Raw genomic sequence first — 55,673 nt, forward strand, 5'->3', positions numbered from 1 at the left:
CCGCAAGCTCGCTACCGATCAGGAGCAACTGCTCCCTTGCGGCCGACAGCCCCAAGACAAGGTTGTACTTGGGCAACTCCCGCAAACCGGCGAATCGGCGTGTTCGGTCCAAAGCAATTTTTACCACCACCTTGTGCAACGGACTCTTCGCCCTGGCGCGGGCCACGAAGCGGGCAACTTGTTCGTCGGCGTCGCGGGCAGCCCGGATGAACTGTTGATCCGGGGCCTCCGCACCATCGGCGAGACGCAAATAGTTGGCCACAACACCGAGTATGTGCGTAGGGTCATCGGACCAGCGGGGCATTCCGACGTCGATCTCGGCGACGGCTCTGTGTCCATACGAACGCAGAAACTCTTCCATGCCGGACTGAGCAATCGGCGGAAGGTTGGCCGCCCGATACTGCTTCATCAGCTCAGCTGCCGTTTGGCCAGCCATGGAGGCAACGGCGCCGGGATCTTTGCGTATCTTGGAGGCGAGCCGCCACAGCGCCAGGTCCATCTCCGTGGTGACGTTGTTGGGTAGGCCGCGGATCACGGTTTGGAGTTCATCGAAGGGTGCTTGATCGCCCAGGAGACGCCTCACCAGCGCCAGCATCGCGAATCCGAGGGCAGGAAGTGGGAGCACCTGCGGCACTGTGGCGAAGACTTCCTCGCCCAGGATTCTCTGGACGTGGCCGAGCCGCTGATGGGACGTTGCTTCCCTCGGCACAGCAAGGGCTTGATGCAGTTCCGTTGAGAGCGCCTCAACACGTTTCATGGACGCAGTAGGGCGGAACAGGGCACGGACGAGTGACCGGGGAACGCGGTATTTGGCTGCAACGGGTCCCACGTGCCGAATCAGCTTCAGGGGCGTTTTGGTGGTCACGGTGAAGCGGGGATCATCAAAGAGCCCCCGCATGAGTGTGGCTGAGCGGGCCTCCATGACATCGAAAACCCGCGGAACGATTGCCCGTCCGACCCTGCTCCGCAGCACCGCTGTGAGATCGAAAAAGATACGCTGGCCGGCCTCGTAATACGGTGGAGGACCGGACCGGGGATCGGGTACATCGAAGGCAGCAGTCCTGGCGACGCATGAAGCGATGAGGCGGATACCGGCCAAACCCATGGGCGTCAACGGCCGGGTGAGGCCCTGCGCGAGGCTGAAGTTCAAGAACGCGTGTTCGCCCGATGAAGCGGGCTTTCGCGTGGTTTGCGGGTAGAGCGTAGTGATGGGCCGGGCTTGGGTGAGCCATAGTTTTCCTGCGGCGTCGATGGCCCATTCAGTATCCTGCGGGGCGCCGTAGTGCCTCTGGACCTCCCGGCCCAAGGTGGCGAGCGCCAAGACCTGATCGTTGCTGAGACAGGGCTGTGGAGCCGGATCATCGGGCAAGGTCCGGTGGCGCCGCTCAAGACGTTCCGTCCCACCGCCTGGAACGGCCCGGATCTCCAGCTGCCTGTCCCCCAGGGCCCTGGACACAATGTCACCCCGCAGCGTGTCCACAACGTAGTGGTCCGGATTTACGGCTCCGGAAACCACAGCCTCGCCCAAGCCGGGGCTGGCATCGATGACGGTCTCGTGGCGATTCCCCGTCACAGGGTTGGCAGTAAACATGACGCCGGCGGTAGCGGAGTCCACCATTTCCTGGACCACCACGGCCAAGGCCACGGTTTCATGATCAATTCCGTTGGTGGTCCTGTAGGACACGGCACGATCTGTCCAAAGCGACGCCCAGCAGCGGCTTACTGCCTCCAGGACCGCGTCCACTCCAACGACGTTCAGGAAGGTGTCCTGTTGTCCGGCGAAGCTCGCGAACGGCAAGTCCTCGGCAGTTGCCGAGGACCTGACAGCCACGGGAACGTTGTCCCCAAGTTCTTCGTAGGCTGACCTCACGGCTTCCGCGATCCCGGGCGGCACCCCGGCGTCGAGCACCAAAGACCGGGCACGGCTGGCGAGCTCATTGAGCTGATCCAAGCCCGCGGCGTACAAGCTTGCGGTCTGCCAACCTACGTCCGGGCCGGAGGCATCCAACCCGGACGCGCTCGACTCTTTCAAAGCGGCGAGGACATCCTCCCAGCCGGTGGTCACGAGGGCGCGTCGGTATGCGGCTGTTGTGAGGCAGAAGCCGGGTGGTACGGGCAGCCCTGCACTGGCCAACTCGCCCAGATTAGCTGCCTTTCCACCGACCTCCGGAAGCATGGCTCCCCTAATTTCGGCGATGTCCATGACAAACACTGGAACGGAATTGCCGATTCCAGCGCCGCGATCCTCTGACGGCTCCCCCGGCTGCTTCCTCTGCATGGACGTAGTAGGCAGACTCAGACAGCGCCGAGCATAGGCCCGAACTTTTGACGGTCAGCCAGCCGCGGATCCTCCCGGTCCGGAACAACCAGCACAGGGCCCTTGGCATGGTGCAGGACTCCGTCTGAAGTTGAACCCAACAGCATCCCTGCGAATCCGCCGCGGCCCCGCGTGCCCAGAACCACCAGCTCGACGCTCCGGCTTGTTTCCACCAGAACATCAACCGGCGAGCCATCACGGAGATCCGTTTCAATGGCCAACGAAGGGAAATGGCTTCTGAGCCACGCAACACCCGCATCAAGCTGAACCGTGATATCGGCAAACAGTGCATCACGGTCCAAGGGCGCCGGAACCCATGCCAAGGAACCGCTGTATTGCGGAACGGCGCAGATAACGCGGAGCTTCGCTCCCATGCGCTGAGCTTCCTCGGCGGCTTCGAGCACGGCGACGCGTGCCTGTTCGGAGCCGTCGACGCCTACGGCAACAACGTTTTCCACCTTTCGCGGTCCCCTCTTGGCGTGCTCTGCCTTAATGTGCTTGTCCTCGGTGTTCTCGCCCAGACGGTCGGCGCAATAGAGCGGAACCGTCACAGTGGGGCATTTAGCGTGTGCGGGCAAGGCACTGCTCACCGAGCCAAGTAGACGCCCTACGAAACCACCGCGTCCCCGGCTGCCGAAGACAAGCAGCGCGGCCTCCTCGGAAAGGTCCAACAGGACACCGGCTGCGTCACCGTTCTCCACTGAAGCATCAACATCGATGGCATATCCGGAGACCTTATCCAGCGCCTGGCGAACGATCGCATCAGCGCCCTCGCGGATTACGGAATCGTCAACTGTTGCATAGCCACCGTCCAAGCCGGAGGCTGCGAAAATGGGCACAGAGTAAGCCGTGACAATGTGCAGGGGAAGTTGACGGCGCTCCGCCTCCCGGGCGGCCCACACCAAAGCACACCGACCATGCTCTGAACCGTCCACTCCGACGACGATGCCACCCGGTTCCACAACCTGGTCCTGGCCGTCTTGTGGCTCTTCATTGTGTCTGCCGTGCTGGTCCATGGGGGCCTGCCTCTCCACCTACTGCTTGATGTTCCGGCTATTCTGCCAGAGGTTCCATGTGTGGAACTCCCTGACTGTTTCATTGTCAATGGCCGGGACAGGAGAAACTCGGAAATTCCTCCTCCCAAGGCTCACTATTGTCGGTCAGCAGTGGCGAATCAAGACGACATTGGGCTATGTGCATAACGGTCAGGGCTCGGTTCCAGTCCGTCCAGATTGCGCTCCCAACGAACAGGCAAAACGCGCCGCCGAAGAGGCTATCCATGGCCGAAAAAGTTCGGTAGTGTTCGAGTCACCGAATGGCCGGCGCACGTGTCTCACAACACACGATCCGGTCATTTATTTGCGGCCGCTTGGGGAACTCGGACGCGATCCCACGCGATGCCGTTAGGCACACACCGTCAAGGAGGAACCAAGCAGTGTCACTCACGCCTGATTCCGGCACGGAACGCACCACCACCGTGGTCATTGGAGCCGGCCTGTCCGGCTTGGCAGTTGCCAGCGAACTCAGCCGCTACGGCGTGGGTTCGATCGTCGTGGACGGGTTTGGCGCACTGTCCACCGCAGGACCGTCTGTCCATACAGGCATGCTGAAACGCACCGACACCGCAGATCCCGCAGTAATGCAGGAGCGTAACGAAATCCTCCGTCACCTGCGGAACTACGCCGCCAACCATCATCTGGACGTCCGCACCACTACTCGTGCTGTCCGCCTTGATTTCCTGGGCACAGACCCCTCCCGGCAAATCGGATACGGTTTAGCCGCCAGCATGACCACAGCTGGCCTGCGGACCGGCCTCCACGCATCCGGTCCCCTTGAATCAAATCCCCGCCAGTGGGCGGTCCACACAGCCCAGGGCGTCCTCCTGGCAGACCACGTAGTAGTGACACGGTGCGCCCATAGCCAGCTACGGCGGATGCTTGCCGAACTTGGCATAGCAGTCGGCCAGAATCTTGCCGCGGCCATGCGGGCAGTGGGAATGCACCTGGTGGGCGTCGGAGACCTCATCACCCCATCCCCGAAGGAAGTGCTACGGCAAGCCAAGGCAGTGGGCCAGGCCATTTCTTCAAAGGTTGCCCTGCCACCGGGTCCCGGCATCGCCATCGCCTAGCAGCAGGTTCCGGCAGCAGACGCGCCCCGCCACCCCGCAGGCCGCCCAATCCGCCGTCGCACGCCATGCACTGAACTTTTCCGAACAGAACTTAACGCCAAAGGCCGGCACCCTCGAAGACATAAGTCTTCAAAGGTGCCGGCCTTTGAACTGAAGCGTGAGGCTTTATGCGCCAGCGCGTACGTAGGTCAGGGGACCCGTTGCGGTCAACCAGCTGATCGGGTGGATGCCCGTCTGGTTGCCGTTGATGCCACCGCTGATGGCCTGGCCGTTGCCGATGTAGATAGCAACGTGGCCGGACTGGACGATCATGTCACCGGGCTGGGGATCGCTGACTACCTTGCCGTAGTTCATGAACTGCATGGGGCCGAGGTCGCCTACCGGGATGCCTGCGGAGCCAAGGGCCTTTTCGACCATGGCGGTGCAGTCCTGGAAGATACCGATCTGTGCGTAAGCCGAAGCAACCATGGCTGCGTTGACGCCGCCAGCGGCGGGAGCAGCAGCTACAGGAGCGGCGGCAACCGGTGCGGGTGCGGCAGCCACAGGAGCAGCAGCGACTGCAGACTGGGCGGCAACCGGGGCTGTTGCAGCGGTGGTGACGGCTGCCTTCTGAACTACGGGAGCCTCAACAACGGGGGCCGGCTTTTCGATGACCGGGGCTGCTACGGATGCAACAGCAGGACGCTCGAAGTTGACGGTCGCCGTCGAAAGGGCGGTAACAACCTTGGTGGGTGCCTCGGAAACGGTCTCAGCGACCGTTGCGGGGCTGGAATCGCGCTGAACCGGGGTCTCAGCTGCGTGAGCAGCAATGGAACCGGTCAAAACGAGGCCCGAGGCTGCTGCGATAACAGCTGCCTGACGGCCAGCACCTGAAGCGTTGCTGGCGACTGCCTTCGAGATGGAGATGAACGGATTAGGACGTACGCTGTCCGCCTTACGACGGCCGCGAAGAATGCGTGAAGACATGAAAGAGCCTCTCCCGATGCCTGCGAGGTTAGCTGTCGGATTCGGATGGGAGTCACCCGGCCACTATCCCCCGCTCTAAAGCGGAAGCTTCGTGACTTCACCCCAAGGCGCGCTCGAAAGCGGCCTAAATTGGGTTCCCCGTCTCTGCCGTAGGTTTGTCTGCGAACGGATTCCGGACTGCGGCAGAGCTAGGCAATCAGGCCGGAAGTGCCCGCTACGTGGAACAGGCACAGGTACTACCGTACGCGATGATTCCCCCGAAGTCACATTTAAGTAACGGGAAGTGGGGTTCTGGCGTGTCGCGGTAACCGATTCGAGATATTCGCAGCTACGTAGAAAACCGCGCTATTCCGCGGGAGCATCGCCATCAGAGTCGTTGGACGCCGCCAATTTTCTCCGCGCGGTAACGGCGAGATAAACAACGAGACCCACGGCCACCACCGCCAGCCCCACGATGCTCCAGGGGAAAGGCTGGGAGGCGTCCGCGGCCGGCTCATTGTTGCCCGCCGTTCCGGGCGCGGCAGTGCCCGCGGTGGGTACCGCAGCTGACGAAGCCGATGCCGCTGGTGAGGCACCTGCCATACCACCGGTCGTCGTCGTGCTTCCTGCGGCCGCCGTGAACGTGAAGGTGCCCTCGATGGGGTGCGAATCGGAGCTGACCACGCGCCATACCACCGTAAATTCGCCGGCGGGGGCGCCATCGCGAAGCTTCTGAACGGCCTGGTTGTCGATGATTTCCACCGGACCGTCCGCCCAGTTCTCGCCGCCGGCGGTCACAGTGACACCGGAACCGATCGCCAGCGGGCGGTTGTTGAATGTAATGGAGACCGACGCCGGGACTTCCGCCACGCTGGCACCGTTCGCTGGCGCGGTTGATTCGGCGACGTCGTGCGCGGACGCCGGCGCCGCGGAAAACAGCAGTGCGGAAGCAAAGGCAAGAGCAGCAACGACGGCGGCCAGAAGCGGGCGGATGGTACGCATGGGGCGGTTTCTCCTAGTGTTGGCTTCCTTACAGACTAGGCGAATCGTTCGGAGGGCCTGCACCGGACAACATAGGATTTGAGAGCAAACTCCCCTCGATCCCCGGAGACCTTCATGCTGAAACAAGGTTCTGCAGTCGACCGCTACTTCAAGATCTCCGAACGTGGATCCACATATTCGCGGGAAATCCGTGGCGGCTTCGCGACCTTCTTCGCCATGAGCTACATCGTGGTGCTGAATCCACTGATCCTCTCCGGACCCGACTCAAGTGGCGCGTCGCTGGGCTTCACCGCCGTGGCAGCCACCACGGCGTTCGTTGCCGGCATCCTCACCATCCTCATGGGCGCCTGGGCAAAGCACCCCTTCGCTGTGGCTACAGGACTGGGCGTCAACGCGTTCGTGGCTGTTACGGTCGCATCGCACCCCGGACTGACGTGGCCGGACATGATGGGGCTCGTGGTGCTTTCGGGCGTCACCATGCTCATCCTGGTCCTGACCGGTTTCCGGACTGCCGTGTTCAAGGCGGTGCCGGAGGCCCTCAAGACCGCGATCGTTGTGGGTATTGGCCTCTTTATCGCCCTGATTGGCCTGGTCAACGCAGGTTTCGTGCGCCGCATCCCCGACGCCGCCGGAACCACCGTTCCGCTCGGTTTGGGCGTGGACGGCAAGCTCCTGGGCTGGCCTACGCTGGTGTTCGCAGTGGGCCTGATCCTGACCATCGCCTTGGTGGTCCGCAAGGTGCGTGGCGCCATCTTGATCGGCATCGTGGTTTCCACCGCCCTGGCCGCAATTCTCGAATTCACACTCCATATTGGCCCGAGCTTTGACGGCACCAACGTCAACCCCCGCGGCTGGTCCCTGGTGGCCCCCACACTCACCGAATGGGGCGCCCCGGACCTGTCTCTGCTCGGCAAGGCCAATCCGTTCGGCGCCTTTGAGCACCTCGGTTTCATCGCTGCAGCTTTGCTGGCGTTCGTGATCCTCCTCAGCATCTTCTTCGACGCCATGGGCACCATGGTGGGCCTGGCCAACGAGGCCGGGACCGTGGATGAGGACGGGAACATCCCCAACGTGGATCGCGTCCTGCAGGTGGATGCCCTCGGAGCGATCGTGGGCGGCGGGGCATCTGTTTCCTCCAACCAGATCTTTGTGGAGTCCGGCGCAGGAATCGGCGAAGGCGCACGGACCGGGCTCGCCTCGATCGTCACCGGCGTGCTCTTCCTGGTGGCCATGTTCTTCACTCCGCTCATCAACCTGGTTCCGTTCGAGGCAGTGGCTCCGGCGTTGGTGGTTGTGGGCTTCATGATGGTCTCCCAGGTAGGCAAGATCGACTGGCAGGACTGGGGCGTCGGAATTCCCGCGTTCCTGACCATCGCCCTCATGCCATTCACGTACTCGATTGCCAACGGCCTCGGCGCCGGCTTCATCTCCTTCGTCCTGATCCGCACCTTCCAGGGCCGCGCCCGCGAAGTCCACCCCCTGATGTGGGCCGTGGCGGCCGCGTTCCTGCTGTTCTTTGGCATTGGAACCGTGGAAGAGTTGCTCGGGGTCAAGTAGAGGGGTGTCAGTCCGGGATTTCAGACACTCGCCGGGAGGAATGGCTGGTTTTTGGGTCCCGCGTCAGGTGTGCTGGAAGCATGGAAACCAGCCCCTTCACCGTAGATGTCTCCCCCACTCCGTGGACCGGTCGTTTTGACGGCGAGGGCAAGGAACATCGCCGTTGGTGGCAGGCTGTAGCACCCCACACCGTGTCCGGCGCCGCAGCAGCCTCGCGTCCCGCCGTCGTGCTTGGTTTCTGCAGCGACGCCGGTGTTCTGCGCAACAAGGGCCGCGTGGGTGCCGCCGCAGCACCTGCCGCCATCCGTTCGGCGCTGGGTCCACTGGCTTTCCATCTTGCCCGTGACGTGTTCGACGCCGGTGATGTGGTTGTGGAGGACGACTCACTGGAGTCGGGCCAAGAGCGCGCCGGCCTCGCAATTTCCGGACTGCTCGACGCCGGCAACCTCATCGTCGTGTTGGGCGGCGGCCACGAGACCGCGTTTGCCAGCTACCTTGGTGTTGCCGGTTCCGACGCCGTTCGCGGCAAGCGACTGGGTGTGCTGAACCTGGACGCCCACTTTGACCTCCGCGACGAGCCGGTTCCAAGCTCGGGCACGCCGTTCCTGCAGATGGCCAAGGCGGAAGAGGCCGCGGGACGCGAACTGCAGTACGCCGTCGTCGGAATTTCGGAGCCCAACAACACACAAACACTCTTCAACACGGCCCGGCGTTTGGGCGTGAAGTACCTCCTTGATGAACTGTGCACTCCCGAAGCAGCAGAGGTGTTCGTTGCCGATTTCCTGGCCGGCGTGGATGTGCTGTACCTGACCATCGACCTGGACGTGATGCCGGCGTCGGTGGCACCCGGAGTGAGCGCCCCGGCCGCTTATGGCGTGCCGTTGCCGGTCATCAGCGCAATCTGCCGGCAAGTGGCCGCGAGCGGCAAGTTGCTGCACTTGGACGTGGCCGAGCTGAATCCGGAGTTCGACATCGATAATCGAACCGCGAAAGTTGCAGCGCGACTGATCAACACGTTGCTCGCTTAGTTGGCTCTAACTGGATTAGTCCCGTTTAGCTGGGCCTGTTCCCGGGAACTTCCTCCGCATAGCCTGTGTGGAGGAGAGGATGACGATGCGTGCAGCGCCTGTGCAGGACAAGTGGGCGTGGGTCACCGGGCTGGTGGCGGTGGCCTTGGGCTTGGCGGCGCACTTGGTGGCCGGCGGCAGCGCACCTGCCATACCCGTGCTCCTGGCTTTCGCCGCGCTGGGCTGTTTGGCGGCCCAACTGATTGCCCGATGGGTCCATGGGCCCTTGTTGCTGCTGCTTCTTTCCGGAGTGACACAGCAGTTGCTGCACTTCGGGTTCGACGCTTTTGGAGGGTACTTCCCGGGCAATGGCTTTCTGGATCACTTGCACGGAAGCCAGGCCACTTTGGATACGCCGGCCGACGGTAGCCCGGATAAGGCAGCGGCCCCGAGCGGCGGTTCGGTTCACCTCATGCTCTACACCCACATGGCAGCGGCCATTCTCACGCTGCTGGTGGCATGGGGAGTTTCCAAAGTGGCGGGGACGCGTTCCAAGCGCCGTGCTGACGCGGATCTTGCGCAGGGGGGCACGTAACCCGTCATTGGAGGCAACCCGGCGCAACCTTTACGTAGCCCGGCGACACCACGCCGTAGCTCAGTGACACCCTGAGTAGCCCTGCGAAAGGCAGGGACACCAACTTTGGCAGGCCCGAGAAAGGCTCCTAGTGTCGTTTGCACGTGGTGTACCCAAGAGGCCAGGGAGCTGCCTGCAAAGCAGCGTACGCGGGTTCGAATCCCGCCACCACGTCCATGGGATCCAGGCCCCGGAACCCCTTCGCGGGCACGCAGCCGCGCCTCCCGATACGGCTCATTCTTGAGACCCAGGTCACGCGCGTGCCGGTCATCTTACATATTTTCAGGACCGCCGACTATGATTGACGGGTCGCCCTCGCATGCGGCACGTAATAGGAGGCCCCCCAATGACCCCTGCAATGGTTGCAGAACGCGAAATCCGTCTGTCTTTTTCCAAGGCAGACGAAATCCACGACGGACTCGACCGCGCCGTGGATGCCCTGATCGAAAGCGCAGCAGCTGACGCTAACTGCGGCATTTTGGTGACCCGGCACGAGCCCGGCACCTACACCGTGGCTCTGGACGAATCCGTTCCCTTCGGTCAGACCCGCGAAGTCCTCGCTGCCTGATACCCCAACGCATTCGGCAGCGACGCAAAAACCGGGGCCCGTTCCTTTCCGCATCTACTACCCGCGGAAGGGAACGAGCCCCGGTTTCTGTTTAACAAGTACCTCTGCCCAACCCGGCCTATGCCCGGCGGAGAGTCACGCCGTCGGACTTCATAAACAGTTCCTTGCCTTCTTCGGTCACGCCTGGCCCGGAGTGCTCAAGCCACACCACGTTTCCGCTGCCGGAAACTTCTTCGATCAGGCCGGCGGCGATCACGTGGGCGTATTTGACCACTTCCACCCGCTCGCCAACTTTCAGCGTCTTCCAGTCGGTAACCGTAGCCGTGTGAGCGCTTCGCCTGGACAGGACTGCTCCGCGTGCCTTCATTGAACTTCTACCCCTTTGTGGATGTTCTCTGTTGTGTATTGAGTTGTTGGAACGTTTGACCGTCAAGCCCACAACACCGTTGTTGTGGACGTGACGTACACCATAAGTTTTACTACATTTACCACGCCCCGGTGATTGCGTTGCGAACAAAGACCGGGGCGTGACAAATTTGCCCATCAAATGAGCGTTTTATTCGACGTCAGGCTAAAAGCCCGACGGCGGATTCGGCGGCCGCACGGACCGCGCCGGAGCCAACCAAACGGTCAGCCGCTTCCAGTTCCGGCGACAGGAACCGGTCAGCGCCCGGGCCCTGAACCACTTCGCGAAGCACCTCAAGCACTGCCGTACCGGCGGGACCCGGGGTGAGTTCGCCGTCGGACATTTGCGTCCGCATGTCAATAGCGCGGGCGCTGGTGACAAGCTCGACGGCGAGCACGCGGCGAAGGTTCTCCACGGCCTTGCGCAGCTTCCGGGCAGCGTGCCAGCCCATGGATACGTGATCTTCCTGCATGGCGGAGCTCGGGATGGAGTCCACCGACGCGGGGACGGCCAGGCGCTTGTTGTCCGAGACAAGGCCGGCCTGCGTGTACTGGGCGATCATGAGGCCGGAATCGACGCCCGGGTCTCCCGCGAGGAAAGCCGGAAGTCCGTGCGAGCGTGCGGGATCGAGCATGCGATCCGTGCGTCGCTCGGCGATTGAGCTGAGGTCCGCCACCGCAATGGCCAGGAAGTCCAGGACGTAGGCCACCGGGGCGCCGTGGAAGTTGCCGTTGGACGTGACGCGGCCGTCCGGGAGGACCACCGGGTTGTCGATCGCAGCAGCGAGTTCGCGGGAAGCAACCAGTGCGGCGTGGTCCACGGTATCGCGGACAGCGCCTGCAACCTGGGGCGCGCAGCGCAGCGAGTAGGCGTCCTGAACCTTGGTGTCGTTGATCCGGTGGGAAGCGACAATGGGCGAGTTGGACAGCACGCGGAGCATGTTGTCCGCGCTGGCAGCCTGGCCGGGGTGCGGCCGCAGTGCAGCGTGCAGCTCAGGCAGGAACACCTGGTCCGTACCCAGCAGCGCCTCCACGCTGAGCGCGGCGGTGACGTCCGCCGTCGCAAGCAACAGCCTGATGTCGGCGATGGCCATCAGGAGCATGCCGAGCATGCCTTCGGTGCCGTTGACGAGGGCCAGGCCCTCCTTCTCGGCCAGGGTGACCGGCTCGATACCGTGCTGAGCAAGAAGCTCAGCGACAGGCGGCTTGCCGTCGGTTCCGTACAGTTCGCCGTCGGGACCCGTTGCTTCGCCTTCGCCCATGAGGACCAAAGCGCAGTGGGACAGCGGCGCGAGGTCGCCGGAGCAACCCAGCGAACCGAACTCACGGACCAGCGGCGTGATGCCGGCGTTGAGGACGTCCACCATGGTCTGCAGAACTACGGGACGGACGCCGGTGCGGCCGGAGGCAAGGGTCTTGGCGCGGAGGAACATGATGCCGCGGACCACTTCGCGTTCCACGGCCGGGCCCATACCGGCTGCGTGGCTGCGGATCAGCGACTTCTGCAGCTGGGTACGGAGGTCGTTGGGGATGTGCCGGTTGGCCAGTGCGCCGAAGCCGGTGGAAATGCCGTACGCCGGGACATCGCTGGTGGCGAGGTCGTCAATGTGGGCACGGACCTTGGCCACGTTGTCCAGGGCGTCCTGGGAAACGGTCACCTTGGCGTCGTGACGGGCGACGGCGACGACGTCTTCCGGGGTGACGCCGCTGGAGCCGAGGGTGACAGTGAGCTGTTCGTTGGAGGTGATAGTCATGGTGTTGCCTACTTCTCGTTCATGGGGATGCGGACGCCGCGTTCGTTGGCGACTTCGACGGCGCGGTCATAGCCGGCGTCGACGTGGCGGATGACGCCCATGCCGGGGTCGTTGGTCAAAAGCCGTTCGAGCTTTTCGGCCGCGAGGTCCGTGCCGTCGGCAACGGAAACCTGTCCGGCGTGCAGGGACCGGCCAATACCAACACCGCCGCCGTGGTGGATGGACACCCAGGTGGCACCGGAGGAGGTGTTCAGCATCGCGTTGAGCAACGGCCAGTCAGCAATGGCATCGGAGCCGTCAGCCATGGACTCGGTCTCACGGTACGGGGACGCCACCGAACCCGAATCTAGGTGGTCACGGCCGATCACGATCGGGGCCTTGACCTTGCCCTCCTTCACGAGCTGGTTGAACAACAGGCCGGCTTTGGCGCGTTCGCCGTAACCGAGCCAGCAAATACGTGCCGGCAGGCCCTCGAACTCCACGCGGTCCGCAGCAGCGTCGAGCCACTTGTGGAGGTGCTTGTTCTCCGGGAACAACTCCTTGATTGCCTTATCGGTCACAGCAATATCTTCCGGATCTCCGGACAGCGCAACCCAACGGAACGGGCCAAGGCCCTCGCAGAACAGGGGACGGATATACGCCGGGACGAAGCCGGGGAACTCAAACGCCCGCTCGTACCCGCCCTTGCGTGCCTCGTCACGGATGGAGTTGCCGTAATCGAACACCTCAGCGCCGGCGTCCTGGAACTCCACCATCGCCTGGACGTGACGGGCCATGGAAGCCTGGGACTTCTTGGTAAACCCTTCCGGATCCGCCTCAGCCTCGGTGTGCCACTCAGTCACGGTGATGCCCTCGGGGAGGTAGCTCAACGGATCGTGCGCGGACGTCTGGTCGGTGACCACATCAAAGGTGACTTCCCCGGCCTTGTGACGGCGCAGCAGTTCCGGGAACACCTCAGCGGCGTTACCCACGTAACCCACGGACCAGCCGCGGCGCTCGTCCTTGGCCTTCTGGACCTTGGCGATCGCAGCATCCAGATCCGTTTCGACCTCGTCCAGGTAGCGCTTGCCTACGCGGCGGCGCAGCCTTGTTTCGTCGACGTCGACAATCAGGCAGGCGCCGTCGTTCAACGTCACCGCGAGCGGCTGGGCGCCGCCCATGCCACCACAACCACCGGTCAAGGTCAGGGTCCCGGCCAGCGGGCCCTCGGTGGAACCCTCCGCCGCGGGCGCCGGGTGACGGCCCTCGGCAGCGAGTTTGTTCCCGACCGCGGCAAAGGTCTCGTAAGTGCCCTGAAGGATGCCCTGGGTGCCGATGTAGATCCAGGACCCGGCGGTCATCTGGCCGTACATCATCAGACCCTCGGCCTCAAGGCGGCGGAACTCAGGCCACGTAGCCCAGTCCCCCACCAGGTTGGAGTTCGCCAAGAGGACACGCGGAGCCCATTCGTGAGTGCGGAACACACCCACCGGCTTGCCCGACTGGACCAGGAGCGTCTCGTCCTTCTCCATGGTCTCCAGGGTCCGGGTGATCGCATCAAAGGCGGCCCAGGAACGGACAGCGCGGCCCGTACCGCCGTAAACCACCAGGTCATCCGGACGCTCGGCGACCTCCGGATCCAAGTTGTTCATCAGCATGCGCAACGGTGCTTCGGTCTGCCACGACTTGGCAGTGAGCTCAGTACCCCGGGCGGCCTTGACCGGACGGGCACCAGTGGTGAAATCGGCGGGTGCCATGGTGACTCCTTCGTCTGTGGGAAGTGTGGTGGAAAGATCTTCTGCTTCTACTAAAGCCCCTTTATCCCGCGGCTGGAACGGCTTTTGGAGTGGTGCTGTCCGGGATTACAGACGCGTGTCCACTTCGCGGGAATGACTGCTGAAACGGACTGGCTGGGGCTACCAGGTAACTAGTTGCCGGGCCGTCCGTGGATTCGCACCGACAGTTCGTCGGCGGCCTTGCGGATGCGTGCAGCGAGGACCGGCCACTGCTCAGCTGGCACTTTGTCCTCCAGGAACGTGACGGCGACTGCCGCCGTCGGCCATCCAACATGGTCCGTCACAGCGGCCGCGATGGAACAGAACTGCGGTGTGATTTCGCCGTTCTCCGTGGCGTAGCCACGCTGCCGCACCTGATCCAGATGGGATGACAGCGCGGAGTATTTCATGATGGGGAACTCCACCTCGTGCCGCGAAGTGAAAGCGGCCGCATTCGGATACAGCGCGCGAACCTGCGACTTTGGCAGGGCGGCAAGGATGGCACGGCCCGACGCCGTGAGGTGGCTGGGCAGGCGGACCCCGACGTCGGTCACCAGGCTGGGGCGGTTCTTGGCGCGTTCCTCCACGATGTAGAGAACATCCCGGCCGTGGAGCACCGCCAAGTGCGCGCTCTCACCGATCACGTCCACCAGGGAGGCGAGCATGGGACGCCCCAGCCGGGACAGGGGTTCCTGCCGCGAGTACGCCGAGCTGAGTTCGAAGGCGCTGATGCCCAGCCCATAGCGCTGCTCCTCGTGCAGATGCAGGACGAACCCATTCGCCTCCATCACGCCGAGCAGGTGATACACACTCGATCGTGGCAAACCCAGCGCAGTGGCGATGTTCGACGCCGCCATGGGACCGCGGCGCGAAGCCAACAGCTTCAGGATGCGCAGCGTGTTCTCCGCGGCCGGGACCTTGGACGTGGCTTTGCCTGGTGCGGTTGGCGTCGTTGTCATGGTTCCTCGCTGCTCGGCTGCTTGCGGGATCCGTCCGGTGCATGAAGGTCAGCTGTCCGGTATCCCGTACTCAAGCGTGCACCCTTCGGCGGGCAATCACCAGCACGCAAACGATGATCGGTGTCTGGGATGCCGGACCCCGCTGCTCGAGCGGGAATCTCCTGCCCTTGGCCGGAGCTTCTCTTACGCTGACGCTGCGCCCTTACGCCTGAGCAGGAACGTGATGGCTCCGGCCGCAGCCAGGACCAGCGCCACGATCAGCCCAATGGTCCAGCCGCTTATCCCTGCAGACGAAGCTGCCAGCGGGGTTGCCGCCTCTTGCGACTGCGAATCGACAGACGCTGAGTCCTTGTCGGATGATGCGGCCGGCGGCACCGAAATGCTGGGCGCGGCCGACGGAGTGGCTGCAGGTGTTGCGGCCGCTTCGGCCGGCGTACCTGTTTCAGCAAGCTCGACGGCGGGAGCGTAGTCGCGCGGCCAAGGAACCACGATCGGGGCTACTCCCGTTCCGGAGTGCTGTGAAAGGTTAACCTGGCCAGCTGCAGCCTGCCCACCAGCAGCGGCGGCGGCTTCAGCCTGGCGTGCAGCTTCAGCTTGACGAGCGGCCTCGGCGGCTGCTTCTGCCTGACGGGCGGCCTCTGCCTGACGTGCCGCTTCCGCGACTTTGGCAGCGTCAGCCGCTTTACCGGCGTCGACGGCTGCGGTGTCCGCAAGCCCAACCAGCTCGGCGATCATAGCGTCGATGGAGGCGACGTGGGCCCTTGTGGCCATGTCCCGATCAAGGGCTGCAAACTGACCAACCGTAGCGAATGCTTGCGCATCTGCCCGGCTGCCGTCCAAGGCAACATCGGCGGCTACCCGCAGTTCCAGATCTGCGTCGTCCAGCTTCTGGTAGGCGAGGATGCGGTTGTCGAGCTCCTGCGCCTGAGCCAATCCGTACTCCAGGAAGTAGCGGACGTCTGCGTGGCTGGCAGACTTCACGGCCTCGGTGGCAGCCTTCTGTACGTACTTGCCACCCGTGGCTTGGTATTGGAAAGCACGCTGGCGGTCGGCAACCAGTGCGGCCTCGTCCAGCTCAAAGGCAGCATCGTGGCCGACGGTGACGAAGTCCTTGATTGCAGCATCGCCACCCAGCACCGCAGCCTCCGCGGCTTTCCGAACCTCAGGCGTGCCCACCAATGCGAGATCCAAGGTGACCTGGCGGGCATCATTGATCAGCGCGTCGAGGTCGGCACCGGGCGCCGTCAGGGTTGCGAGAAGCCCGGGAAGCTCCTTGGCTGCTCTTCCGAAAGCTTCTTGGAACGGCTTCTCAGCGGTCATGCTTGCACCGTCGATGATGGCACGCGGAACGGCCTGTGCGGTCTGGAATTTCCAGTCGGCCATCAATCGGTCGCTGTCAGCGGTCCTCGCGGCTGTTGCCGTGTTCTTGGCCTTCTCCACGGCGGCCTTCGCGCGATCAGCGACCGCTACGGCGCCGTAGGGATTGGCTGTGATGTCTGCCTTGACCTGCTGGAGCAGCCCCGACACTGTCGTCAACTCAGAGTCACGGCCGGCAACCACGAACTGGCCGTATCGAAGGAAGTCGGCAACAACGTCCCCATCACCAGTCATCAATGCGGCCTTCGCAGCGGCAGAGACCGCAGGGTTCGCGGATGCGCTCACGGCGTAAGCCGCTTGGCGATCTGTCATAAAGCCTTTGGCGCGCCAGCCCTCAAGCACAAACTTCTCGATGGCATCATCGCCTTTATCGAGGCTCTCGGAGGCGGCGAGTTCAACATGAACGTTGCCGTAGTCAAGGAAAAACGTCGCAGCAACTCTGAGGTCGCCCTTCCACGTCTCGGCCCAGCCCGTAGCAAGGAAGCCTTCGATCTTCGCGGGGTCATTCGCCGCCAGGACTTCAGCAGCCGACGACCGCACGTGCGCACTCCCCCGCGTCGTCAGCTCGGTGACCAGCTGCTTGCGGTCCGCGGCGAGCGTGAGGTCCTGTCCGCCGTCGAGAAATGCCTGAAGCGCCTCCGGCCCGCCCACCAGCGCGTTCGCAGCGGCGGCACGGGTTGCAGGGCCACCTGTCTTCCACAGCTCAACAACGCCAGCGATATCAGTGGCCCGCTCCACGAACAGGACAGGAGCCTGAGCAGCGTGCGGCACCTCAAAGGTGGGAATGTCGTAGGCCTGGGCTGGAGCAGCAAAGAGCAGAGAAGCCCCAGCAACAACGGCAATCAGGGCAGCGGTAACACGGCGCCGGGTAGCGCGGAATGAAGAAAACAAGGGTCCCCCAAGTAACGGATGCGACGGCAGCACGGAGTTCAATGGGGGCGACGCGGATGCGAGGGATGCCTGACCGGTGACGAGCTGTCCGCGGTCATCATATCCGACTACGGACTATGACTTTTACCACTTCGTAAATCGGCGTCATTGGACTGTCTGCGATCAAAGACACCAAACCGCCGTGAGTCCCATCACAAGGGTTCTAAAAGTGATCTGCTGGATAGCGATCCCCTCCCAAAGACGAGAAGGTTTTACTATGCAACAAACCAAGCTGGCTACGGAGAGCTCTGTCCTCCAAGCCGCGGGTACGGCGCTCAGCCGAGGCCTCAACGTCCGTCACATTCGATTCATGGCGCTCGGATCCGCGATCGGAACCGGCCTTTTCTACGGCTCCGCCTCCGCCATTCAGAAAGCCGGACCTGCCGTCCTGCTGGCCTACATCATTGGCGGCGCTGCCGTGTTCATGGTGATGCGGGCGCTCGGCGAAATGGCCGTCCGACACCCAGTGTCCGGGTCCTTCGGCCAATACGCGTCCAAGTATCTCGGACCGTTCGCAGGTTTTGTGACCGGCTGGACCTATGTGTTCGAGATGGCGATCGTGGCCATCGCGGACGTCACGGCCTTCAGTATCTATATGGGCTTCTGGTTCCCACAAGTGGACAGATGGATCTGGGTGCTTGCCATCATCCTGTTCCTTGGCGCGATGAACCTGCTCAGCGTGAAGGTGTTCGGGGAGCTGGAGTTCTGGTTCTCGCTCATCAAAGTGGTGGCGATCATCGCCATGATCGTTGGCGGTGCGGCGATCGTTGTGTTCGGCTTCCAAACGGGCGACGGCGGTGGCGTGGCACCGGGGCTTGGGAACCTGGTGAATCACGGCGGTTTGTTCCCGAACGGGTTCGAGGGGCTCCTGGCCTCGTTCGCCGTCGTGATGTTTGCCTTTGGCGGGATCGAAACGATCGGTATCACCGCGGGTGAGGCCACCAACCCCAAGAAGGTCATTCCGCAGGCCGTTAATACTGTGCCGGTCCGCGTCTTGCTCTTTTACGTACTGACTTTGGGCGTGCTGATGAGCATCTTCCCCTGGAACGAAATCGGCAGCAGCGGCAGTCCGTTTGTGCAGATCTTCGATGGCCTGGGGATCCCTGCCGCCCCGCACATCCTCAACGCCGTGGTCATCACGGCTGCGCTTTCTGCGATCAACAGCGACATCTTCGGAGCCGGGCGCATCCTCTTCGGACTGGCCCAGCAGGGCCATGCGCCTAAGAGTTTCAGCAAGATTTCCCGTCACGGCGTTCCATGGATGACGGTGGTGATGATGGGCGGCATCCTGCTGGTGGGTGTCGTGTTGAATGCCGTCATCCCGGAGGACGTGTTCGTCCTCATCGCATCCATCGCTACCTTTGCCACCGTTTGGGTCTGGGTGATGATTCTGGCTTCGCACGTCGCGATGAAACGGGAGATCAAACGCAAGGGGCTGCCGGCGTCCGAATTTGGTTCGCCGCTGTGGCCTGTGGCATCGATTCTCACCATGGCGTTCATGGCCATGGTGATCGTCATCTTGGGCGTCTTCGAGGACACTCGCATTGCTTTGTACGTTGGTGGCACCTGGCTGGTGCTGCTGTTCGTGGCCTACAAGCTGTGGGTCCGCGGGGGCGGCCTGCGCCGGGCAGAGCTGGTGGACGAGACGGCCGCCATCTCTGTGGTGAAGGTGCAGTAGTGGCGCCCTAGTTTCTGAGGTGTGTGTACTTGTGGCCCGGCAGCGGTGGTGCTTTGGATGCGTAGCTATGCCCGGTGGGAGTGCTGATGCGAATCGTGTGCAGGCCACCGGGCATGCTAGCGGCGGTCCAGCCCGGATTTTCCTTGGTGTGGTTGCAGGCTTCGCAAAGCCCGGCCCCATTGTGGAGGTGTGTGCTGCCCTCTGAATGCCAGGGAATGACGTGGTCGATGTGTCGGATGGGCGCGTCGCAGTAGGGGGTACGGCATGTGTTGTCCCGGATCTGGATGAAGCGTCGCAACCGTTGAGGGAAGAACCGTGCTTTTGAGTCCATTGTCAGGAGCTCGCCGCTGCCGGGAGCTGTGTAGAGGCGGCGGAGCAGCACTGTAAATTCGCTGCGATCGGCGGGATGCTGCTCCTCAACCAGAAGCGCCCTTGCCCATTCCGCGGGGACGATTCCGTAGCCTTCAAGACGGGCGGGCTCCGGGTCGCCTTGGAAGAGCGTGCGATCTGTCATGACGAGGTTGAGGTTGATACCTGAGACACCACCCGGTGTGCCGGTAACGCGTTCGGTCAGGGTGTCGGCCATGACTTGGCCACGGGTCCGGGCGTCCCCGCTGGAGCGGACGGAATCAGCCGTCCGGGTCAGCGCGGCATAGACGGCCACGCCCTGGGCGACCGGGAGCAGTGCGGTGAGGTACGTCATGGTGTCCGGCGCGGGGCGCAGACTGACCGTCCGTTCCGTGGCGGCATGGCTGGCTCGCTGCGCGACTGAACGCGGGTCACGACGATACGCGGCGGCTTTTGCGGCGGCGATGATGGCCTTGTCTCCGGCCCCATCGAAGGTCCCGGTATCGGGGGCAAGTTCCTCGTCCACCGCGGCCCGGTCTTCAACGGACAGGCAGGCTGTTTCCTTCACGAGCAGCGTGGCGCGCCATTCGTTCAACTGGCCCGACTCCAGTGCTGCCATGGTTCGCGGCATCTCCGTGACAAGCGCTTTGGCAAGCCCCAAGAGCCTGGAGCCTCGGTTGGGTGACTCCCGCCGCGCCAACGCCACCTGCGCGCCAACCCCCATACCTCGCTCTGCCGCTGGAACCCCAGCCTTGGCCTGCTCGGCTCGCTGCGCCAGATCAAGAGCCACTGCAGCACGGGCATGCCGGGCGGAAATTGCAGACTTCAGGTCCTCAAGATCGCGTATCTCATCGATAAGCTCCGAACTGGCGGCGCTTATGGGAAGCGACCCCAGTGCAAGCACGAGTCCTCGAACGCCCATGCCGCTTACAGGCACTTTAGGAGCAACCGCTGAGGAAGCAAGGACGCCGGCAGGAACATCCGGCGGCGAAGCCACTGATGCCTGCTGCGTTCCCTGAATTGCGTCCATAGAGCCACTCTTCCAGCGACTCCGATCGAGCAGCAGACCCAAAGTTGTCTATGTGGATAACCCCTCAAACACCCGGATGACAGGTCAGCCAGGTGACAGTTAATGCCAATGCTCATGGCGAACATTGGCATTAACTGTCACCTCGCGGGCTCGCGCAGGGGCAGAGCGCCGGGACTTACCGGGCCGACCAGCCGCCGTCCATGGTGTAGCTCGCGCCGGTGACCATACCGGCGTCGTCGGAAGCCATCCAAGCGGCCAGCGACGCAACTTCCTCCACCTCCACGAGCCGTTTAACCGCGGACTCCGTGAGCATCACCTTTGCCAGGACCTCGGACTCGGGGATGCCATGGAGACGGGCTTGATCGGCGATCTGCTTCTCTACCAACGGAGTCCGGACGTATCCAGGGTTGATGCAGTTGGACGTGACACCGCGTTCGCCACCTTCCAAGGCAGTGACCTTGCTTAGCCCCTCGAGGCCGTGCTTGGCGGAGACATACGCGCTCTTGTAGGCGGACGCCCGCAGCCCGTGCACCGACGAAATGTTGATGATCCGGCCGAATCCGTTGGCGTACATGTGCGGGAGCGCGGCCCTGATGAGGAGGAACGGGGCCTCCAACATCAGGGCCAGGATCCGCCGGAACTCCGCGGGTTCGAACTCCTCGATCGGGGCAACTTTTTGGATGCCGGCGTTGTTGACCAGGATGTCGCAGTCGAGGCTCAGGGCTGCCAAGGCGTCCACATCCAGCAGATCCACCGTCCAGGCCGTGCCGCCCAGCTCATCGGCGAGGGCTGCGGCTCCGGGGGCATCGACGTCGGCCACTACTACTTTCGCCCCGCGGGCGGCGAGCGCCCGGGCACAGGCGGCCCCGATTCCGCTCGCCCCGCCGGTCACCAGTGCTTTGCGTACGTTCAAGGAGTTGTCCATGGAGCTAACCTTTCGAGACGGTGCCGGCAGTAGAAGAAGTGGCAAGTCCGTGGCGGACGGCGTCGGCCTCGTCCACTTCCTGCAACGCGATGCCCTTGGTTTCCTTCAGCGAAACGACTGCGACGACGGTGATTGCGCAGGCGACCACGAGGTAGATGGCTGTGGGAACCCAGGATCCCGTGTCCTTGAGCCACTGGGTTGCCAGCAGCGGCGCGAGTGAGCCGGCGAAGATCGACGTGACCTGCGAGCCGAGCGAAACGCCGGAGTAGCGCATGCGGGTGGGGAAGAGCTCGGACATGATGGCCGGCTGCCCGGCGTACATGAACGCGTGCAGGCAAAGGCCGATGGTGACGGCGAGCACAATCACCACGGCGTTCCTGGTGTCGAACATGGGGAAGGCGAAGAACGGCCAGGTTGCCCCGGTAATCGCACCCACGAGGTAAACGGGTTTGCGTCCCCACGAGTCCACCAGGCGTCCCACCTGCGGGATGACCAGGAAGTGGATGACGTGGGCGATCAGGAGTGCCATCAGGAGCGAGGAGGTGTCGTACTTGTGGACGCTCTTGAGGTACACGATCGCGAAGCTCACCACGAGGTAGTACATGATGTTCTCGGCGAAGCGGAGGCCCATGGCCTGGAGGATGCCCTTGGGGTACTTGCGGATGACTTCGCCCACGCCGTAGCTGACGGCTTTGGATTCCTCCACCTGCGCCTTGGCTTCGAGGAAGATCGGCGCCTCGGTGACGTGGGTGCGGATGTAGTAGCCCACGAACACGATCACTGCGGAGAGCCAGAACGCGACGCGCCAGCCCCAGCCAAGGAAGGCTTCCCTGCTGAGGGTGGTGGACATGACGAACAGGACCAGCGTGGCCAGGAGGTTACCCACCGGCACTGCAGCCTGCGGCCACGAGGACCAGAAGCCGCGGGACTTGTTGGGGCTGTGCTCAGCGACGAGGAGTACCGCTCCGCCCCATTCGCCACCGAGGGCGAAGCCTTGGATGAAGCGGAGTGCCACCAGCATGGCCGGCGCCCAGTAACCGATGTCCACAAAGCCGGGGAGGCAGCCCATCAGGAAAGTGGAGATGCCTACAATGACGATTGTCAGCTGCAGGGTGGGCTTTCGGCCCAACTTGTCGCCGATTTGGCCGAACACGATTCCACCGAGCGGGCGGGCAACAAAGCCCACCGCGTAGGTGATGAAGGCCTGGATGATGCCATCCAGTTCATTGCCGGTGCTCGGGAAGAAGTACTTACCGAAAACCAGCGTGGCGGCCGTGGCGTACAGGAAGAACTCGTACCACTCCACCACGGTGCCCACCATCGAGGCCGCGACGATCTTCTTGAGTCCGGAGCCTTCGCCGGCGCCTTTCCCTGCTTTTGATGCGGAGCGCTGCTCTACGCTCATATCCATCTCCTCAGTGTCCTCTTTGACCCTTGTGAACGTGATGTGATCCACAACACGAAATGCTCCACTGAGTATTGCTGCAGATTCTTCACCACTCAATGACCAAAGTGGCACCCTATGTGTGCAGAATTGCAGATATGAAACCCAACCCCGACGACCTCCTCATCTTCCTGGCCGTCTCCCGTTCAGGAAAATTTACGACGGCGGCCCAAGCCTTGGGACTGAATCACACCACCGTTTCGCGCCGGATAGCGGCGCTGGAAAAGGCGCTTGGAGGGCGGGTCCTCGCGCGAGCAGCGGGTGGATGGGAAGTCACGGATGTGGGCGCAAATGCCGTGCTGGTCGCAGAACGGATCGAAGCTGCCGTGGGCGCGCTGGGACCGAGCGACCGCGCACCCGACCCCATCACCGGCGTCGTACGCATGACCGCAACGGATGGTTTCAGTGCGTATGTTGCGGCACCGGCCGTGGCACGGCTTCGACGCGAGCATCCCGGGCTCAGCGTTGAGATTGTGACCGTGACCCGCCGGGCGTTGCAACAACGCTCCGGTTTGGACATTGAGGTGGTGGTGGGGGCGCCGCAGGTCCACCGCGCCGAGGCAATCAGGCTAGGCGAGTACCGGCTGGGGATGTATGCCTCGCGCGCCTACTTAGCCGCGAACGGGACCCCTTCCAGCATCGAAGAGCTCACGCAGCACCAGTTGGTGTATTTCGTGGATTCCATGCTTCAAGTGGACGACCTGGACGCTCCGCGCAGGTTGGTTCCGACCATGCGTGACGGCCTCAGCTCAACGAACGTGTTTGTGCACGTGGAAGCCACCCGAGCCGGAGCCGGAGTAGGTTTCCTGCCCTGCTTCATGGCTGACCGGCACGCTGACTTGGTGCGCCTGCTGCCCTCGGACTTCGCCGAGCTTCTCCCCTACTGGATGGTCCTCCGACCCGACTCCATGCGCCGCCCCGCGGTAGCCGCCGTCGTGGAGGCCTTGCGGGAAGAGACGGAGCAGCGACGGGAGGAGCTGCTAGGGGTGGAGTAGCGCGCCGATCGTTTGGACGGTTCTGCAGGGAGTCAAAAGGAAGGCCATACACGTGGACTGGAGTGCCAAGGGAACGGGTTCTGGACAAACCAAAATCAATTGTAAAAGTCCTGATATCAGACCTTGGAATGGGTGTAGCATCCCGCTTAAGGGCACCGACGCCCTCGTGCTTTTGAGGAAGCATCCATACAGCTCAAATACATAGTGCTCCCTTCTTGCCGCACTATGAATCGACGCGTCCTGCTAAACACGCGTCAAACACCGTACCCACCTCTAACGCTTCGCATGTCGGTCACTTGTCCCATGGAAGGACTCTCATGAGCCAAGTCCCCAATTATGCGCCAAATCCCCCAGACCGAAGTTACGGACAGTTACCGCAGAGCAAGAGGTCATTCCTCGTGACGTGGTTGCTTTCCCTAGTTCTCGGCGCCCTAGGGGTAGATCGTTTCTACCTTGGCAAAGTGGGAACTGGATTACTTAAATTAATCACCTTTGGAGGTTTGGGAATCTGGGCCGTCATTGACCTCGTGTTGGTGTTGGCGAACCAAACCCGCGATAAGCAGGGTCTTCCGCTAGCGGGGTATGACAAGCACAAGAGGATGGCATTCATAGTCACTGGGGTTTTCGTACTCTTCGCCCTCGTTGTCAACATAGCCCGACTTGGCGCCCCTCCTTTGTCAGCCCCAGTCGTTTCCGCTACAAAGGAGGCTGCGGCAGCTCCTTCGCCTTCGCCAACAGAGACGTCTGAGGCGGCCGCAGAGGCCAGAGACGCCGCTGCGAAAGCCGAGGCGGACGCTAAAGTTGCAGCCGACGCTGCTGCAAAAGAAAAAACGGATGCTGATGCTAAAGCAAAGGCGGACGCCGATGCGAAAGCAAAAGCAGATGCCGCCGCAAAGGCTGAGGCAGACGCCGTAGCCAAAGCACAAGCAGATGCCGCCGCGAAAGCCGAGGCTGGCGCCGCAGCCCAAGCCAAGGCCGATGATGCTGCTGCGAAAGCTGCTGCCGAGGCGGCGGCCCAGGCAGCAGCCGGGACCGTCAGTCAACGGAACGCTCTGCGAAAGGCCAGTGACTACCTGGAATTCAGTGCTTTCTCCTATCCAGGACTCATAAAGCAATTGGAATTCGAAAAGTACTCAGCAACCGATGCTACGTGGGCCGTAGACAGGGTAAAAGTAGATTGGAACGAGCAGGCCGCAAAGAAGGCTAAAAGCTATTTAGACTTCACATCGTTCTCAAGGGCAGGCTTAATCGACCAACTGCTCTTCGAGGGCTTCACTCCGGAGCAGGCTGAGTACGGAGTGAGTCAAACAGGTTTGTAGCCACCCGGGTGGACGGCGGGAGGAGTTGCTGGGGGCGAAGTAGTGGCGGGTCATCTGGCCTTCCCGAAGTTAGGTGAGCCTTAGTATGGTAACCATGCCCTCCAGCTCTACCACTCCTCCCTGCCCACCCGGGCGTAACAAGCAAGCACCGTGGAAGGTCTCCCGGCTCTTCAGGTTCACGTTGTTCGCCAACGGTCGATGGAAGTTGCTAGTGGCAGGCTGCGCCGGACTCTCCCTGCACCAGGTCAGCGAGGCTTTGGTACCCGCAACCATCGGCGCTGCCGTGGACAATGCGATTCAACCCAACGACGCCGGCGCCCTCCTGGGGTGGATTGGCGCCTTGGCCGTGGTGTTCGTTGTGCTGGCTCTCTCGTGGCGGTTCGGAACCTTGGCCACTGAGCGATCCTTCAATTACGGTTCACATGACCTCCGCCAGTTGGTGGTGGAGCGCACTCTTCATCCGCGCGGCATGGCCACCCGACGGGCACCCGGCGAAATCGTGGCCATTGCCTCTTCCGATGCAGACAGGGTTGCAGGGCTCTCTTGGCTGATCAGCGGCGGGCTGGCTGCAGCGGCCGGAGTGATCACCTCAGCGGTGACGCTCCTGCTGATCTCCGTGCCCCTGGGCCTGGCCGTCCTTCTGGCCACCCCCATCATGTTGCTGGTGATGCACCGGCTTACCAAACCGCTGGAGAACCGGAGCGACGTAGAACAATCCACGGCCGCCCGCGCCGGTGCCTTGGCTACCGATTTCATTACCGGATCCCGCCCCCTCAATGGCCTCGGTGCCGAGGATGCAGCCATCTCGCGCTACCGTTCCGCGAGCCGGGCATCACTGACCTCCGCTCTGAAAGCCATCCGCGCCAAGTCCGCGTACACCGGAGCCAGCACGGCCCTTTCCGCCGCGTTCCTGGCCGGCATCGCCTTCTTCGCAGCATGGTTCGCCGTCCAAGGCACCATCACCGTGGGGCAGTTGGTGGCCGTTGTTGGCGTGGCCCAATTTGTTCAGGGACCCATGAACTGGCTCGGTTTCCTCAGCGTCGAACTCGCGCGCAAACGCGCCTCCGCGGCACGTATCGCAGTGCTTCTGGAGGAACCGGACGCAGTGGCCGCACTGGAAGCAGCGGAACTTTCGACGGCGGCAGTCGGATCTGCTGCAAACCTCACCGCGACAGGCGAAGCGGCTCCGCTGTTGGAGCTCCGGGCCGTGGCTGCAGGGTTTGATTTCCCGCCCTTCACTGCTTCAATCGGCGAAATTGTAGGCGTGGTTCTTCCTGACGGCACCGAGGCGCGTCAGCTGGTTGATACCCTCGGCTTCCGCACCTCTGCTCCCCCGGGCATGATCTCCATTGATGGCCAGGACGCGGCCGGGCTCGATCCCCTGCACGTCCGTTCCCGAGTCTTCGCCGACTCCCATGATGGCGTCCTGTTCCGCGGCAGCGTCCGCGACAACGTGGCAGTAGCCGATGCCCCGCTGGACGAACGCGCCATGGCGGCTGCCGCCGTCGGGGACTTTGTCTCGCAACTGCCCGAAGGCACGGAAACTGTTCTCACCGGGCATGGCCAGAGCCTCTCCGGAGGTCAGCGTCAGCGCCTGGTTCTTGGCCGCTCCCTGCACCAGCAGCAAGCTGTGCTGGTCCTGCACGACCCCACCACCGCCGTCGATACCGCCACGGAAGCGGTGATCGCCGATGGTCTGCGCAACTTCCCGGACAAGGCCCTGGTGTTGGTGACCACCAGCCCCACCCTGCTGTCTATTTGCCACCGGGTGGTGGTGGGCGGAGCGGACCGGCCACCGGAAACCGGCACGCACCGCGAACTTCTCACCACGTCCGCTGGCTACCGCGAGGTGGTGGGCTCGTGAGTGCGGAAATTCTGCCCATTGCCACGCCACGCCAGACCCGGAAGGCAATGTGGCGCCTGTTGGCGCAACGCCCGGGCAGGTTGGCGCTGACCATCCTGGTGTTGCTGGCTGCGTCGTGCTGTGGCCTGGCTGCCCCGGCGATTCTGGGCGTGATGGTCAATATTGCAGCCTCCGGCGGGGACGTCATGTCCTTGCTGTGGTTGGCAATCGGGCTGCTGGTTGCCGGCGGACTCGGCGCGCTCCTGGGCGTTCTGGGCCAGAACCTGTTGGCCCGCATTTGCGAGGAAGCCTTGGCCGGGCTGCGGGAAGAAGTGTTCGCTGCCGCCGTCCGGAAGCCCCTGAATCAACTGGAAAAAGCGGGCATCGGCGATGTTGTGGCCCGAGTTTCCGGCGACGTCGAAGCCGTTAGCGAGGCAATTTCCGGAGTGCTTCCGGCGTTCACCAGCGCAGCCTTCACTATCGGAGTCACCCTGTTGGGCTTGGGTGTGATCGACTGGCGTTTCGCTGTGGCCGTGCTCATCGCGGCACCCCTGCAGGTCTTCACCCTGCGGTGGTTCCTCCAGCGGACAGCGCCCATCTACCGGACTGTGCGGATCACCGAGGCCAACCGGACCGAGCAGATCATTGAGACCGTCCACGGCTCGCCTTCCATCCTGGCTTTAGGGCTCGGATCGCGTCACGCCCACCTCGTTGCCGCGGCCTCCCGGGAGAACATCGGCCATGCGCTGCGCGGAGTGGGTTACCTGACCCGCTTCTACAACCGCCTCAATCTTGCGGAACTGATCGGCCTGTCCGCGGTACTGGTGGTGGGCTTCTGGCTTCATTCCGAGGGCGCCGTGACGATCGGCGCGGCCACTGCTGCTGCGCTGTACTTCTACCGGCTGTTCGATCCGATCGGACTGGTTCTGGGGCAGTTCGATGAACTGCAGAAGGCCGCGGCAGGATTGGGCCGCATGTTCGGGTTGACCATGTCCGAGCAGTCATCTGCTGCGCCCTCCACTGCATCCACTACCCCCGCGGGACCCGAATCCGGAATCGTTCTGGAGAACGTCACCTTCGCCTACCCCGGCCAGCGCCCCGCACTCTGCGGCGTCTCCCTCATAGTGCGATCCGGGGAACGGGTAGCAATTGTAGGTACCTCGGGCGCCGGGAAGACCACCCTCGCCAAAGTCATCATGGGCCTGGAACACCCCCACAGTGGGACGGCGTGGGTGGGCGGGCTGGACTCAGCCGCTGCTGACCCGGCAGAGCTGCATGACCGCATTGCCATGGTCAGCCAGGAGGTGCACGTCTTCTCCGGCACCCTCGCCGAGGACCTTAGGCTCGCCAAACCCGACGCTTCCGCCCACGAGCTTTCGCACGCCTTGCAGGCTGTTGGAGCTGATTGGGTTGTGGCGCTCGACGACGGACTGGAGACTTACGTAGGCGCCGGCGGGCACCAACTCACGACTGAACAGGCGCAGCAACTTGCCTTGGCCCGGTTGATGCTTAAGGACCCGCCGATCGCAGTGCTCGACGAAGCCACTGCCGAAGCAGGGACTGGTTCTGCCACCATGCTGGATCAGGCGGCGGAAGCTGCCCTGGCGGGCCGGACCTCGGTGGTAATCGCGCACCGGCTGCCCCAGGCGGCCTCGGCGGACACCGTGGTGGTGATGGAGCAGGGGCGGATTGTGGAGTCGGGTTCGCATCAGGAACTACTGTTGGACGGTGGCCGATACGCCCACTTGTGGGAAGCCTGGAACAGCTCACTCAGCCGGAGCTGAGGGGCCTCCTGGAGACTCCGCCGGGGGATCGTGCCGCACGGGGATTCCCGTGGCAAACGCACGCACTTTGGCATCGTCCCAGATGTGAGCGGGGACGCCGCCACCCAGAAGCCTGCGGGCGAGGGTGGGATCGTCCCCGAAAGGTGCGTGGCTGCCGGCCATGATCATGTTGCCATAGCGTCGCCCCTTGAGCATTGCGGGGTCGGCGATGATCAAGGTGTGCTCGAACGTGTCCGCGATGGTGGCGGCGTCGGCCCGGGCGTTCTTGAGGTCCGGGGCATCGCCGGAATTGACCACATACAGCCCCTCGGGGGCGAGGACCGAGTCCGCGTGGGCGGTGAACTCCCGCGTGGTCAGGGCCCGGGGCGTAAAGGCTCCGGCGAAGACATCCCGGATGATCAGGTCACGGCTGTCCGGGGTGAGGGTCTCGGTAACCTGCCGGGCCTCACCCACGCGGATCCGTAACAGGGGAGCTTTGGGGAGGTCGAACCAGCCGCGCACATAATCGGCCAGTTTCCCGTCGAGCTCAACAACCACCTGGCGCGCTTCCGGATAGGCGGCATGGAAATACCGTGCCATGGAGCAGGCTCCCCCGCCCAGGTGCAGAGCACGAAGTTTGGGCTTCTGTTCCCGGGGCCACCGGGATTCCACCAGTGCCGCAATCCAGCGCATGTACTCGAAATCGAGGAACAGCGGGTCCGCGAGGTCAATGTGCGAACTCATGACGCCGTTGATCTTGAGCAGCCAGCCGTTGGAGTTGTCCTGGTCCTGAAGCAACTCGCAGTCGCCGGTATCGATGTAATAGACGCCAGTCACCGGACCGTCAGTGCGGGTGCCGGCAGGCACCTCGATGACTCCCGCCGTCGACCTCTGAGACCTGCTTGCCTTGCTGGATTTGCGAGGTTTTGCCACTACTTCCGCCCTGCTTGAGTCATGCTTCAAGCCTAGTGGAGCACCGCAGGACCTCTGCCAGTCCCAACAAAGTAAGGCTACTTACAATTTTGCCTTCAACGGCCATATGATCTCTACATGGAACTAGGAGCATCTGTATGGGCGGAGGTGTTGACGGTGGCGGTCGCCTGGCTGACGGTCGTCTGCCTCCTCCTGTCACGCGTGCCCAAACCCCCGAGCCTGCTTGACTCGTCGCTGGACGGGTCGCCTCTGGACAAGTCACCTCTGGATATGGATCGACCCGAGGACTCGGAACCGCGCTGACGCCTAGCGACCGGTGTCCGCTGTTAGTCAGCTTCAGGCACTTCGGATGGACGTCGGCTCGTAGACCATGACCGAACCCGTCGTCGGTGCCAGGCACGTGAGCTGACAAGGCGGTGAGGGGCGGGCCTCCAACTCCACATCGATGCTCGCCGGGTGGGGCGGCCTACCGGTGATCCGGATGCGCCACCGCTCGCCCTGGCGGACGGTCTCAGTAACCTGATAATCATGCCGGCCGGCAGGGCCGAAACGTTCCAGCACCGCCGCGACGGCCGCTTGTTGGAGTGGGGTGAGATCCGTGTATCCGCGCAAATACTCTGCGTGGATCCGACCGCCGAGGTGCGCCTCAATCGTGGCGACGGATGACTCGGCGTCCAGACCTCCGTAGTAGACGCCGTCCGGAGCCACCACTGCGTTGGCTGCGAACCTGTCACCGCCAACGTGGGAGCACTCCCAGACCAGCTCCGGCCAACGCATACTCAGAGCGCGCCCCACGGGCCGGCCACGCACTGCGCAGCAAGGGTCATGCCGGCCATGCGCGCAAATCAGGATGACCGGCGGAAGCCCGGAACTCCCCGGGGATGCCAGGGCCGTGACAATCCCAGCAAGGTCCTCCTCCCGCTCCCACGTTCCCCAGAGCTGCTGATAGGCGCCGGAGCTCTCATATCGCAAAACGGCCCAACGTTTTGGACCATGGCGCGGGCGGGGGCCGGGACGTCGCACTAAGAGCACCCGTGCATTGGCCCTCCGCGCTGCCGTGGACACGACGGCTTTGGTCCCGGCGTCCAGATCAAGGCCGTCGAAACCATTGGGCGGCCACCCGCCACGGTGCTCAATGAGGACCCACACCAAGCCAGGCGACGCCGTACCCGCCATCGAGTCGCCACGCACACGGGCGCTGTTTGCGCAGAAGAAACCTTTCGTTGTGGCCACATCACTGCCCTGCAACATCACTGCCCCGAAACATCACTGTTCAGTGGGGACAAGGATTCCTGCGCGCAGCAGCCTTTCGACGAGTTCAACCCCGAGGTCATGTGCGAGGTATTCCCCTCCGTCCAGAAGGCGCTTCACGGACGGCAGGTCTGTCTCGGGGAAGTCGAGCCACCCCACGCGGGTGGTCAGACGCGAGCCCTCCAATCGCGCTTCCAGTGCGTCCCGGAGCCGCACCAGCGAGCCCGGCCCGAGCCCCTGGACAGCCGCGAGCTGGGCCACCGGACCGAGTGGGGCCGGGCGTCCTTGCCCCCGGCGTGTGCGCTGGAACAGGGAGGTGGTATCAGCCCCAAGGACGGCGGCGGCAAGGCGTTCACGGACGGCGGCGAGTTCCGCGTCGGGCCCATCAACGCCCAGCGGGAGGGACCCGCGCATCTCCGGATCGTCGCACAGTGCCGCCAGCGCGGCCTGTGCCAGGTGTTCGGCCAGCGCGTGGCGGGTCCAGCTGTGGACTCCCAGCGTGAGATGAATCGAGACTTTGCCTTGCGCTTGGGCGGCATGCAGCCAACCACGGGGCAGGTAAAGGACACCGCCGGGCTCCAGGACAGTGTCGATGTATGCCGGGCCTTGAGCAGCCTCGGCTACCTCGGAACGGCGATCGGTCCACGGTTGGCTACGCAGCGGGTCCACGTGTACCGGCTCGTGGATGATCCAGCGCTTGGTTCCCTCAATCTGCAGGACGAAGACGTCGTGGACGTCGTAGTGGTCGTCGAAGCCCCGGTTCTGCGGCGGGGTGATGTAAGCATTGGCCTGCACGGGATGCCCGAGCTCGGTGCTCAACTGAGCACTGAAGCTCGACACCGGGTCCCAGGTGCGATGCAGTGCCTGCAGGACGAGGGTGGCTCCGTCGGCGAATTTGCGCCACAGTGCGGTGTCGTCGAGCTGGTCGGGGATGGTGGCACCAACACCAGCCGGGGACGTGAACGAGGACTCTGGAAGAGTGGAGCCGCCCTTAGCCACGCGAAGGAAAGGGGTGCGCAGACCGCGACGCGAAATCAGTTCGTCAACCGCGCCCGCAGAAAACACATCGGAGAAGTTGCTGACGCCGCGGCTAAGCAGCGCGGTGCGCCCCCAGACGTCGCTGGCAAACTTATCAAGGCCGATGTCGATCAGTCGTGTTTCCAGGACCCCGGCGCCCTTTACTGCGCCCGGGTCCTGGAAATCAGTGCTGGTAGAGCTCAAACTCAGCTGCCTTGTTGTCCGGCGCCGCCATCAGCGCCGCCGTCGGCACCACCGTCAGCACCGCCGTCGTGAGTGCCTGGGACACCGGACGCACCACCATCAGCGGGGCCTTCAGCACCACCGTCGGCACCACCGTCAGCACCGCCGTCGTGGGTGCCTGGGACACCGGACGCGCCACCATCCGCGGGGCCTTCAGCACCACCATCAGCGCCGCCGTCGGCACCGCCGTCGTGAGCGCCTGGGACACCGGCCGCGCCACCGTCCGCGGGGCCCTCCTGCTGGTTTGGATCCTGCTCTGGATCAGACATGCTTCCTCCCGAGAATCGAATGGCGTACTCAGGCTCCGATTTCGGCGCCCAATTTCAACCCGGGCGATCTTCAGCCGCACCGCCCGTGATCACCATATCCATATGGGTCAGCTGTGGGAACAGCTTGCGCGGATTTGAAACCCTCTAGGACCCGACGCCGGGACGCACCATCCGATGTTCCGGCAGCGAGTACCAGGACGGGTCGCAGAGTTGACGCTTTCCGTCCGGCACAAATCCGTTGCGCCGGTAAAAAGCCTGTGCGCGCGGGTTGTCATCAAGCACCCACAAGTACGCCGGACCGCCGCCGATCAAGGCCTCCACCAACGCCTGCCCCACGCCCCGGCCATGAACACGTTCCAAGGTGTAGAGCATGAAGAGTTCCCGTTCGCACGGTCCGTCTTCGTCTTGTCCGGAACCTGCAGCGCCAAGGCCCACTACGAGCCCCTCGGGATCATGGGCCAACATCCGGGTGTGGCCTGCCGCGATGAACGCCCGGTACCGTTCAATGCGGTTCGGCAGCGCGGCTTCCTGTTTCTCGAAGAACTCCGGCGGCAGCAGTCGCCTGTAACTCTCTTTCCAGGACTGGACATGCATCACTGCCATGGCCTCGGCGTCGTCAACCGTAGCCGGGCGAATCGTGAAATCCACTTAGCGCACCCGCGCTATCGCAAAGCCGTCCCAGCCCTTGCTTCCTACGGTCTGGATGGCGGTGGCATCGAGGCGCGGATCCTGACCCATCATTTCCAACACCTTCACGATGCCGGGCGCGTTGGCCTCGTCCCGTTCGGGCTCAAGGATGGCACCGTCCCAGATGACGTTGTCCACCACAATCACGGTGCCCGGGTGCCCCAACCGGATGGCCCAGTCGAGGTAGTTGGAGTCGTTTTCCTTGTCGGCGTCAATGAAAACGAAGTCGAACGATTCCTGACCCGTCAATGTGGGAAGGGTGTCCAGGGCAGCGCCCACCCTGATATCCACCTTGTGGCCCACCCCGGCTGCGTCAAGGTTGGCGCGGGCCACGTCCGCGTGCTTCTGAAGGAATTCGCACGTCACTATCCTGCCGTCGTCGGGCAGTCCCTGTGCCATCCAGATGCTGCTGAACCCGGCCAGGGTCCCAATCTCCAGCACCCGCCTTGCACCGGACATCTGCACAAGCATCCGGAGTAGCTTGGCGGCGTTGGGAGCTACTTCGATCGCCGGCATGCCGGCATCGACGGCGGAGGTCAGGGCGCGCCGGTGGGCAGGGTCAGGACGCACGACGACGTCAGTCAGGTAATGCTCTACGTCCACCCAACCAGGCTCGGTAACGTGTTCAATCATGGCCCCCAGTCTGGCACTCGCCGCGCCTGTTGGGGAAGGATCTAGTCCGTGGCGGAAATGGCGTCTTCGAGCCGTTCAACCTTGCCGGTCAACTCACCGCTGTACCCGGGGCGGATGTCTGCCTTGATGACCAAGGACACCCGGCTGCCGTACCGACCAACGGCCTCGGTGGCGCGTTTGACGACGTCGAACACCTCGTCCCATTCGCCCTCGAGGGTGGTGAACATGGAGTCCGTCTGGTTGGGCAAACCAGACTCGCGGACGATCTTGACCGCGGCAGCGACGGCGTCGTGCACGGAGGCGTCAGGGGTTGGTCCCCCGTTGGCGGCGGAAGCGGGCTGGCCCGAAGGGGCGACTGAAAATGCAAGCAACATGAAATCCAGTGTTTCACGTGCCGGTTTGTCATATAAGAACGTACTCCCGCGTAACAACGGACCGGCGGCGCTCCGTTGCTACCCTGACAAGCATGGAACAGCCCTCTGAACGCAAGCCCCTCAGGGCCGACGCCGCACGCAATGTGGACAAAATCATCACCGCCGCCCGGCAGTGCTTCCGGGAATTCGGACCCGAAGTACCCCTTCAGACCATCGCCGCCACCGCTGGAGTTGGCCCCGCAACGCTGTTCCGCAACTTCTCGGACAAAGAGCAACTGGTGCTCGCAGCACTGTCACGTCAACTCCGATTGCACGTGGACCCTGTGGCAGAAGCCGCCCTTGGCGGCATGGACGCCGCCGAAGGGCTGATCAACGTGATCGACGCCGTGGTGAAGGTCGCCAGCGACGACGCCAATCTCCTGGACGCAGTCGCCGGCCGACGCGGACTGCTCGTGGGCATCACCGGTGGACTGATCGGCTCCATGAACATACTTTTGGAGCGAGGCCAGGGGCAGGGTTCCCTGCGTCGCGACATCACCATCGAGGACATGGTCCGTTTGCTGGCCATGCTGATCGGCGCGGTGGATACCATGGAGCCGGGATCTGCAGCCTGGAAGCGTCCAGTGGCGCTGATCGAGGATGCCATCCGCACGGAGCGCCCTTCCCGGCCGCTTCCGGAGCAGTCAGGTATCCCGGGGATGACGTTCACAGAGGCGGTTTAAGCTTCACTTCCCGTCGGGCTGCCCATGGTGAGTCCTGCCCATAGCGGTCCCGCCACGGCCACCGTAGGGTCGATCGTATGAATATTCCCCTGAGCTCATACTCTTCCAGCGGGGCCGGGTCCGCTGCTACGGCCGGCCTTGTCCTGCTGTTCATGCTGATCTACTTTGCCGTGGTCTTCGGGATCGTTGGCTTGCTCTACATGGGAATCTTCACTAAGGCCGGCCGTCCTGCGTGGGGCGCCTTTGTGCCGGTCTACAACGGCATCAAGCTCTTGGAAATCGCGGGGCGCCCCTGGTACTGGTTCTTGCTGTTCTTCATCCCGTTCGCAGGCATCTATTTCCAGATCGTGTGGTTGAACGACCTCGCCAAGTCCTTTGGAAAAGACGCCGGCTACACGGTTGGCCTGGTCCTGTTGCCGGTAGTTTTCGCGCCCATGCTTTCGTACGGCTCCGCGCGGTACCTCGGCCCGGCTGCCGGACAGCAGTTCGTGGCCTACCCGCCGTCGTACCCGCAGGGCTACGCCCAGGCGCCTATGCAGCAGCCGCCGGTCCAGCAGCCCAACGGTCAGCAATACCGCTAACCTAAAGCCGGCGACTAACCCCAGCCCAGCAGCCGCAGCAATGCTGCGGCTGCTGCGCCTGAAATCACCACGACGAGGAACGGCGCGCGGAGCCACAGGGCGACGGCGGCAGCCACCAAAGCGCCGATGCGGGCATCGAGGACCAAGCCTTGTCCCGACGCCACGGCGTTCACAACCGTCAGGGATGCCAGCAGGCCAATGGTCATGGTGCCGGCCACGTGCATGATCCGCGGGCTCTCCAGCAGCTTGGCCGGTACAAAATAGCCCACCAGCTTGGTCAGATACGCCAGCGCACAGGCAATGAGGATCCACAGCCAAAGGTTCATTTCCTGCCCCCGTGTTCGCGCTGGTGCTTCTCCGCGTAGGGATCCACGTCCGGTTCAAGTCCTTCATCCATGCGTGCGTGGCTGAACCAGCCGATCAGGCCGGCTACTACGGCCGCCACCAGAATGGGAACACCCGAGGGAACGAACGGCACGGCCAGGATAGTGGCAAGCGCACAGGCAGCGGCGATTGCCCAAGGTTCGCGGCCCTTCAAACGGGGCCATAGCAGAGCCAGGAATGCCGCAACGGCAGCGCCATCCAGGCCCCATTGTTTGGGGTCGCCCATGGCGTCACCGGCAAGTGCACCAATGGCAGTAAAGATATTCCACAGGATGAATATGCCTATTCCTGCCGTCCAGAAACCCCTGCGTTGCTCGTCGGGGTCCGACTGTCCGGACGCCGTCGCCGTAGATTCATCGATGGTGACGTGCGCGGAGACGTAACGCTTCCAGCCGTCGGGACGGAGCATGGCGTTGATCTGCATGCCGTAAATGCCGTTGCGAAGACCCAGCAGAGCGCTGGCCGTCATGGCCGCAACCCCGGAGCCACCGCCGGCAACTACACCGATGAAGGCGAACTGCGAACCTCCACTGAACAGCAGGAGGCTGAGCACCATTGTTTGCCAGAAATCGAACCCCGACGCCACCGCCAAGGCGCCGAAGGACACGCCATACAGGCCAGTGGCGATACTCAGGGACAGTGCAACCTTGAACGCCGGAGATTCCCGGAGCTTCATGGGAGCCGGGGTGCTGCTCATTTCCGCAGGCTCCACGACCAGAGGATGAGCGGAATCTGCAGGGGGAGGCGGACCGTGTGGATGCGCCTTTCGGCCGCTGATCCCTTCGGACCGTAGGCGCGTCGAAGAGCGTCAATATGCCCTGCAAGGAATGCAGCAAACATTGCTGTAGTAGCGTCCGCGGCCACCCGGCGCGTGGCAGGGATCAAGAGTCCGACGGCGGCGGTCACCTCAAGCAGGCCCGACGACGCGATCCATTCCTCGCGGGACATCACTGCCAAGGGGCCATTGGGACGGCTCCCGGGCTCATCCTTGCGGCACAGGTAATCAGGGACCACCGGGTAGTAGAACTTGGGGGTGCGGAAATGCTTCGCGGCACTGGCCAAGAGCAGTGCGCTAAGAGCTACTGCAGAGGTGGTTCGGGTTGCTTGGGCTGACCAGCGAAAAGACATGAGACCACTCAATCACAAGCCGGGTTACCCCCAAAGCCGGACCCAAGTGTGTGGGGACTAGTTGGACACCATCAGTTGCGCGAGCACCTGCGCTGGTTTGTTGGTGGTGATTTCATGGATGCCAAGTCCCTGGCACAGAGCCACGTCCTTCTCCGAGTCAACGGTCCAAACCCGGAAGATACGGCCCGCCTCCAACCAGCGCTGAACGTTGCGGGCGTGCTCCCTGATGTAGTCAATACCCGGACCGGCAATATGTACTTCACCTGCATCCAAGACCCTCTCGGCCTCGAGCTGGGTTGCCCGCATAACGTTTGCTACCGCGCCGCCCGTCAGAAAACCAAGGCCAAGCTCCTGCCGGATCTCTTGCACGGTGAAGTCGTCCACCAGCTGGCAGATGTATTCCTTGGGAACGCTCTGCAGCAAACGTTGAACGGAGTCCGTATCGAAGCTCATAAAGGAGATCCCGATGTTCTCCAGCCGTGACTCCTCAGGTGTCCAGCCCTCTTCTTCCAGCAGGGCAAGAACACGATCTTCCAGTTTGAGTCCGTACGGGCTGGGATGCTTGAGCTCGATGGCCAAACCAATGTCCCGCCCAGCACCGCGGAGGATATCCAGCAACTCCGGCAGGGTCAGGAGCTGGTCAGCAACTCCCCCATAAGCCTCAGGAATACGGGCGCCCTTCCACGACGAGAAGTCCAAAGACCGGAGCTCCTCAAGAGTGTGCTCAGCAACAGGACCCGTGCCCGTGGAAGTCCGGTCCAGGTCCGCGTCGTGCAAGAGCACCAAATGCTGGTCCCGGGTCAGGTGGACGTCGCACTCCACACCGTCGGCGCCGTCGGCAATGGCCTTAAGGTAGGCGGCTCGGGTGTGCTCGGCAAAGGCGGCACTGGCGCCTCGGTGGGCATAGACCTTGGGCCGGCTTGGGGCGAAGTCGTCGCTAGTCATGCAGACACGTTAGCCCACCCGGCTGCATGCCCGGGGGCTACGCTGGGCTAATGCAGGTGAACTCTGAACAAATCCCAACCGAAGACGTCACCAACCCCACCCCCGCCGCTGGCGCCGCACCCTCACAAAGGGCATCCGCCGTCGTCGCTCCCTCAGCGGGAGACATGGAAAAGGCAGCAGCGTTACTCCGCATGAAACGGCTGGCCCTGGCGTTGCTGATCGCCATGGCGGTGATCTTCACGGTGGCGTTCGCGTTCCAGAAGCAGTACCCGTGGCTTGAATACGTCAGGGCGGCGGCCGAAGGCGGCATGGTGGGCGCGCTGGCCGACTGGTTCGCTGTTACGGCTCTGTTCAAGTACCCCATGGGCCTGAAAATCCCGCACACCGCCATCATTCCTCGCCGCAAGGACCAGATCGGCGAATCGCTCAGCGACTTCGTCGAGAGCAACTTCCTGTCCCAGGAGGTTGTGCAGGACAAGTTGGCGAGCATCGACATTGCCCGCAAAGCCGGCACCTGGTTGTCAGGGCCCGGCGGTGCGGAGCGCGTAGCCAAGGAAGGCGGCGCGGTGATCCGCGGCGCGTTCACCGTACTGAACGACGACGACGTGCAGGCAGTGATCGAGGGCATGGTCCGCAAGCACCTGCTCACTCCGCCGTGGGGACCGCCCGTGGGCCGGATGGCTGAACGGATCTTCGCTGACGGCCACCACCACACCATGGTCGACCTCCTGGTTGACCGCACGGCCGATTGGGTGGACGCCAACCATGCAACAGTGAACAGGCTCGTCTCGGACCGCTCTCCCCTCTGGGTGCCGACGTTCGTGGACGGTTTGGTGGGTGACCGTGTGTACGTGGAACTTTCAAAGTTTGTTCGCGCAGTACAGGCAGACCAAAACCACCAGGTGCGGCAATCGATCGACGCCTACCTCGCAGATCTGGCCCAGGACCTGCAGCACGATCCCGCCATGATTGAGCGTGCCGAATCCATCAAAGCCCAGATCCTCGGCGACCCCGAGGTCCGCGAACTGGCGTCCCGCACGTGGGGAACGGTGAAGACTGCGCTGCTCAACGCCGTCGACGATCCGAACAGCGAACTGAGCCAGCGCTTCAAGAGTGCCGTCCGCGACTTTGGTCTTCGGCTGGTCAACGACGACGAACTGGCCGGCAAGGTCAACACCTGGATTGGTGATGCTGCCGGATATCTGGTGAACACATACCGTTCGGACATCGCCGGCGTGATCTCCGATACCGTGGCTCGCTGGGATGCCGAGGAAACATCCCAAAAGATCGAGCTTCAGGTGGGCAAGGACCTCCAGTACATCCGCATCAACGGAACTGTGGTGGGCGCACTGGCCGGCTTGGCGATCTTCACGGTGGCGCATCTGCTGTTTGGCTAAGGCTATGGAGCTATTCAGCCCGCCTTGGTAGCTTCAACGCATGCCTATCAAACTTGAGAACGTCGGTATTGCGGTTCGAAACCTTGAAGAAACAATCGCCTTCTTCACGGATCTTGGGCTCACTGTGTTGGGCCGGGACACCGTCAGCGGCGAATGGGCCGACACCGCCGTGGGGTTGGACGGCAACCACGCAAAAATCGCGGTGCTCCAAACTCCGGACGGCAATGGTCAACTTGAGCTCTTCGAATACCTCCACCCTGACGCGATCGAGACGGATCCCACCCTTCCCAACGAAATCGGAATGCACCGCGTAGCTTTCTCGGTTGACGACATCGACCACGCCCTGGAGATCGCCGCCAAGCACGGATGCCATCCGCTGCGTGGCGTGGCGAACTATCAGGACGTTTATAAGCTGACGTATCTTCGCGGACCCAGCGGGATCCTGGTCATGCTGGCGCAGAAACTCTAAAGGGAGCCACAGCCATGCTGAAGGAAGTCGCGGTCGGTGTTCTGGTTCACGAGAGTGAGTTCATCCAGAGCAACTGCACGGTGGTTCAGGGCCGGGACGGTGTGTTGCTGATCGACCCCGGCATCACAGTCAAGGAAATGGCGGGCATCGCAGAGGACCTTCATCGGTTGGGCCAGCCGGTGGTAGCGGGATTCTCCACGCACCCGGATTGGGATCACGTGCTGTGGCACCCGGACTTCGGTGATCCGCCGCGGTATGGCACAGCCCGCTGCGCGGCATCCATTCGCGACGTCCTGTCCCGGGCTGACTGGAAGGAACAGGTGGCTGAGGGGCTGCCTCCGGAGTACGCCGAGGAGATTACGATGGATCTGCTCGGGCTCATCACCGGCCTGCCCGCCGGAGCTGCTGAGATTCCATGGGATGGGCCCACTGTCCGCATCCTGGAGCATCAAGGCCACGCTCCGGGCCACGCAGCGCTCCTGATCCAAGAACCCGGCGTCCTCGTGGCCGGTGACATGCTCTCGGACATCCTGATGCCGTTCCTCGACCTGGAGGCAGCGGACCCGCTCAATGACTACCTCGAAGCGTTGCAGCAGTTCAAAGCCGTGGCCGGCGACGTCGTTGCAGTGATCCCCGGCCACGGTTCTGTGGGCGCAACAGAGCAACTGCGGGAACGCATCGCCCTGGATCGTGCTTACGTGCAGTCACTGCAGGACGGGCGCGATCCCCAGGACCCGCGCATCGGCCCGGCGGCACCCCTGTATTGGTTGGCCAACGTGCATTCCTGGCAATTGCAGCGGCTGGCCGAGAAAGGGCAGAAGTAGTTCAGGGCCGGATCCTGCGTTCCGCCCGCCGTCGCCGAGTTCCCGCGGATCCCCTCATAAAGCGCCGTTACTGAGAAAATCGACCCCTGAGACTCTCACGGTCGGGATCCCTCGCGAGGATCATCGCAGCTGTTTCACGTGACAGCCAAGAGGTGCACCATCTGCCCGGGCCTTGCTTGGCCAATCAGGTCCAAATCCTCGTTCCGGACCACTGCGATCACCGGCGACTCGGCAGTATCTGGGTGGCCTGCCAGAGCGATAACCGGAAGGCCCGACGGCGGCAGCAGGACCGAGCCTGATACCAGCGTCTGAGGCTGGCGTGCTTCACCGGCGGCATCCCCGGAAGCAACGGCAGCGTCAAGCGGCCGGCCGGCCAGCCGCGCCCCTGCCCGATCCGACTCCGGCGAGAGAATCCAGGGTTCACTGGTCAACCGAAGCCATGTACCGGCGTCGTAATTCTGTGCCTGAGGGCCGCGTGAAACCCTGACAACCACAGGACGTTCCGGGTCCAATGCGCGCCGGGCAGGGTGGTTCACCTCCGGGAACGCGTGGCCCTGCGGGCGACCAAACGTCAGAGCCGCACCAGCGCGCAGCGACTCTCCATGCGCCGTCTCTCCTTGTGCCGAGATTCCGCCTTGGACCCCAAGGTAATAGCGGAGACCAAACAGTGCACGGCCCAACTCTAGAATTGCGCCGGGAGGGACCCGAACCGCTTTGTTCAGTGGTAGTTCCCTGCCGTTAAGTGTCACCATACCCTCGGCACCGGTGACCGCCAGGGCCGACCCCGTCACGAACCGCAGCTTCAGCCCACCCAGCATCACCTCTAGTCCGGCTGCAGAGTCCGGGTTACCCAGAAGGATATTTGCCAGGTGCATGGACGCACGGTCCAGCACTTGCTCAGGATCGAGCACCATGGTGCCCGATCCCGGTTCCACCACTACCGCGCCCACCGGCTTAGGCGAACGCTTCGATCTCGACGCCGGCCTTTTCCAGGCCCTCCCGAACCGCAGCAGCCATGTTCACCGCGCCGGGGGTATCGCCGTGGATGCACAGCGAATCGGCCTCCACTGGCACAACGGTTCCGTCAATGGCCAGTACTTCCTTGCGCGTTGCGAGACGCACGGCTTGGGCCACGACAGCTTCGGGGTCGTGCAGCACGGAGCCTTCCTGAGTGCGGGGTACCAGCGTCCCGTCCGGCAGGTAGGCCCGGTCCACGAACGCTTCGCGGAAGACGGGGTGCCCGGATTCCTCAGCGAGGGTCAACCACGCTGAGCCTGGCAAGCCCAGGACCGGCAGGCCCGGATCGTAGGCGTGGACGGCCGCAACCACGGCTTCGGCCTGCTCAGCGTCGCGGACGATCCTGTTGTACAGCGCGCCATGGGGCTTCACGTAATCCACGGAAGCCCCCACGGCGTGGGCCATTCCGTCAAGGGCGCCAAGTTGGTAGAGGACGTCCCCGAACAATTCGTCAAAGGTCATGTCCAGGGAACGCCGGCCGAAGCCCGCCAGGTCCCTGTAGCCGACATGGGCTCCCACTCGGACATCCAGTTCGAACGCTGCACGGCAGCTGTCCAGCATGGTGAGGGGATCACCGGCATGGAAGCCGCAAGCCACGTTGGCGCTGCTCACGATGCGGAACATCGAGGCGTCGTCTCCCATGGTCCAGGAGCCGAAAGACTCCCCGAGGTCAGCGTTCAGATCCACTGCTACCGCCTTCCAGCGTTGTGTTGTTCAAGATGACCTTGGGCGCGTTGGGGAGCAGCTCGCCAGGGACAGTGTCCGGGAGCGGGCCGAAGGCTTCCTTGGCGGTGGACACCACGGCACGGCCCATCATGAGGTTGCCTGCACCACCTACCACCGCGCCTACGCCAAACGGCAGGGCGCGTCCGAGGAACGCGGTACCTTGCCGTTTCAGGAGGTTCTTCAGGAATGCACGCTGGATGGAGTCCCGGATGACGCCGAATCCGCTTCCGGGAATCTTTTTGGTAAGCGTCCGGCCCCACGCATTGGTCACGCCTTTGCCGCGTCCCAGCGATTGCCCGCTGAGGGCGCCCAGCATGGACGTGCCCTCTTCTCCCAGCATGATAGCCATGACCATGGTTTGCGCACGCTCGGGATCGGTCAACCGGATGCCGTGCAACTCCGCCAGCGACGACGCATAGAGCGCAGTGGTCTCCAGGAAGCCCACTGTTGCGAGCGCTGATAGTCCCAGCGACGCCGCGGTTCCAATACCAGGCACGACGGCGGTAGCGCCTACCGCTGCGCCCCCGCCGGAGATGGCCAGCAGGTAATGGCGTTCCAGTTTGGCGGCAAGCTGCGCCGGTGAATCATTGGGGTGCCGGCGTTGGAGCCGGCGGAGGTTTGCCAGGACCAGGGGCCGTTGGACTTCCACAGCCTTCAACAGCACATTGTGCACTCCGGGCTTGGCGTTGCCTTGGGCGTCAAACACTGCGCTGTGGGCTGTTTCCTGGGCGATCTTCACCGCCGGGTTGGGGCGCTTGGGCATCTTCACCTCTCCTTGGCAGTTAGTCGTTTCACGGGGAACTGCTGACTTCAGCCTATGCCACGCCCCCGCCTTGCAAGACCCGGTGGAGGCCGTAGGTGGACAGTATTCCGCGGAGAGCGGACCGGCGCATCAGCCAAACTCCGGCGTAAACTGGGATGCACTCACGGAAGCAGTCCAAGCAAGGACAGGGAGAATCCGTTATGAATGCCTCGGACAAGAACAACGACGCCGTCCGGCACCACGCTGACGCCCCGGCGGAAGGTGAAACTGAAGGCTGGGTTCCGCACGATACCGGTTTGCACAGCCAGGACCCTGCAGAAGGTGCGGACATCGACGACGACGACGCGCCGCCGTCGAGCGCCTCTTAACTGACGTTCCTCCCGAACTTGGTTCGGGTCGCCCGGGCGCCAACCACAGCACGCCTTCCACTGCATCAAAACACAGGCTTAGGCTAGGGGGATGGCCTCGCTGAGAGCGCTGCGTCCCTTTGCACACCGGGAATTCCGGGTGCTGATTTCAGCGCTGTCCATTTCCATTTTTGGCTCGGGCATGTGGGCTGTGGCGATGGTTTATGAGGTGATCCACCTGGGTGGCGGCCCTCTGGAACTGTCCTTGGTTGCCACAGCAGCCAGCATCGGTTTGGTGGGCTTCGTGCTGGCGGGCGGCATAGCGGCCGATCGGTTCCCGCAGCGGCTCCTGATCATCGCGGTGGAAGGCGCCAATCTGGCCGTCATTGCCACCATCACAGCGCTTGCCATGTTCGACGTCCTTCAGCTGTGGCACTTGGCCGTGGGTGCCTTCGTTATAGGCGTGGGCCAGGCATTCTTCTTCCCCGCGTATTCAGCCATGCTTCCGCGCATCCTGCCCGCTGACGACCTACTGGCTGCCAACGGATTAGAAGGAACAGTGCGGCCGGTCTTACAGCAGGCGGCCGGGCCGGCGATCGCGGGGATCCTGGTGGCAGTGCTATCCCCGGCTCACGCCGTGGCTGGTGTGGCCGTTTGCCACTTGCTGGCGTTTGGGATTGTGAACCTCCTGAGCCGTCAGGAGCCCGGCGATCCGGGCTTGGGCGGAGCTGGTCCGGACACAGCTGCAACTGGCAAGTCCTCCCTCTTTAAGGACCTTCGGGAAGGATTCAGCTACACCATCCGCACGCCATGGCTTCTGTGGACCCTGATCTGGGCCTGCCTGTCCGTGCTTTTCCTGATCGGCCCTATCGAGGTCCTGCTGCCGTTCGTCGTCCGCGATCAATTGGGCGGCGACTCGAGGACGTTCGGATTTCTGCTGGCAGTCATGGGAGTTGGCAGTGCCGCCGCTGCGCTGGCCACGGCAACGGTCCGCCTCCCCCGGCGCTACCTGACCGTGATGGTGGTGACGTGGGGGCTTGGCAGCCTGCCGGTAGCTGCGATCGGATTCATGGACAACTTCTGGGTGCTCGGTGCCGCCATGCTGATCTTTGGTGCCACCGAGGGAGTTGGCATGGTCATCTGGGGGACGCTGCTGCAACGGCGGGTGCCACGGCATTTGCTGGGCCGTATTTCCAGTCTGGACTTCTTCGTTTCCCTGGCCTTGATGCCGGTATCCATGGCTCTTGCCGGTCCTGTGGCCCAGGTGGTTCCCCTCTGGCTCATCTTCTTCATTGCCGGTTTGGTGTGCCCCATCATGGCCTTCGTGGCACTCTTCGCAGCACGCATGATGACCGACGAGATTGAGAACCCCCTGACATCCAACGCCACGGACTCGGATGCTGCAGACACGCAGCCGGACTCTGTGTAGCGTGTGCACTATCTCAGGAAGGATTCCCCATGGCCTCCGGCAGCAAAGACGATCCTTGGCGGCTCACCACTCCCCCGGGCTCGTCGGACTACATCATGTACACGGATGAAACCACGGATCCCCTGGCCATTGTTTGCCAGGTTGGATCCACCAAACTGCTGTACCAACGGCGGGCTATCGAGGACCTGCACGCATGGCTCGCTACACAGGGCGATTGGGTACCCTTGGGGGCCGCCGACGAAGGCAAGGAGGCCGCCCCTGGGAGTGTGGAGGCCTGGGGCCGGAGCGAGGACAACCCAGTGGGCGGCTGGTACGGGCTCCGCAAGGGATACCGTGGCCGGTTCGGGATGTACATGCCGCCGCTGCTCGAAGCCCTCGGCCTGGCTGAGCTCACCCACGAGAAGCGGAACAACAGCATGCGGGCGATCACGAACTAAGGGGCACGCGGCGGATGCGCTTGGGACGCGAAGATGTTCAAGCCCAGGACCCGGGATAGATACGCGGTGGCCTGTTGCCCGCGGACGCTATTGCCTGCGGGGTCGAGCCGCGGTGAGAAGGCCGCGATTCCTGCCTTGCCGGGCGAGACCGTGAGCAGCCCGCCGGACACCCCGGATTTGCCCGGGAGCCCGATCTCAAACAGCCACTCCCCGGACCTTTCGTACAGCCCGTTGGCCGCGAGGATCGCAAGGGTGTCACGGCATACTTCTGCTGAAACCACCCGCTCGCCAGTCACCGGGTTGGCCCCACCGTCGGCGAGCGTGGCGCCCATGACGGCGAGGTCGCGGGCGCTGGCACGCAGTGAGCATTGTTTGGTGTAGAAGTCCACTACGTCCAGCGGATCGTGCCCGATCCTGCCGTAGCTTTCCATGAGCCGGGCAATGGCGCGGTTCCGGGTATTGGTAGCGGCCTCGGACACGTAGACGTCCTCGTCCAGCACCAGGTCACGGCCTGCGAAAGCTGACAGCCCCGCGTGAATGCCCTTCCACTGCTCGTCCAGGGTTGCGCCAGGCATGAGGGCAGTGGTGGCCAGCGCACCGGCGTTGACCATGGGATTCATGGGGTGACCGTCATTGAGTTCCATGGCGATCACGGAGTCGAAGGCCAAACCCGTGTTGTTCACGCCCACCAAGCCAGCCACGGCAGCATGCCCCAATTCCTCGCACACCAGGGCGTACACGAAGGCTTTGGAGATGGACTGGATGGAGCCGCCCGGACGCGACTCGGTTACTTGCCGGGTGCGAGCGTCCCGATCTCATCCCCGCCTTGGCCGAACACGGCCAGCTCCCCGTTCTCCTGGATTTTGGCTGTCGAAGCATTTGAAAGCCAGGTATCAACGCCTTCGCAAGCCATTCGAGTGGATGCGAAACCTCCGAACGAGATGGTCTTGCCGTCCTCTTTCCAAGACCCCATGAGTCTGTTGCAGCCGTCAGTTCCTGTGGCATTGCCATCTGACTTGAGGTCCAGGGAAGGTTGCTTGGCGTCGCCTGCGTCACCCCATACGCCGACGAACGGACTGGTGCCACTTCCCGCGCAGCCTGCCATCACAATGGCTGCCATGGATGCCAGGTAAACAATGCGGAAGGTGCGGTGCCGGGTCTGCGCCATGCGGTCAGTCTAGGTTTACGCACTTCGGCCGTCTACCGGATCGTGCGGTCGGTCGCGACTCAGACGACCGACCGCACTAGCCCGGTTTCCGCAGTGATGGCGCCCCGGGCGGGCCCCAGAACCCGCCACACCCATCACTGCTAACTCCGTCGACAAACCGCAACGCGGCCGAAAAGGGCAACGGCGCAGTACGCGGTTCAACGACTTGGGCATTGGATATGTGCTCTGACCTGCGGAAACGTGACGCGGACTCAGAGAATAAATTCTCCCTGATGTTTCTGTCCGGATAAAACGGGAAGTCCCCTGAAAGAAGCACGCTGAATCGCCGACACTTTTTTGCCTTCCGGAGCACTCATAAGCAGTAGGAAAAATGAGCAACTGACGCCCCGCAGGAGCAAAATATGAAATTATCCCAAGGTCCGGCCTTTGCAAGCGCCGTGTCGCTCACGAGTGCTCCGGACATCCATCTTCTGTTCATGATGGGCCTGGTCTTCGTTGCAGGCATCGCCGGGATGGGCACCGTTGGCCTGCTCCTGCTGCTCGCACCACTGGCCATGTTGTTCATGGCACGCACCAAGCCCCGTCAGGTCGCCACCGTTTCCGCTGGCCCAGCCGGAGAGCCCGACGGCGGTGCGGCACCACCGCCGTCGTCACTCAACGGCGGCGACCAAGCATCCCAGTTGAACTAGCTACTAGTCCTCAAAGCGCAGTTGGTTGTCACTGCTGCCGCTGAGGTTGGCGATGATTTCCGACGCAACGGCATGCAGCTTTTGGTTGCGATGGCTTGAGGCCTTGGTCAGTACGCTGAACGCCTCGTCCTGGCTGCAACGGTTCTGGGCCATGATCACCCCGCAAGCGAGGTCAATAACAGTCCTGGAGGACATCGCCGTCTTGAGGTCGGCGTTGAGCTGTTCCACGGTTTCTACCCTGATGGCCAGACGCAATGTACTACCCGCGACGTCCGCGAAAGCGGCAGCTTCAGCAATGACAGTGTCCGTGAAGGTCCCCGCCGTGGGTGCGAAGAAGTTGATGACCGCTTGAGATGTCTCTCCCAGGTCCATGGGCACACCCAGGGCACTGTGGACGCCCTCGGCCGCCAAGGCCCTGCTGTAAAGCGGCCAGTTGGTGTCGGTGGCAACGTCGGCCAGGAGCACCGGACGCCCGAGGTCCAAGGCTTCCAAACAGGGGCCCTGCCGAAGTTCCTGTTCAATTTTGTCCAAATGCACGGCCCTTTCGCTGCTGCCCGCAACAGTGGAGGTCCGTTTGCGCCGGCGTAACGTCAGGGCGCAGTCAATGTTTTCACCGGCTGCCTTGCTCATCGCATCGCGAGCGAAGCCGGTCACTCCGTTCAGGATTCCGTGGATGTCGGCGCTGCCGACCACCAGCTCGTGCAGGCTTCTGATGTGTTCAGCACTTCCGGTGGGTTCCATGAGCCTAATCGTAGGAACACTTCGGCTTCCGGTCACCCATTGCCCCGTAAACAGAGCAGAAGGTACAGTTACACAGTAAGCAACCTGATCAATTTACTCCGAGAGTGACCCGCCCCTTGCAACGGGATACTAGCCATGGAAGATCCACGTAGAACAGCGCGAAAGCTCATACGGAGCCGGACCATCGATCTTGAAGACCTATGGATCAAGTATTGGGCGCACGGCGGAAATGCCCCGGTCTTCGAGTTGGACGCCTACGTTTTTGAGATCCAGGAACGGCACCCCTTCGAGCTGCGCATCCTGTCATGGGCGCTCGAAGATCTGGGCGTCGAAGCACCACTCTGAGCGGGAAACGTCAATAGTTACGGCACGCCCCTACCCGCGCCCCCACAGTGTCGCTAGCCTTGGCCCATGGAATCCGGATTGGAATCTTGGGGCGAATTCAATGTGGCGATCGCCGGCGCCGGAGCGGCGCTCGGAGGGCTGCTGATCGTGGCCTTGTCCGTGAATATCAAGCAAATCGCCGAGTCGCGTGGACTTGCAGCGCGCGCAGGGGCCTCCATCTCCGCACTCATCCTCGGCGTAGTCCTGTCCTGCGCGGCACTCATCCCGGGGCAGGAGCTTCGGGGTTTCGGCGTGGTGGTTCTGCTCGGAGCCCTCTCGGGCGGAGTGATCGCCGTCCTGGCCGCCCGCGCCATCCTTGGCGATGACACCCCGGGTCATCCGCATCGCTGGGATGCCCAACACATTGCCTCGTTCGTTTTTCCGCTGGTCATTTACGCACTGGGGGGCGTGCTCACTGTGCTGTCAGTTCCCGTGGGCCTGGTGGTTGTGGCATTCGGAACCATCATCGCGCTGATCGGCGCAGTGGTCTTTTCGTGGGTGGCGCTGGTAGAGATCCTGCGTTGAACGAAACAGAAAGCGGACGACGGCGGAAACCTCCCGTCGTCGTCCGCTGACGCAGTGCGAGGTGTGTTATCCGGCCTTTCCGGACAGCGCAACCAGCACGCCGGCGGCGGCGAAGAACTTGTTGCTCCCCAGATCGCGGACGGTTTTGATACCCAGGTCAGCGAGTAGTTCGTTGTGTTTGTCGGTAAGTCCGGCAAGGGCCGACGGCGGCGCCGCCAGGATTTCATCAAGGGTGGAGTTTTCGTAGGCTTTATCGAGTGCTTTGCCCAATTCAACAGAAACAGCCAAGGCATTTCCTTTCATCGATGCGGAACAATTGCAAACGTGCTGTAGAACACTAACCCTTTTTACTAAGCAACCTGCCAATTGAGGATTTCCATCCTATTGACGATCCGGGCCACATAACGATCAAGATAGCCCACAATGACGCGCTTTTGGACCCTCGCACGCGAAGGAATTACATATTCTCCGCAATCGCCATGGCGGCGACCCCGCGTGGCGCATCACTAAGCCTGCTTAGTATGGATCAAGGCAATGACTCACCTACTGACGAGGAGCCAGACATGAAACAACGGACGGTTTCGGACTTGATGGTGGAACGCCTCCAAAACTGGGGCGTGGAGCGTGTTTACGGGTACAGCGGCGATGGCATCAACGGTTTCATGGGCGCCCTCCGCCGGTCCCGGGAAAAGATCGAGTTCGTGCAGGCCAGGCACGAGGAAGCTGCGGCCTTCATGGCCGTGGGGCATGGCAAGTACACGGGCGGAGTCGGCGTAGTGACCTCCACACAGGGTCCCGGTGCCGTCCACCTGCTCAACGGCCTGTACGACGCCAAGATGGACAGCGTCCCTGTGGTGGCGATCATCGGACAGCAAAGCACCACGGTTCTGGGCTCTGCCTACATGCAGGAGATCGACCTTCTGACGCTCTTCAAGGACGTCGCCGCACAGTTCGCCCAACTGGCCAGCTCTCCGGAACAGGTCCCCATGCTGATCGACCGCGCGTTCCGCACCGCTCTTGAAACCAAGTCCCCGTGCGTGGTCATCGTTCCCCACGACATCCAGACCGCCGATGCCCCCGAACTTGAGCAGGAACACGGAATCGTGGTTACTGCACCCGTCTGGCATCCGGCACGCGTCATGCCCCGCGAGGAACAGCTGGACGCAGCGGCAAAGATCCTCTCCGAGGGTGAACGGATCGCGTTGTTCGTTGGGCAGGGCGCACGGGGCGCCCAAAAAGAAGTGGTGGCGTTGGCCGAAAAGCTCGACGCCGGCATCACCACCAGCCTGCTCGGCAAGCCCTACGTCGACGAGACACTCCCCACCGCCGTAGGCACCATGGGCCACCTCGGCACCACTGCCAGCGCGTTTCTGCTGGAGAACTGCGACACCTTGCTCATCATCGGCTCCAACGATCCTTGGACCGAGTTCTACCCGAAACCCGGTGCCGCCAGAGCTGTGCAAATCGACATCGACGGTCGCAAGATCGCCAACCGTTACCCCGTTGAGGTGGGCTTGGTGGGCGATGCTGCGGAAACCCTCAACGCATTGACCACACGTCTTGAAGACAGGGACCAGCCAGCACGCACCAAGTGGCGCGCCGACGTCGAAGACCAGGTCCGCGCGTGGCGTCAGCTTTCAGAAGAACGCGCCAACGTCCCCGCCGAGCCCGTGAATCCGGAACTGGTGGTGCGCGAGCTCAGCGGCAGGCTCCCCGGCAACGCCCAGTTGAGCATCGACGTCGGCAGTTGCGTTTACTGGTACGCCCGGCAATTGATCCTTCCGCCCGGAGTCCCCGCCCACCTGAGCGGCACGCTCGCCAGCATGGGATGCGCCATCCCGTACGGATTGGCGGCGAAGCTGGCCCACCCGGACCGCCCCTTGGTTGCCCTGGCAGGAGACGGCGGGATGCAGATGCTGGGCGTCGCCGAGCTGATCACAGTGGCGCACCGTTGGCGGGACTGGGCGGATCCCCGCTTTGTCATCTGTGTTTTCAACAACCGTGACCTCGCCGAGGTCTCCTGGGAACAGCGTGAGACCGAGGCTGAGCCCAGGTTCCCGGACAGCCAGGAAATCCCGGACTTCCCGTACGCGGCCTATGCAGAGCTGCTGGGTTTGGCGGGAATCCGGGTGGAGGATCCCGCCAAGCTCGGCGAGGCCTGGGACTACGCGCTGTCCGCGGATCGCCCAGCCGTCATCGAAGTCCTGACGGATCCAAACATTCCGCTGCTCCCGCCCTTCCCCGCCGGAGCGCAGAAGCTGGAAGGTATGCGCTCCGCACTCACTGCCGAGGGCGCTGACGGTGAGCACGCGCGGAGTTTGCTGGACATCTACGCGGAGGGTGAGAGCCGGCTGCGGGCCAACGACGGGAAGTAGGTGACCGCTATCGGAGGCCTGCCGAGTGCGCCAGCGCAATCGCCTCGGTCCTGGAACGCACGTCGAGTTTCCGGAAGAGGTTCCGGATGTGGAACTTCACCGTGTTTTCGCTGATGTGGAGAGCGCCGGCAATGCTCCGATTCCGCTGCCCCGCGGTGAGCAACTGCAGTACTTCCAGCTCGCGGGGCGCCAGATCCCAGACGGCAACGTCACCCACGGGCGCCGCAGGTGGATCCAGCGGCAGCACCACGGAAATATCCGCGCCCCAGCCCTGCATCACGTCCAGGGACATCCGTCCGTCAACCGCCTGCACCCGCTGCTGCAACCGAGCGATGCTGGGCGAGTCCGAGGTGAGGGCACCAAGACCGTCATCGCGCACGTTGATCAGCAGGTTCTCACCGTCGCAGTCCCACTGCGCACGCACGCGGCGGACGTCCGGCTGCTCCGCGATAGCCAACACAAGCCCGCGAACAACGGCACGGGCAGCGTGGGCAACTTCGCCAGGAAGTGCACGCCCGTTGGCGGGCGGCTCGATGAACTGAATGTCGATGTTGCTGAAGTGCATCAATGGCCGAAGGTCCTCGCGAAGCCGCTCGAACGCCGTCGCCACCGGTTCCTCCACCAAATCGCTGGTGCGATCGCTGACCGTCCGCAAGTCCACCAAGGCTTTGACGGCGAGGTCCGTCACTGCGGTGCGGGCCGCGGCGTCATCCATGGAGGTTGACCGCAGGGCCGCCAGCAGCGTTTCGAGAGTGGTGGAGTGCTGGTCAATCAGCTCAGCGGTCACACGGATCCGCTCGGCGGACGCAGCCCGCGATTCCAGAAGGTACGACGGCGGCGCGTCGGTTACCTTCTCCTGGATGCGTCGGGCGGTTAATCGCCAAAGATAGCTGAGAAGACGAAGGGCCTCTTCCCCTTCCTCTCCCCCGGCCAGTGAAGGATCGGTCAGGACCAACAGCGCCTGGCTGGGCGCGTAGCCCAGGGCGAGGACTTCCCGCTCCTGGCCGGCGATGATCGCAGAAGTACGCCACGGGTCTTCGCCCGGCATCACCGACCTCAGCCGGTCCAGCTCGGTGATGGACACCCGGCTGACCACACTTTCGTCACCCGCCTTTTTCTGGGGCCGCCCAGTGCAGTCCTCGGTAAAGATGACCAAGGCGCTGCTGGGGACAAACGGGAGGGTGGCGTTGCGGAGGGACTCGGCGATGCGGTTCAGCGGCGCGGCAGCAAGATCGCCGATGGAGTGGAGGAGTGTCCAGTTCTGCATCCAGCCAGCATACGTGCCATGTAGGAGCACGAACTACCCAAAGGGGTAGGAAAAGCCATCCCAAAACAGCGTTCCACCCACCCCGGTACTGCACCAAGCTTGAAGAGAAGCAAACCACGGCAACCGAAGGAGAGAGTGTGGACGCTGTAGTAGAAAAGCCCTCCCTGAGCGAAACACCGGCGCAGGCGGCCCTCAATCTGTCACTCATCCAAGACGAAATAGCGAGCACCACCAACGCGATCGACGTCCACCAGCTTGCAGTCCTTGCGGGCAGGATCCGCGGGGCCGAACGCGTCTTCTTGGCCGGCGCCGGCCGTAGCGGACTGGTTCTCCGCATGGCAGCCATGCGCCTGATGCACCTGGGCCTGACGGTCCATGTAGCCGGGGACACCACCACGCCTGCCATCACCTCCGGTGACCTTTTGCTGGTCGCGTCCGGATCAGGAACCACCTCCGGCGTGGTCAAGGCAGCGGAAACAGCCCTCGCCGCCGGTGCGGACGTCGCTGCGGTGACCACCAACCCGGAATCACCCCTTGCCGGCTTGGCCGATGTATTGCTGATCATCCCCGCCGCACAGAAAACCGATCACGGCTCCAGTCTTTCGAGCCAATACTCCGGCAGCCTGTTTGAGCAATCCCTTTTCCTTGCAACCGAGGCAGTGTTCCAAACCCTCTGGGAGAACACCGATGAGCCCGCCGAACAGCTCTGGCTGCGGCACGCCAACCTCGAGTAACCACCCCAAAGCCCCACCACCCGAACCCGCACCACCCGTTCCAAACGAAACCTTCCACAAGAAAGAAGAACCCCATGAAACTTCAGGTAGCACTGGATCTCCTCACCGTCGAGGACGCCCTTGAACTCGCCGGCAAAGTGGCTGAGCACGTGGACATCATCGAACTCGGCACGCCCCTCATCAAGGCCGCCGGTTTGAGCGCCGTCACCGCCATTAAGGACTCCCACCCCACCAAGATCGTCTTCGCCGACATGAAGACCATGGATGCCGGCGAGCTCGAAGCCGATATCGCATTCAAGGCTGGAGCGGATCTGGTTTCGGTCCTGGGCACGGCCGATGACTCCACCATTGCCGGCGCGGTCAAGGCCGCCAAAGCGCACAACAAGGGCATTGTGGTGGACCTGATCGGTGTGGCGGACAAAGTATCCCGCGCCAAGGAAGCCCGCTTGCTGGGTGCCAAGTTCGTCGAGTTCCACGCAGGCCTTGATGAGCAGGCACAGCCGGGTTACAACCTGCGCAGCCTGCTCAACGCAGGCGAGGAAGCACGCGTCCCGTTCTCAGTGGCAGGTGGCGTGAATGCTGGAACCATTGCATCCGTACAACTGGCCGGCGCGGACGTCGCCGTCGCAGGCAGCGCGATCTACAGCGCTGCAGATCCCGAACTGGCCGCCAAGGAACTGAAGGCAGCCATCAACTAACCCAGGTCTCTATCGGAGACATCGACCTGCCCATCCGGGCAGGTCGATGTTTTGTTCTGGCAGAACTTAGAGGTTTTCCACCAGCGAGACGTCGCGGACGGCGCCCTTGTCTGCGGACAGCGCCATCGCGGCGTAGGCGCGTAGCGCAGGAGAGACGTGGCGTTCGCGGTCCTTCGGCTTGTACCCGCCGTTGACTTCGAGCTTTTCGCGGCGTTCGGCAAGAATCTCGTCGGAGACCTGCAACTGGAGGGAGCGCTGTGTGATGTCGATGCTGATGATGTCCCCGTTCTCCACCAGGGCGATGGCCCCGCCGGAGGCAGCCTCCGGGGAGATGTGGCCGATCGACAGGCCTGAGGTGCCGCCGGAGAAGCGACCGTCCGTGATGAGGGCGCACTTCTTGCCCAGGCCGCGGCCCTTGAGGAACGAGGTGGGGTAGAGCATTTCCTGCATACCCGGCCCACCTCTGGGGCCTTCGTAGCGGATGACCACTACGTCGCCTTCCTTGATGGTCTTGTTCAGGATCTTCTCCACGGCTTCGTCCTGTGACTCGCACACAACTGCCGGACCTTCAAAGATCCAAATGGACTCGTCCACCCCGGCGGTCTTCACCACGGCGCCGTCCACTGCAACGTTGCCGCGCAGCACAGCCAGGCCGCCGTCTTTGGAAAAAGCGTGCTCCACGGAACGGATGCAGCCGCCTTCAGCGTCGGTGTCCAGGGAGGTCCACTGGTTCGACTGCGAGAAAGCGGTGGAGGAACGGACGCCACCGGGAGCCGCGTGCCATAGCGCCTGCGCCTCCTCGGTGGCCTTGCCGCCCCGGATGTCCCAGTCGTCCAGCCATCCGTCCAGGTCATTGGAATGCACGGAGTGGACGTTCTTGTGCAGGAGGCCGCCGCGGTTCAGCTCACCCAGCAGCGCGGGGATGCCGCCGGCCCGGTGCACGTCCTCCATGTAATAGGTCTTATCCCCGGCGACGTTCGGAGCCACCTTTGCCAGGCAGGGTACTTGGCGGGACTTGGCGTCCATCTCGGCAAGGCCGTACTCCACGCCCGCTTCCTGGGCTGCGGCCAGCAGGTGCAGGATGGTGTTGGTGGAACCACCCATGGAGATGTCCAGTGCCATGGCGTTGTCAAAAGCCTCGGCCGTGGCGATGGAACGCGGCAGTACAGAGTGGTCGTCGTCGTCGTAATAACGCTTAACGAGCTCGACGACGGTGGCACCGGCTTTCTCGTACAGCGCCTTGCGGGCGGTATGGGTCGCCAGCACCGAGCCGTTGCCCGGCAGGGCCAGGCCGATCGCCTCGGCGAGGCAGTTCATGGAATTGGCGGTGAACATGCCCGAGCAGGAACCGCACGTGGGGCAGGCGTTCTCTTCAATGAGGTTGATGTCTTCATCGGAAATGGATTCGTCCACGGCGTCGGAAATCGCGTTAACCAGATCCAGGGAGCGCACAGACCCGTCGGTCAGGGTTACGCGGCCGGCCTCCATGGGACCGCCGGAGACGAACACCACCGGGATGTTCAGGCGCAGCGCCGCCATGAGCATGCCCGGGGTGATCTTGTCGCAGTTGGAGATGCACACCAGGGCATCGGCGCAGTGGGCGTTGACCATGTATTCCACGGAGTCGGCAATTAAATCGCGCGACGGCAGGGAATAGAGCATGCCCGAGTGGCCCATGGCGATGCCGTCGTCCACGGCGATGGTATTGAATTCGCGGGGCACGGCGCCGGCGGCGAGGATCGCGTCGGAGACGATCCTTCCTACCGGAGCCAGGTGGGTGTGGCCGGGGACGAATTCGGTGAAGGAGTTGGCCACGGCAATGATCGGCTTGCCG

Annotated in this window: 56 protein-coding genes, 1 tRNA gene, 1 pseudogene and 1 riboswitch (2 of these 59 only partly in view); of the genes and pseudogenes, 27 read left to right on the forward strand and 31 right to left on the reverse strand. The window is 63.1% G+C overall.

Going from position 1 to position 55,673, the window contains the following annotated elements:
- Nucleotides 1-2,278 carry the 5' portion of a PEP/pyruvate-binding domain-containing protein gene (locus J7I86_RS04370; RefSeq protein WP_214815984.1) on the reverse strand. It extends 536 nt beyond the left edge of the window, so only the first 2,278 of its 2,814 coding nucleotides appear in the window; the start codon lies at nucleotides 2,276-2,278; the stop codon falls past the left edge of the window.
- A 17-nt stretch (nucleotides 2,279-2,295) separates the two neighbouring features.
- Nucleotides 2,296-3,333: a universal stress protein gene (locus J7I86_RS04375; protein WP_214815987.1), complete on the reverse strand. Its 1,038-nt coding sequence runs from the start codon at nucleotides 3,331-3,333 to the stop codon at nucleotides 2,296-2,298.
- 419 nt (nucleotides 3,334-3,752) lie between these two features.
- On the opposite strand from J7I86_RS04375, the gene J7I86_RS04380 reads away from it, so the two are divergent.
- Nucleotides 3,753-4,445 (forward strand): FAD-binding protein, encoded by a 693-nt coding sequence (locus tag J7I86_RS04380; protein ID WP_214815989.1) that lies wholly within the window; start codon nucleotides 3,753-3,755, stop codon nucleotides 4,443-4,445.
- Nucleotides 4,446-4,610: 165 nt separating this feature from the next.
- On the opposite strand, the gene J7I86_RS04385 is transcribed toward J7I86_RS04380, so the two are convergent.
- A complete protein-coding gene (locus J7I86_RS04385; RefSeq protein WP_214815992.1) occupies nucleotides 4,611-5,411 on the reverse strand; it encodes an NlpC/P60 family protein in 801 nt (266 codons plus the stop codon).
- 3 nt (nucleotides 5,412-5,414) lie between these two features.
- Nucleotides 5,415-5,606: riboswitch (cyclic di-AMP (ydaO/yuaA leader) on the reverse strand.
- A gap of 150 nt (nucleotides 5,607-5,756) precedes the next feature.
- On the reverse strand, nucleotides 5,757-6,392 hold the full coding sequence (locus J7I86_RS04390) for a copper resistance CopC family protein (RefSeq protein WP_214815995.1): 636 nt from the start codon (nucleotides 6,390-6,392) through the stop codon (nucleotides 5,757-5,759).
- Between the two features lie 114 nt (nucleotides 6,393-6,506).
- Between J7I86_RS04390 and J7I86_RS04395 the strand changes: the two genes are divergently transcribed.
- From J7I86_RS04395 to J7I86_RS04415, 5 genes are all read left to right on the forward strand, one after another.
- Nucleotides 6,507-7,949, forward strand: a complete 1,443-nt coding sequence (locus J7I86_RS04395) for an NCS2 family permease (RefSeq protein WP_214815998.1) — start codon at nucleotides 6,507-6,509, stop codon at nucleotides 7,947-7,949.
- Nucleotides 7,950-8,029: 80 nt separating this feature from the next.
- The gene (gene hutG / locus J7I86_RS04400) at nucleotides 8,030-8,977 is read left to right on the forward strand and encodes a formimidoylglutamase (protein WP_214816001.1); all 948 of its coding nucleotides are present in this window, start codon (nucleotides 8,030-8,032) and stop codon (nucleotides 8,975-8,977) included.
- Between the two features lie 79 nt (nucleotides 8,978-9,056).
- Nucleotides 9,057-9,551 carry a hypothetical protein gene (locus tag J7I86_RS04405; RefSeq protein WP_286179289.1) on the forward strand — a complete coding sequence of 165 codons (495 nt, stop codon included), beginning with the start codon at nucleotides 9,057-9,059 and terminating at the stop codon, nucleotides 9,549-9,551.
- A 142-nt stretch (nucleotides 9,552-9,693) separates the two neighbouring features.
- Nucleotides 9,694-9,767 (forward strand) — tRNA-Cys (locus J7I86_RS04410).
- 169 nt (nucleotides 9,768-9,936) lie between these two features.
- Nucleotides 9,937-10,158, forward strand: coding sequence for a hypothetical protein (locus tag J7I86_RS04415; protein ID WP_214816004.1), 222 nt, complete (start codon nucleotides 9,937-9,939; stop codon nucleotides 10,156-10,158).
- Nucleotides 10,159-10,276: 118 nt separating this feature from the next.
- Here the strand turns inward: J7I86_RS04415 and J7I86_RS04420 are convergent, their stop codons facing one another.
- The 5 genes from J7I86_RS04420 to J7I86_RS04440 form a co-directional block, all read right to left on the reverse strand.
- Entirely contained in the window at nucleotides 10,277-10,525 is a 249-nt protein-coding gene (locus J7I86_RS04420; RefSeq protein WP_214816007.1) for a hypothetical protein, read from the reverse strand.
- A 199-nt stretch (nucleotides 10,526-10,724) separates the two neighbouring features.
- Entirely contained in the window at nucleotides 10,725-12,317 is a 1,593-nt protein-coding gene (gene hutH / locus J7I86_RS04425) for a histidine ammonia-lyase (protein WP_214816010.1), read from the reverse strand.
- A gap of 8 nt (nucleotides 12,318-12,325) precedes the next feature.
- A complete protein-coding gene (locus tag J7I86_RS04430) occupies nucleotides 12,326-14,053 on the reverse strand; it encodes a urocanate hydratase (RefSeq protein WP_214816013.1) in 1,728 nt (575 codons plus the stop codon).
- Nucleotides 14,054-14,223: 170 nt separating this feature from the next.
- Complete coding sequence (locus tag J7I86_RS04435; protein ID WP_214816016.1) at nucleotides 14,224-15,030, reverse strand: IclR family transcriptional regulator; 807 nt, start codon at nucleotides 15,028-15,030, stop codon at nucleotides 14,224-14,226.
- A 183-nt stretch (nucleotides 15,031-15,213) separates the two neighbouring features.
- The gene (locus J7I86_RS04440; RefSeq protein ID WP_214816019.1) at nucleotides 15,214-17,298 is read right to left on the reverse strand and encodes an ALF repeat-containing protein; all 2,085 of its coding nucleotides are present in this window, start codon (nucleotides 17,296-17,298) and stop codon (nucleotides 15,214-15,216) included.
- A gap of 256 nt (nucleotides 17,299-17,554) precedes the next feature.
- Between J7I86_RS04440 and J7I86_RS04445 the strand changes: the two genes are divergently transcribed.
- Entirely contained in the window at nucleotides 17,555-19,015 is a 1,461-nt protein-coding gene (locus tag J7I86_RS04445; RefSeq protein ID WP_214816022.1) for an amino acid permease, read from the forward strand.
- 7 nt (nucleotides 19,016-19,022) lie between these two features.
- On the opposite strand, the gene J7I86_RS04450 is transcribed toward J7I86_RS04445, so the two are convergent.
- From J7I86_RS04450 to J7I86_RS04460, 3 genes are all read right to left on the reverse strand, one after another.
- On the reverse strand, nucleotides 19,023-20,393 hold the full coding sequence (locus J7I86_RS04450) for an HNH endonuclease signature motif containing protein (RefSeq protein WP_214816025.1): 1,371 nt from the start codon (nucleotides 20,391-20,393) through the stop codon (nucleotides 19,023-19,025).
- A 175-nt stretch (nucleotides 20,394-20,568) separates the two neighbouring features.
- Complete coding sequence (locus J7I86_RS04455; RefSeq protein ID WP_214816028.1) at nucleotides 20,569-21,318, reverse strand: 3-hydroxybutyrate dehydrogenase; 750 nt, start codon at nucleotides 21,316-21,318, stop codon at nucleotides 20,569-20,571.
- 4 nt (nucleotides 21,319-21,322) lie between these two features.
- Nucleotides 21,323-22,723: an MFS transporter gene (locus J7I86_RS04460; RefSeq protein WP_214816030.1), complete on the reverse strand. Its 1,401-nt coding sequence runs from the start codon at nucleotides 22,721-22,723 to the stop codon at nucleotides 21,323-21,325.
- Nucleotides 22,724-22,860: 137 nt separating this feature from the next.
- On the opposite strand from J7I86_RS04460, the gene J7I86_RS04465 reads away from it, so the two are divergent.
- From J7I86_RS04465 to J7I86_RS04480, 4 genes are all read left to right on the forward strand, one after another.
- A complete protein-coding gene (locus J7I86_RS04465; RefSeq protein ID WP_214816033.1) occupies nucleotides 22,861-23,757 on the forward strand; it encodes a LysR family transcriptional regulator in 897 nt (298 codons plus the stop codon).
- A 317-nt stretch (nucleotides 23,758-24,074) separates the two neighbouring features.
- On the forward strand, nucleotides 24,075-25,076 hold the full coding sequence (locus tag J7I86_RS04470) for an Ltp family lipoprotein (protein ID WP_214816036.1): 1,002 nt from the start codon (nucleotides 24,075-24,077) through the stop codon (nucleotides 25,074-25,076).
- Between the two features lie 94 nt (nucleotides 25,077-25,170).
- Nucleotides 25,171-26,940, forward strand: coding sequence for an ABC transporter ATP-binding protein (locus tag J7I86_RS04475; protein ID WP_286179292.1), 1,770 nt, complete (start codon nucleotides 25,171-25,173; stop codon nucleotides 26,938-26,940).
- Nucleotides 26,937-28,703, forward strand: a complete 1,767-nt coding sequence (locus J7I86_RS04480) for an ABC transporter ATP-binding protein (RefSeq protein WP_309476662.1) — start codon at nucleotides 26,937-26,939, stop codon at nucleotides 28,701-28,703. The genes J7I86_RS04475 and J7I86_RS04480 overlap by 4 nt, the downstream gene beginning before the upstream one ends.
- Here the strand turns inward: J7I86_RS04480 and J7I86_RS04485 are convergent.
- Nucleotides 28,686-29,615, reverse strand: coding sequence for a spermidine synthase (locus J7I86_RS04485; protein ID WP_396019853.1), 930 nt, complete (start codon nucleotides 29,613-29,615; stop codon nucleotides 28,686-28,688). The genes J7I86_RS04480 and J7I86_RS04485 overlap by 18 nt on opposite strands.
- Before the next feature lie 117 nt (nucleotides 29,616-29,732).
- Between J7I86_RS04485 and J7I86_RS04490 the strand changes: the two genes are divergently transcribed.
- Entirely contained in the window at nucleotides 29,733-29,918 is a 186-nt protein-coding gene (locus J7I86_RS04490; RefSeq protein WP_214816042.1) for a hypothetical protein, read from the forward strand.
- A gap of 33 nt (nucleotides 29,919-29,951) precedes the next feature.
- On the opposite strand, the gene J7I86_RS04495 is transcribed toward J7I86_RS04490, so the two are convergent.
- On the reverse strand, nucleotides 29,952-30,791 hold the full coding sequence (locus J7I86_RS04495) for a sucrase ferredoxin (RefSeq protein WP_214816956.1): 840 nt from the start codon (nucleotides 30,789-30,791) through the stop codon (nucleotides 29,952-29,954).
- 90 nt (nucleotides 30,792-30,881) lie between these two features.
- Nucleotides 30,882-32,087, reverse strand: coding sequence for a cupin domain-containing protein (locus J7I86_RS04500; RefSeq protein ID WP_214816045.1), 1,206 nt, complete (start codon nucleotides 32,085-32,087; stop codon nucleotides 30,882-30,884).
- An 11-nt stretch (nucleotides 32,088-32,098) separates the two neighbouring features.
- On the opposite strand from J7I86_RS04500, the gene J7I86_RS04505 reads away from it, so the two are divergent.
- Nucleotides 32,099-32,533 (forward strand): hypothetical protein, encoded by a 435-nt coding sequence (locus tag J7I86_RS04505; RefSeq protein WP_214816047.1) that lies wholly within the window; start codon nucleotides 32,099-32,101, stop codon nucleotides 32,531-32,533.
- Nucleotides 32,534-32,539: 6 nt separating this feature from the next.
- Here the strand turns inward: J7I86_RS04505 and J7I86_RS04510 are convergent, their stop codons facing one another.
- The 3 genes from J7I86_RS04510 to J7I86_RS04520 are packed head-to-tail and all read right to left on the reverse strand — an operon-like array spanning nucleotide 32,540 to nucleotide 34,089.
- Nucleotides 32,540-33,043 carry a GNAT family N-acetyltransferase gene (locus J7I86_RS04510; RefSeq protein WP_214816050.1) on the reverse strand — a complete coding sequence of 168 codons (504 nt, stop codon included), beginning with the start codon at nucleotides 33,041-33,043 and terminating at the stop codon, nucleotides 32,540-32,542.
- A complete protein-coding gene (locus J7I86_RS04515; protein WP_214816053.1) occupies nucleotides 33,044-33,715 on the reverse strand; it encodes an O-methyltransferase in 672 nt (223 codons plus the stop codon).
- A gap of 41 nt (nucleotides 33,716-33,756) precedes the next feature.
- Nucleotides 33,757-34,089 (reverse strand): thiamine-binding protein, encoded by a 333-nt coding sequence (locus tag J7I86_RS04520; RefSeq protein WP_214816056.1) that lies wholly within the window; start codon nucleotides 34,087-34,089, stop codon nucleotides 33,757-33,759.
- A 92-nt stretch (nucleotides 34,090-34,181) separates the two neighbouring features.
- Between J7I86_RS04520 and J7I86_RS04525 the strand changes: the two genes are divergently transcribed.
- Together J7I86_RS04525 and J7I86_RS04530 are read left to right on the forward strand one after the other, a co-directional pair.
- Nucleotides 34,182-34,811: a TetR/AcrR family transcriptional regulator gene (locus J7I86_RS04525; protein WP_214816058.1), complete on the forward strand. Its 630-nt coding sequence runs from the start codon at nucleotides 34,182-34,184 to the stop codon at nucleotides 34,809-34,811.
- 77 nt (nucleotides 34,812-34,888) lie between these two features.
- Complete coding sequence (locus tag J7I86_RS04530) at nucleotides 34,889-35,392, forward strand: DUF5684 domain-containing protein (RefSeq protein WP_214816061.1); 504 nt, start codon at nucleotides 34,889-34,891, stop codon at nucleotides 35,390-35,392.
- 14 nt (nucleotides 35,393-35,406) lie between these two features.
- On the opposite strand, the gene J7I86_RS04535 is transcribed toward J7I86_RS04530, so the two are convergent.
- From J7I86_RS04535 to J7I86_RS04550, 4 genes are read right to left on the reverse strand one after another with little or no spacing between them, the layout of a single operon-like run.
- Nucleotides 35,407-35,718: an AzlD domain-containing protein gene (locus J7I86_RS04535; protein ID WP_011773136.1), complete on the reverse strand. Its 312-nt coding sequence runs from the start codon at nucleotides 35,716-35,718 to the stop codon at nucleotides 35,407-35,409.
- Complete coding sequence (locus J7I86_RS04540; protein WP_214816063.1) at nucleotides 35,715-36,473, reverse strand: AzlC family ABC transporter permease; 759 nt, start codon at nucleotides 36,471-36,473, stop codon at nucleotides 35,715-35,717. The genes J7I86_RS04535 and J7I86_RS04540 overlap by 4 nt, the downstream gene beginning before the upstream one ends.
- Nucleotides 36,470-36,904, reverse strand: a complete 435-nt coding sequence (locus J7I86_RS04545; protein ID WP_214816066.1) for a hypothetical protein — start codon at nucleotides 36,902-36,904, stop codon at nucleotides 36,470-36,472. The genes J7I86_RS04540 and J7I86_RS04545 overlap by 4 nt, the downstream gene beginning before the upstream one ends.
- 57 nt (nucleotides 36,905-36,961) lie before the next feature.
- Nucleotides 36,962-37,849, reverse strand: a complete 888-nt coding sequence (locus J7I86_RS04550; protein ID WP_214816069.1) for a glycerophosphodiester phosphodiesterase family protein — start codon at nucleotides 37,847-37,849, stop codon at nucleotides 36,962-36,964.
- 50 nt (nucleotides 37,850-37,899) lie between these two features.
- Between J7I86_RS04550 and J7I86_RS04555 the strand changes: the two genes are divergently transcribed.
- The 3 genes from J7I86_RS04555 to J7I86_RS04565 are packed head-to-tail and all read left to right on the forward strand — an operon-like array spanning nucleotide 37,900 to nucleotide 40,539.
- Nucleotides 37,900-39,246, forward strand: a complete 1,347-nt coding sequence (locus J7I86_RS04555; RefSeq protein ID WP_214816072.1) for a DUF445 domain-containing protein — start codon at nucleotides 37,900-37,902, stop codon at nucleotides 39,244-39,246.
- Nucleotides 39,247-39,286: 40 nt separating this feature from the next.
- Nucleotides 39,287-39,715, forward strand: a complete 429-nt coding sequence (locus J7I86_RS04560; RefSeq protein WP_214816075.1) for a VOC family protein — start codon at nucleotides 39,287-39,289, stop codon at nucleotides 39,713-39,715.
- Between the two features lie 14 nt (nucleotides 39,716-39,729).
- Entirely contained in the window at nucleotides 39,730-40,539 is an 810-nt protein-coding gene (locus tag J7I86_RS04565) for an MBL fold metallo-hydrolase (RefSeq protein WP_214816078.1), read from the forward strand.
- A 134-nt stretch (nucleotides 40,540-40,673) separates the two neighbouring features.
- Here J7I86_RS04565 and J7I86_RS04570 read toward each other — a convergent pair whose 3' ends face one another.
- From J7I86_RS04570 to J7I86_RS04580, 3 genes are read right to left on the reverse strand one after another with little or no spacing between them, the layout of a single operon-like run.
- A complete protein-coding gene (locus J7I86_RS04570) occupies nucleotides 40,674-41,489 on the reverse strand; it encodes a biotin-dependent carboxyltransferase family protein (protein WP_214816081.1) in 816 nt (271 codons plus the stop codon).
- Between the two features lie 4 nt (nucleotides 41,490-41,493).
- Nucleotides 41,494-42,243, reverse strand: a complete 750-nt coding sequence (locus tag J7I86_RS04575) for a LamB/YcsF family protein (RefSeq protein WP_214816084.1) — start codon at nucleotides 42,241-42,243, stop codon at nucleotides 41,494-41,496.
- On the reverse strand, nucleotides 42,227-43,045 hold the full coding sequence (locus tag J7I86_RS04580) for a hypothetical protein (protein WP_214816087.1): 819 nt from the start codon (nucleotides 43,043-43,045) through the stop codon (nucleotides 42,227-42,229). Before J7I86_RS04580 ends, J7I86_RS04575 begins: the two co-directional genes overlap by 17 nt.
- 200 nt (nucleotides 43,046-43,245) lie before the next feature.
- Here J7I86_RS04580 and J7I86_RS04585 point away from each other — a divergent pair, with 200 nt between their 5' ends.
- From J7I86_RS04585 to J7I86_RS04595, 3 genes are all read left to right on the forward strand, one after another.
- A complete protein-coding gene (locus tag J7I86_RS04585; RefSeq protein WP_214816090.1) occupies nucleotides 43,246-43,413 on the forward strand; it encodes a hypothetical protein in 168 nt (55 codons plus the stop codon).
- 91 nt (nucleotides 43,414-43,504) lie between these two features.
- Entirely contained in the window at nucleotides 43,505-44,821 is a 1,317-nt protein-coding gene (locus J7I86_RS04590; RefSeq protein WP_214816093.1) for an MFS transporter, read from the forward strand.
- 29 nt (nucleotides 44,822-44,850) lie between these two features.
- Nucleotides 44,851-45,258 (forward strand): DUF6855 family protein, encoded by a 408-nt coding sequence (locus J7I86_RS04595; protein WP_214816096.1) that lies wholly within the window; start codon nucleotides 44,851-44,853, stop codon nucleotides 45,256-45,258.
- Here the strand turns inward: J7I86_RS04595 and glsA are convergent.
- Together glsA and J7I86_RS04605 are read right to left on the reverse strand one after the other, a co-directional pair.
- A pseudogene (gene glsA, locus J7I86_RS04600) lies at nucleotides 45,255-46,058 on the reverse strand (glutaminase A); the annotation flags it as partial. The gene J7I86_RS04595 and the pseudogene glsA overlap by 4 nt on opposite strands.
- On the reverse strand, nucleotides 46,046-46,426 hold the full coding sequence (locus J7I86_RS04605) for an META domain-containing protein (RefSeq protein ID WP_214816099.1): 381 nt from the start codon (nucleotides 46,424-46,426) through the stop codon (nucleotides 46,046-46,048). The pseudogene glsA and the gene J7I86_RS04605, both read right to left, overlap by 13 nt.
- A gap of 401 nt (nucleotides 46,427-46,827) precedes the next feature.
- Between J7I86_RS04605 and J7I86_RS04610 the strand changes: the two genes are divergently transcribed.
- The gene (locus tag J7I86_RS04610) at nucleotides 46,828-47,115 is read left to right on the forward strand and encodes a hypothetical protein (RefSeq protein WP_214816101.1); all 288 of its coding nucleotides are present in this window, start codon (nucleotides 46,828-46,830) and stop codon (nucleotides 47,113-47,115) included.
- Nucleotides 47,116-47,118: 3 nt separating this feature from the next.
- Here the strand turns inward: J7I86_RS04610 and J7I86_RS04615 are convergent, their stop codons facing one another.
- Nucleotides 47,119-47,856, reverse strand: a complete 738-nt coding sequence (locus tag J7I86_RS04615; RefSeq protein WP_214816103.1) for a GAF and ANTAR domain-containing protein — start codon at nucleotides 47,854-47,856, stop codon at nucleotides 47,119-47,121.
- A 135-nt stretch (nucleotides 47,857-47,991) separates the two neighbouring features.
- Between J7I86_RS04615 and J7I86_RS04620 the strand changes: the two genes are divergently transcribed.
- On the forward strand, nucleotides 47,992-48,201 hold the full coding sequence (locus tag J7I86_RS04620; protein ID WP_214816105.1) for a hypothetical protein: 210 nt from the start codon (nucleotides 47,992-47,994) through the stop codon (nucleotides 48,199-48,201).
- A 66-nt stretch (nucleotides 48,202-48,267) separates the two neighbouring features.
- Complete coding sequence (locus J7I86_RS04625; RefSeq protein WP_214816108.1) at nucleotides 48,268-48,765, forward strand: hypothetical protein; 498 nt, start codon at nucleotides 48,268-48,270, stop codon at nucleotides 48,763-48,765.
- 66 nt (nucleotides 48,766-48,831) lie between these two features.
- Here J7I86_RS04625 and J7I86_RS04630 read toward each other — a convergent pair whose 3' ends face one another.
- Nucleotides 48,832-49,053 (reverse strand): hypothetical protein, encoded by a 222-nt coding sequence (locus J7I86_RS04630; RefSeq protein WP_026542114.1) that lies wholly within the window; start codon nucleotides 49,051-49,053, stop codon nucleotides 48,832-48,834.
- A 275-nt stretch (nucleotides 49,054-49,328) separates the two neighbouring features.
- Here J7I86_RS04630 and J7I86_RS04635 point away from each other — a divergent pair, with 275 nt between their 5' ends.
- On the forward strand, nucleotides 49,329-51,140 hold the full coding sequence (locus J7I86_RS04635; protein ID WP_214816111.1) for a thiamine pyrophosphate-requiring protein: 1,812 nt from the start codon (nucleotides 49,329-49,331) through the stop codon (nucleotides 51,138-51,140).
- Between the two features lie 7 nt (nucleotides 51,141-51,147).
- Here J7I86_RS04635 and J7I86_RS04640 read toward each other — a convergent pair whose 3' ends face one another.
- Complete coding sequence (locus J7I86_RS04640; protein ID WP_214816114.1) at nucleotides 51,148-52,407, reverse strand: response regulator transcription factor family protein; 1,260 nt, start codon at nucleotides 52,405-52,407, stop codon at nucleotides 51,148-51,150.
- A 137-nt stretch (nucleotides 52,408-52,544) separates the two neighbouring features.
- Here J7I86_RS04640 and hxlB point away from each other — a divergent pair, with 137 nt between their 5' ends.
- Together hxlB and hxlA are read left to right on the forward strand one after the other, a co-directional pair.
- The gene (gene hxlB, locus J7I86_RS04645; RefSeq protein WP_214816116.1) at nucleotides 52,545-53,141 is read left to right on the forward strand and encodes a 6-phospho-3-hexuloisomerase; all 597 of its coding nucleotides are present in this window, start codon (nucleotides 52,545-52,547) and stop codon (nucleotides 53,139-53,141) included.
- Nucleotides 53,142-53,215: 74 nt separating this feature from the next.
- On the forward strand, nucleotides 53,216-53,839 hold the full coding sequence (gene hxlA, locus J7I86_RS04650) for a 3-hexulose-6-phosphate synthase (protein WP_214816120.1): 624 nt from the start codon (nucleotides 53,216-53,218) through the stop codon (nucleotides 53,837-53,839).
- Between the two features lie 66 nt (nucleotides 53,840-53,905).
- On the opposite strand, the gene ilvD is transcribed toward hxlA, so the two are convergent.
- Nucleotides 53,906-55,673 carry the 3' portion of a dihydroxy-acid dehydratase gene (gene ilvD / locus J7I86_RS04655; RefSeq protein ID WP_214816122.1) on the reverse strand. It continues 95 nt past the right edge of the window, so only the last 1,768 of its 1,863 coding nucleotides appear in the window; its start codon lies beyond the right edge, outside the window — the gene reads right to left on this strand; it ends in the stop codon at nucleotides 53,906-53,908.

This window comes from Arthrobacter sp. ISL-95 (genome assembly GCF_018613695.1).
Taxonomy (GTDB): Bacteria; Actinomycetota; Actinomycetes; order Actinomycetales; family Micrococcaceae; genus Arthrobacter.

Coding starts and splice junctions, on each gene's coding strand:
- J7I86_RS04550 (WP_214816069.1), bottom strand. CDS start 37,849: ATGACTAGCGACGACTTCGCCCCAAGCCGGCCCAAGGTCTATGCCCAC.
- J7I86_RS04540 (WP_214816063.1), bottom strand. CDS start 36,473: ATGAGCAGCACCCCGGCTCCCATGAAGCTCCGGGAATCTCCGGCGTTC.
- J7I86_RS04435 (WP_214816016.1), bottom strand. CDS start 15,030: ATGACAACGACGCCAACCGCACCAGGCAAAGCCACGTCCAAGGTCCCG.
- J7I86_RS04525 (WP_214816058.1), top strand. CDS start 34,182: ATGGAACAGCCCTCTGAACGCAAGCCCCTCAGGGCCGACGCCGCACGC.
- J7I86_RS04585 (WP_214816090.1), top strand. CDS start 43,246: ATGAATGCCTCGGACAAGAACAACGACGCCGTCCGGCACCACGCTGAC.
- J7I86_RS04555 (WP_214816072.1), top strand. CDS start 37,900: ATGCAGGTGAACTCTGAACAAATCCCAACCGAAGACGTCACCAACCCC.
- J7I86_RS04460 (WP_214816030.1), bottom strand. CDS start 22,723: ATGAGCGTAGAGCAGCGCTCCGCATCAAAAGCAGGGAAAGGCGCCGGC.
- J7I86_RS04405 (WP_286179289.1), top strand. CDS start 9,057: ATGACGATGCGTGCAGCGCCTGTGCAGGACAAGTGGGCGTGGGTCACC.
- J7I86_RS04530 (WP_214816061.1), top strand. CDS start 34,889: ATGAATATTCCCCTGAGCTCATACTCTTCCAGCGGGGCCGGGTCCGCT.
- J7I86_RS04590 (WP_214816093.1), top strand. CDS start 43,505: ATGGCCTCGCTGAGAGCGCTGCGTCCCTTTGCACACCGGGAATTCCGG.
- J7I86_RS04470 (WP_214816036.1), top strand. CDS start 24,075: ATGAGCCAAGTCCCCAATTATGCGCCAAATCCCCCAGACCGAAGTTAC.
- J7I86_RS04615 (WP_214816103.1), bottom strand. CDS start 47,856: ATGGAACCCACCGGAAGTGCTGAACACATCAGAAGCCTGCACGAGCTG.
- J7I86_RS04580 (WP_214816087.1), bottom strand. CDS start 43,045: ATGCCCAAGCGCCCCAACCCGGCGGTGAAGATCGCCCAGGAAACAGCC.
- J7I86_RS04420 (WP_214816007.1), bottom strand. CDS start 10,525: ATGAAGGCACGCGGAGCAGTCCTGTCCAGGCGAAGCGCTCACACGGCT.
- J7I86_RS04495 (WP_214816956.1), bottom strand. CDS start 30,791: ATGGCGGGTACGGCGTCGCCTGGCTTGGTGTGGGTCCTCATTGAGCAC.
- J7I86_RS04635 (WP_214816111.1), top strand. CDS start 49,329: ATGAAACAACGGACGGTTTCGGACTTGATGGTGGAACGCCTCCAAAAC.
- J7I86_RS04565 (WP_214816078.1), top strand. CDS start 39,730: ATGCTGAAGGAAGTCGCGGTCGGTGTTCTGGTTCACGAGAGTGAGTTC.
- J7I86_RS04450 (WP_214816025.1), bottom strand. CDS start 20,393: ATGGACGCAATTCAGGGAACGCAGCAGGCATCAGTGGCTTCGCCGCCG.
- J7I86_RS04395 (WP_214815998.1), top strand. CDS start 6,507: ATGCTGAAACAAGGTTCTGCAGTCGACCGCTACTTCAAGATCTCCGAA.
- hutG (WP_214816001.1), top strand. CDS start 8,030: ATGGAAACCAGCCCCTTCACCGTAGATGTCTCCCCCACTCCGTGGACC.
- hxlA (WP_214816120.1), top strand. CDS start 53,216: ATGAAACTTCAGGTAGCACTGGATCTCCTCACCGTCGAGGACGCCCTT.
- J7I86_RS04490 (WP_214816042.1), top strand. CDS start 29,733: ATGGAACTAGGAGCATCTGTATGGGCGGAGGTGTTGACGGTGGCGGTC.
- J7I86_RS04625 (WP_214816108.1), top strand. CDS start 48,268: ATGGAATCCGGATTGGAATCTTGGGGCGAATTCAATGTGGCGATCGCC.
- J7I86_RS04620 (WP_214816105.1), top strand. CDS start 47,992: ATGGAAGATCCACGTAGAACAGCGCGAAAGCTCATACGGAGCCGGACC.
- J7I86_RS04605 (WP_214816099.1), bottom strand. CDS start 46,426: ATGGCGCAGACCCGGCACCGCACCTTCCGCATTGTTTACCTGGCATCC.
- J7I86_RS04475 (WP_286179292.1), top strand. CDS start 25,171: ATGCCCTCCAGCTCTACCACTCCTCCCTGCCCACCCGGGCGTAACAAG.
- J7I86_RS04595 (WP_214816096.1), top strand. CDS start 44,851: ATGGCCTCCGGCAGCAAAGACGATCCTTGGCGGCTCACCACTCCCCCG.
- J7I86_RS04560 (WP_214816075.1), top strand. CDS start 39,287: ATGCCTATCAAACTTGAGAACGTCGGTATTGCGGTTCGAAACCTTGAA.
- J7I86_RS04390 (WP_214815995.1), bottom strand. CDS start 6,392: ATGCGTACCATCCGCCCGCTTCTGGCCGCCGTCGTTGCTGCTCTTGCC.
- J7I86_RS04535 (WP_011773136.1), bottom strand. CDS start 35,718: ATGAACCTTTGGCTGTGGATCCTCATTGCCTGTGCGCTGGCGTATCTG.
- J7I86_RS04515 (WP_214816053.1), bottom strand. CDS start 33,715: ATGATTGAACACGTTACCGAGCCTGGTTGGGTGGACGTAGAGCATTAC.
- J7I86_RS04465 (WP_214816033.1), top strand. CDS start 22,861: ATGAAACCCAACCCCGACGACCTCCTCATCTTCCTGGCCGTCTCCCGT.
- J7I86_RS04610 (WP_214816101.1), top strand. CDS start 46,828: ATGAAATTATCCCAAGGTCCGGCCTTTGCAAGCGCCGTGTCGCTCACG.
- J7I86_RS04545 (WP_214816066.1), bottom strand. CDS start 36,904: ATGTCTTTTCGCTGGTCAGCCCAAGCAACCCGAACCACCTCTGCAGTA.
- J7I86_RS04375 (WP_214815987.1), bottom strand. CDS start 3,333: ATGGACCAGCACGGCAGACACAATGAAGAGCCACAAGACGGCCAGGAC.
- J7I86_RS04520 (WP_214816056.1), bottom strand. CDS start 34,089: ATGTTGCTTGCATTTTCAGTCGCCCCTTCGGGCCAGCCCGCTTCCGCC.
- J7I86_RS04455 (WP_214816028.1), bottom strand. CDS start 21,318: ATGGACAACTCCTTGAACGTACGCAAAGCACTGGTGACCGGCGGGGCG.
- J7I86_RS04445 (WP_214816022.1), top strand. CDS start 17,555: ATGCAACAAACCAAGCTGGCTACGGAGAGCTCTGTCCTCCAAGCCGCG.
- J7I86_RS04385 (WP_214815992.1), bottom strand. CDS start 5,411: ATGTCTTCACGCATTCTTCGCGGCCGTCGTAAGGCGGACAGCGTACGT.
- hutH (WP_214816010.1), bottom strand. CDS start 12,317: ATGACTATCACCTCCAACGAACAGCTCACTGTCACCCTCGGCTCCAGC.
- J7I86_RS04415 (WP_214816004.1), top strand. CDS start 9,937: ATGACCCCTGCAATGGTTGCAGAACGCGAAATCCGTCTGTCTTTTTCC.
- J7I86_RS04430 (WP_214816013.1), bottom strand. CDS start 14,053: ATGGCACCCGCCGATTTCACCACTGGTGCCCGTCCGGTCAAGGCCGCC.
- J7I86_RS04640 (WP_214816114.1), bottom strand. CDS start 52,407: ATGCAGAACTGGACACTCCTCCACTCCATCGGCGATCTTGCTGCCGCG.